Below are 57,671 nucleotides of genomic sequence, written 5' to 3'. Positions count from 1 at the left end.
TCGTTCTTCTAAAGCGGCGCTCAATTCTGTTGTGAAAAGCTTATCTAATGACTTAACAAATGAAGGTTTCTCCGTACTTGCGCTCCACCCAGGTTGGGTGCGCACTGCAATGGGAGGGCCAAACGCCCTTATCGAAACTCAAACCTCTGCGGCAGGGTTAGCAAAAGTGATTGCGCAAAGTACCCAAGAAAACTCCGGTCAGTTTATTAATTACGACGGAACTCAACTGCCTTGGTAGATTTTACAAATCAATAGCTTATGAGACATTAATGAGAAGCGTATTGTTTCATCACTATACCATGCCAGCCTTACTCCCATGACTTAGCTTGATTTTCACCACTTTCAAACCAGACTTAGTGAGGACATCCACCATTAAGGAGAGTAACTATGGCTGCAGATAAAGACCTGGTCAATTTCAGTGAAGATCATGAGCTCAATTACTGCTTAAGAAGTGCAGGGAAACGTCAGACTCAAGAGAACAGAGATGCGCTTGTCGACTTGGGAAGACAAGTAAAACAGAATTTAGGGAAGCGTGTCTTAACGCAAGACGACGTGCGTGGTGCAATCCAAAACAATGATGACTTGTTTGATTAGAGCTGTTTGAATGCAGATAGGTCATTACATTGAAATACAAGGCGGCATTCTTTGAGCTTATACACATTAGATTGCCGCTTTTGCTACATTCAGCTGTTATGAAGACTTCCGCTTACCTGAGCTTGATTTCGATGCGCCGCCCTTCGAATAGCTGCGTTTTTTACGTTTGAATGCCGGACGCTCGACTTTAGGCAAATGACGTAACGAATCAGGAATCGGGCCCGATTTCACTTCGCCCATTAATCCATCAATGCGCTGCTCTAACGCTTGCATGAAAGGCTGATACGCTTGATTTCGTTCTGCCATTCCTTGCAACTGGTGTTCCCAGTGCGCCGTCATATCAGGATAGGTTGCATCCATTGGTAGAGCATGAATCAAGCCTCGCCCCGCTGGTGAGCTCAAAATTGATTTACCCTGACGAGTCAGCAACTGACGTTTAAAAAGCGTATCCAAAATACCGGCTCGAGTCGCTTCTGTTCCTAAGCCATCGGTGTCGCGCAGGATCTTCTTCAGTTCTTTGTCTGCAACATAACGAGCGATACCCGTCATGGCCTGAAGCAGTGTTGCTTCTGTAAAGTGCTTTGGCGGTTCAGTCTTACGATCTTTGATTTCACCTTCTCGGCAGGTCAACACCGTGCCTTCTGCGAGCGGCGGGACAGCATCAATGCCATCGTCTTCTTTATCCGTTTTTCCCATTAACGCTTTCCAGCCTGGAGAAACCAGTTGGCGACCTTTGGCGATAAATGTACCACCAGCAATATCAAACACCAATTTAGCCTCGGCATATACCGCCGCTGGATAAAATTGCATCAAGTATTGACGAGCAATCAGTTGATAAACCTTCATCTCATTGCCAGATAACGCATTCACATTTGCCTGCTTCGGCGTTGGGATGATCGCATGGTGGGCATCGACTTTCTTGTCGTTCCACGCCTTGGACTTAATCGATAGATCTGCACCTTGCACTGCGCTTTGTAGTTCTTTGGCATTGTTAGCGATAGCCGATGTGACAGAGCCAGCTTGCGAGTAATGCTCCAATGGTAAGTAACGACAGTCCGAACGTGGGTACGTAATGAGCTTATGCTTTTCATACAGCGCCTGACAAGTGTCCAATACCTGCTGAGCACTCATGCCATAGCGTTTTGCCGCATCAATCTGCAGTGCGGATAACGAATACGGAAGCGGTGCTGATTGCTTGGTTTGCTTCTGTTCAGACTCGGTCACTTTGGCAGGTTGATTAGCTATGCGGTTTGCTACGTTCTCAACCAACTTTCTGCTCAATACCCGCCCTTCTTCGTCCTGCCAAGGCTTACAAGCTTCACTTGGTTTCCAACGAGCGCGAATATCAAATGCGCCATTTTGATCTTGATAAGGAATTAAAGCATGCAGAGTGAAGTAATCTTTCGGTACAAAGTTTTCGATTTCTTCATCACGGCGAACCACCAAGCCAAGTACCGGAGTTTGAACTCGCCCTACTGATAAGACACCTTGATAGCCCGCTTTTTGGCCCAACAGGGTATAGGCGCGAGACATGTTCATTCCATAGAGCCAATCAGCACGAGAACGCGCCAGAGCTGAAACAGAAAGAGGTATGAAGTCGCGATTACTGCGCATTGAGCTCAAGGCACGCTTTACTGCAGGTAAGTTCAAGTCAGAAATCAGTAGACGTTGTGTGGCTTCTTTTTTGGTTTTGGAAAGCTTGCAGTAATCCAACACCTCATCCACCAACAATTGCCCCTCTCGGTCGGGGTCTCCTGCGTGGATAACTTCTGTCGCATCTTTGAGGAGTTTACGTATTACCGTGAGCTGTTTGCTGGCGCTTTTTCGCGGTCTCAGCTGCCACTGCTGTGGGACAATCGGCAAGTCTGCCATATTCCATTTTTTGTAGCGTTCGTCGTAAGCATCTGGTTCGACTTGCTCCAACAAGTGGCCAATACACCAAGTCACCACATCGCCATTACCACAGCGGATAAAGCCTTGATCTTTCTTTTGAGGATTTGGCAGTGCAGCCGCAATCGCACGGCCTAAACTTGGTTTTTCAGCAATAAACAGACGAGACATAACGTTTTGGAAATCATAATAATTAGGGCCACATTATCTAATGTAGCCCTAACAAATCAAGAAAAACTGTACAGATAAACAGTAAATGAGTCACCAATCGGTCTTATTGGAACTCGACAAATTTGGATAAGTCTCGCTCTGGCACCTTCATCGGCGTACACCCAGGCGTACCGAGGTATAAGAAGCCTACAATTTGGTCTTCGCCTTTAAGACCAAAAGCTTGGTGTACTTCTGGGTGGAACATCCACTTACCTGAACGCCAAAAACCTTGGAAACCCTGTGCTACTGCGGCCATTTGCATCGCTTGAGCAGCACAACCAGCCGAAAGGTATTGCTCCAACGCAGGAACTTTCTCATGTTGCGTTACTTTGGCAATAACCGTAATCACCATTGGCGCGCGGAAAGGGGCGTTTTTCACTTTTTCGATCACGGCCTCTTCGCTGTTTTCTGCTTCAGCCGCTTTCACAAGAATGTCTGATAATTTCTTTAAACCGTCACCTTGTGCAATGACAAAGCGCCAAGGTGTCAAACCTGCATGATCCGGTGCACGTAGGCCCGCGCGAATAATGTTTTCAAGCGCTTTACCTTCTGGTGCAGGCTCAGACAACTTAGCAATAGAACGACGATTGAGCAAAAGATCGAGAGCTTCCATGAAAAGGTCCTTATTAAATTGAATTATTATTTTTTACGCAGCTCACTTTAGCATAATCCACATTGGCAAATAACACTCTGTTTTATAGGGACTTCAAAACAAAAAAGCTGCGCACTTGGCGCAGCTATAAAAAGTTAAGAACGAAAAAGACTAAGCGTTAAGGTTATGATTTATAGTTTCACGGCAAGCTTTACACCTTGGCGAATCGCTCGCACAGCATCAAGCTCACCCGCATGGTCTGCACCACCAATGATATGTAGTTTGTCGCCCAATTCATGCCATTTGTTTTCAAATGGGCGAACCGATTCTTGCCCTGCACAAATCACCACTTTGTCGGCTTCTAGCAGCTGCTCTTTACCATTCACATGGATGTGCAAACCCGCTTCATCAATCTTGTCGTATGACACTCCACCATATAGATGAACACCGCGCTTCTCTAGCGTGCGTTTATGAATCCAACCTGTAGTTTTGCCCGGCCCTTTACCGACACGACCTTTACGACGCTGAAGCACCCATACTTCTTTATCGCTAACAGCATCTGGATAAGGATACAGGCCACCCGGTTGAGACATTTCTTTGTCGATGCCCCATTCATGCAACCAATCGTCCAGCGTTTGACCGACAGGCTCAGTGATCATGGTAGCAACATCGACACCGATACCACCAGCACCGACGATTGCGACTTTCTCGCCCACAGGCGTTTTATCTCGAATCAGTGTTTGGTAATCGATCACTTTTTCAGGATTATCGATACCATCGATTTTCACTTTGCGTGGTTCAACACCCGATGCCATAACGACTTCATCGTATTCGGTCAACAAGTCGTAATTGGCTTCTGTCTCTAGGTGAAGGTTCACCCCTGTTTCTTCAATGCGGTTAGCAAAGTAACGAATGGTCTCACGGAACTCTTCTTTACCCGGGATCTGCATCGCTAAGCGGAACTGACCGCCAATGCGATCGTTCTTCTCAAACAGATCCACTTTGTGTCCGCGTTCTGCCAGCGTCGTCGCACAAGCCAAACCAGCAGGTCCGGCACCAACTACCGCAATGTTCTTCTTCTTGAATGCCTCTTCAACAACAATTTCCGTCTCGTAACACGCTAGCGGGTTAACTAGACAACTCGCTCTTTTACCTTTGAACACATTGTCCAAGCATGCTTGGTTACAACCAATACACGTGTTGATCAGTTGAGATTTCTCTTGCTCTGCCTTAGCGACAAAATATGGGTCTGCCAGAAACGGACGTGCCATCGACACCATATCTGCGTGACCTGAAGAAAGAATTCGCTCGGCTTCATCTGGAGTGTTGATACGGTTACAGGTGATAATTGGCACTGACACATGAGGTTTGACTTTCTCTGTGACCCACGTGAACGCACCACGAGGAACCTGAGTAGCAATAGTCGGAATTCGTGCTTCGTGCCAACCGATACCCGTGTTAATGATGGTCACGCCTGCTTCTTCTAGCGCTTTTGCTAACTCGATAACATCTTCAAATGTGCTGCCTTGCTCAACTAAATCAAGCATCGAAAGGCGGAAGATGATAATGAACTTCTCACCCACGGCCTTGCGTACGGCTTTGACGATTTCAACTGGGAAGCGCATGCGCTTCTTATAGCTACCGCCCCATTCGTCATAACGCATATTGGTGCGTTTACAAAGGAATTGGTTAATCAAGTAGCCTTCCGAACCCATCAGTTCGACACCATCGTACCCAGCCAATTGCGCAAGCTCAGCGCTGTTAGCAAAAGCGTCGATGGTTTTCTTGATTTGACGATCGCTCATTTCGCTCGGTGCGAACTTAGCAATCGGTGCTTTCATGCCCGACGCACTTTGCGCGAATGGGTGCATCGCGTAGCGTCCAGCATGAAGGATTTGTAGGGCAATTTTACCGCCGTGTTTATGTACTGCTTCTGTCACTACCTTGTGTGCTTTAGCATGTTTTGGCTTACTAAATTCTGCACTCAAAGGATGTAATCGACCACGTAGATTAGGGGAGAAACCGCCCGTCACGATAAGACCTACACCACCTTTTGCACGTTCTTCGTAAAACGCCGCAAGCTTCTGTAGACCTTCTTTATGCTCTTCTAGGCCTGTGTGCATTGATCCCATCAGGACACGGTTTCGTAGTTGTGTAAAACCTAAGTCCAGTGGCTTTAACAAGTTCGGGTACATGGCAGACATCACTAAACATCCATTTTTATTGTTGTGGTCTGACCACAGTACGTCGCAAAAACCAAAAGATCAAACACCCGTTTACATTTTTGCAACACGCGTCAATCTCACGTTAAAATATGCCAATTGTTGAATTGCCGTGATAAGCTAAAAAAATTGTTATCTTTTGAGATCTTAGAGATAAGAACCCATACTTTGTAAGATTAGGGAATGACTATCTCGTTATGGAGACAAGATGAAAAAACTCTTCAAATTTATTGGTCTGATATTTAAGGGGATATGGAAAGCCATCACCTTTGTCAGACTTGCTCTGGCAAACTTGATCTTCCTAGTGATGATTGCCGTTTTCTACTTTGCCTTTACCTACACTGGCGAAGGTCAACCAACCGTGGAAAAAGAATCCGCGCTGGTAATGAACCTTTCTGGGCCTATCGTTGAGCAGCGCCGTTACGTAAACCCGATGGATTCGATAGCTGGCTCTGTGCTTGGTAACGAGATGCCGAAAGAGAACGTATTGTTCGACATCGTCGATACCATTCGCTACGCGAAAGACGATCCTAAGGTATCTGGCCTAGTTCTGGCTCTGCGCGATATGCCTGAGACTAACCTGACCAAACTTCGTTATATCGCCAAAGCGCTGAATGAATTTAAAACGTCTGGCAAACCTGTTTATGCAGTCGGCGATTTCTACAATCAAAGCCAATATTACCTAGCGAGCTATGCAGATAAAGTCTTCCTCGCTCCGGATGGCGGAGTGTTGATTAAGGGCTACAGCTCTTACTCGATGTACTACAAAACCTTGTTAGAGAAGTTAGACGTATCGACGCACGTGTTCCGCGTGGGCACTTACAAGTCTGCGATTGAGCCATTTATTCGTGACGACATGTCTGATGCGGCAAAAGAGTCGGCGACGCGCTGGATCACTCAGCTTTGGAGTGCCTTTGTTGATGACGTAGCAACCAACCGTAATATCGATGCCAAAGCACTGAATCCAACCATGGATGAATTGCTTGCTGAGATGAAATCCGTCGATGGTGACCTTGCGCAACTGGCCGTTAAAATGGGTCTAGTCGATGAGCTAGCAACACGTCAAGACGTACGCAAGCTGTTCGCAAAAGAGTTCGGCAGTGACGGTAAAGACAGCTACAACGCAATTGGCTACTACGATTACCTAGCGACCATGCGCCCTAACCTAACGCCGTCTGAAAATGACATTGCTGTTGTCGTAGCAAGCGGCGCCATTATGGATGGCCAACAACCGCGCGGTACCGTTGGCGGTGATACGGTGGCAAGCCTACTTCGTCAAGCTCGCAACGACGATAAAGTTAAAGCGGTTGTCCTGCGTGTCGATAGCCCTGGAGGCAGCGCTTTTGCCTCTGAAGTGATTCGTAACGAAGTAGAAGCGTTAAAAGAAGCAGGTAAACCAGTTGTGGTTTCGATGTCTAGCTTAGCGGCTTCCGGCGGTTACTGGATCTCAATGAGTGCAGATAAGATTGTTGCTCAGCCAACTACGCTAACTGGCTCGATTGGCATCTTCAGTGTTATCACGACATTTGAAAAAGGCTTTACCAAACTTGGTATCAGTACCGATGGTGTTGGCACATCACCATTCTCTGGTGATGGCATCACGACGGGTCTTTCAGATGGTGCATCTCAAGCATTCCAGCTCGGTATCGAACATGGCTACAAGCGCTTTATCTCTCTGGTTGGCTCAAATCGAGATATGTCACTAGACGAAGTAGATAAAGTCGCTCAAGGTCGAGTTTGGACAGGTCAAGATGCAATGTCATTCGGCCTTGTAGACCAAATGGGTGACTTTGATGACGCAGTGAAACTGGCAGCGAAACTGGCTGAAGTAGAAAACTATGAGCTCTACTGGGTTGAAGAACCATTATCACCGACAGAACAGTTCGTCCAAGAGTTCATGAACCAAGTGAAAGTCTCTTTGGGCATCGATGCGACGAGCTTCTTACCAAAGAGCTTACAGCCTGTTGCTCAACAGCTTGAGCAAGATGCAAGCATGATGCAGAGCTTCAACGATCCAAAAGGCCAATACGCCTTCTGTTTGAACTGCCAAGTGCAATAGCTTTCCTAGCTTGGTCAAAAAGGGGCATCTCTGTGCGAGATGCCCCTTTTTATTAGGTTTCATTTCGCTATAATCCCCGCCACTGTTCCCCTACATGAAGTAAAGTAGAACGATGACTAGAAAACATATCTACATCGCTTACACCGGTGGCACCATCGGTATGCAAAAATCGGATCACGGCTACGTGCCTGTGGCTGGCTTTATGGAAAAGCAATTAGCCAGTATGCCCGAGTTCCACCGTCCTGAAATGCCGGAATACACTATCCATGAGTACGAGCCTCTGATCGACTCATCAGATATGACGCCAGCTGACTGGCAGCAAATCGCAGACGACATCCGTGACAACTACGACAAATACGATGGCTTTGTGATTCTGCATGGTACCGACACCATGGCATACACAGCGTCTGCTTTGTCTTTCATGTTGGAGAACCTAGGTAAGCCAGTCATCGTAACAGGCTCACAAATTCCACTGGCAGAATTGCGCTCAGACGGTCAAGCAAACCTTCTTAACGCACTGCACATTGCGGCAAACTACCCTATCAATGAAGTGACGTTGTTCTTCAACAACCAATTGATGCGCGGTAACCGCAGTACCAAGTCTCATGCCGATGGTTTTAATGCCTTCACTTCACCAAACCTACCTCCACTTCTGGAAGCAGGTATCAACATTCAGATAAGCAGCAACATTACTGTGGGCGCAAAACCTGAAGGTGACTTCAAAGTACACAACATCACGCCGCAACCAATCGGTGTGATCACCATGTACCCTGGTATTTCGCACGAAGTGATTCGCAACACGCTTCGCCAGCCAGTGAACGCAATGATTCTACTGACGTTTGGCGTGGGTAACGCTCCGCAAAACCCAGAACTACTTGGCCATCTTAAAGAAGCATCTGAGCGTGGCGTTATCGTAGTGAACCTGACTCAGTGCTTGGCTGGTAAGGTAAATATGGGTGGCTACGCGACGGGCTGTGCTCTGGCTGACTCTGGCGTAATCAGTGGTTTCGACATGACACCAGAAGCGGCATTGGCAAAACTTCACTACCTTCTGAGCCAAGATTTGTCTTACGAAGAAATAAAACAGAAGATGCAAGAAGTCCTACGTGGTGAAATGAGCCTATAACCAGGTTCACAGTGCAACGAATGATGCCATAGCACAACAAGTGATTCCAATGCACAACAAGTAGACCCATAGCCCAGCAACAAGATACGAAAAAGCCCAATTCACGTGAATTGGGCTTTTTGCTTTAACGGAGTTATCCGGTGAACAGAGATGTACCGTTTAGTTTAGATTTGGGTTCACGCGAACGATGTCTTGTTCTTCTTGGCTGAACTGTTTCTTCAATTCTTGCTTAGATTTAAAGCTAATTTCACCACCAGCGGCAACCGTCATGTGCTGTGCATCTGTGTTGTGTTTTGATTGATACAACATCACAGCTTGCATACATGAGTCTCGCTGCTCTTGAGAAAGTGGTGTACCCTCAGGCCATCTTCCTGTCTCTACTGCGTAAACCAATCGATCATAGACTTCTGGAGTTATCGCATTTAATAATTGTTCTGCGTCCATAATGTACCTTCTTATTACATTCTATTTACAGAACATAACGGTATAGAAAGCAGAGTCAAGAACCCGAAAATGAATTGGTGTAACGGATCACAAGCAAAACCATGAAACGAACATACTGGTTACTAGCAGGGCTTGCCAGCCTGACATTAACAGGTTGCTTCGAAGGCAACGTCACCACAGAAGAATTGTGCGAGAAAAATCCGCAGCTTCGTTGTGAGAACCTCAATATGGACGACGGTCAATGTCGTATTCCACGAACGAATTTGGTTTGGCATCGCTTTGAACTTCTCAAAGATCCATCAGAAGCTAATCAAGTAATCGAATATGGCTTGGTTGCTGAGTATCGCAAATGTCTAGAACTCGCCTCGCAAATCACACCTATCGATCAAAGTGCGTTAAAACGTAAACGCTTTGATGCTTTGGTGCACAGTATTGATGAGTTGGATCGTATCGTTGCGGAACTGAAAGGGTCGGAAGATCCAGCCACGCTGTATTTCTTGTGGTCTCAAACCGGCGATAATCAAGCACGTCGCCAGTTTTTACAAATGGAAGGAAAACCAGAGTTAAATACTGCCGAAATGCAATATGCGCTCGCAACTTTCTACACGAACCGCGATCCACAAAAGACACTAACATTGCTGCATAACGCGCTCTCGATGTCGAATGAGAAATCCTTAAACCCTGCGATCTTGAAATCATTAGCGAGCATTAACCAAGGTATGGGTAACAAAAAGCAAGCTTACTTATGGGCGATGGTTGCTAAACGCTTCGATGTTCCCCTCGCCGATGAACAACAGTTAAAGCGCATGTTCAACTTTTCCGATCAAGGACAATATGAACAGTTAGATGATCTGGCTAAATCTATATCGAAGGCGATCGATAAAGGGAACTATTCACCAAAGATGATTCCTGTCGATTTATAAAATAAAAAGCTCCCGTTCATATCGGGAGCTTTTTTATTTGCAAGGTAACCGCTTAGTATTTTATTAATTGAAAGGATGAAACATTCTTTCAGCCTAAAATGGCGTTATTGGTCGGATTTGTTGAAAATTAACGACACCGAGTTTACACAATAGCGTTCGCCTGTCGTTTGTGGCCCATCTTCAAAAACGTGACCTAAATGGCTATCACAAGCCGCGCATCGAATCTCAGTTCGCACCATTCCGTGGCTCAGATCCTTAAGATAACGCACCGCTGTGTCGTTAATTGGCGCATCAAAACTTGGCCATCCACAGCCAGAATCGTACTTGTTATCGGAGACAAATAGAGGGGCATTGCAGCATGTGCAAGCATAGACACCCGTCTCCTTATTATGAAGCAGTTTACCGGAGAACGGAGGCTCTGTTCCTTGCTCACGACAAACGCGAAACTCTTCATCAGAGAGCTGTTCACGCCAATGTTCATCGGACTTCGTTACTTTTCTTCCGCTTTGTTCTACCAATTTCTGTTCCTTATTTCTTATTTTTGGCAATGACTTTTTTAGCAAAAAACTTGCTTCTCGTAACAGTTGTAGCACATACTTTCTCACCAGGACACCATGTGTAATTAATTTGATACGAGTTCTTATCTCGAAAGTTATATTACGCCAACTGGGATGTAGAATAACCAGTTAAAAGTTTAAAAAACGAGCATTTGCGAAGAATTGTTAAAAAAAGCGTCGCTTTTTTTTGACTTTAAACAAGTTAAGTCCGATTATCTGTTGCAGATGTTTACTGGATTCTGTAATTTTACTACCAGTTATCTTTAATCAGAAATTAAGTTGTGGAGCAACTATAATGACTATCAAAGTAGGTATTAACGGTTTTGGCCGTATCGGTCGTTTCGTATTCCGTGCAGCGCAAGAGCGCAACGACATCGAAGTTGTAGGTATTAACGACCTTATCGACGTAGATTACATGGCATACATGCTTAAGTACGACTCAACTCACGGCCGTTTCAACGGTACTGTTGAAGTTGAAGGTGGTAACCTAATCGTTAACGGTAAAACTGTACGTGTAACTGCAGAGCGCAACCCAGAAGACCTAAAATGGGATGCTATCGACGTTGACGTAGTAGCTGAAGCAACTGGTCTTTTCCTAACTGACGAGACTGCACGTAAGCACATCACTGCTGGTGCGAAGAAAGTTGTTCTAACTGGTCCTTCAAAAGACGCTACTCCAATGTTCGTAATGGGCGTTAACCACGCTACTTACGCTGGTCAAGACATCGTTTCTAACGCTTCTTGTACTACTAACTGTCTAGCGCCTATCGCTAAAGTTCTTAACGACAAGTTCGGTATCGAATCTGGTCTTATGACTACAGTTCACGCTACTACAGCAACTCAAAAAACTGTAGACGGTCCTTCTGCTAAAGACTGGCGCGGTGGTCGTGGTGCTTCTCAAAACATCATCCCATCATCAACTGGTGCTGCTAAAGCTGTAGGCGTTGTTCTTCCTGAACTAAACGGCAAACTAACTGGTATGGCTTTCCGCGTACCAACTGCTAACGTTTCTGTAGTTGACCTAACAGTTAACCTAAAAGAAGGCGCATCTTACGAAGCTATCTGTGCAGCAATGAAAGAAGCTTCTGAAGGCGAACTAGCTGGCGTACTAGGCTACACTGAAGACCAAGTTGTTTCTCAAGACTTCATCGGTGAAGTTCAAACTTCAGTATTCGATGCTAAAGCTGGTATCGCTCTAACTGATAACTTCGTTAAAGTTGTATCTTGGTACGACAACGAAATCGGTTACTCAAACAAAGTTCTAGACCTAATCGCTCACATCTCTAAGTAATTAGACAGTTAGCAATTAGCGAATAACTTCGTTAAAGAAAAGGCGGCTCTAGAGTCGCCTTTTTTGTATCTGGAATTTGAGGGAATGAAGACTCGACGTTGCACTCAATGTGCGAAGCGCGTCTAAAAAGCTCTCCCTCCCAGCTATAGGAAATAACACATGGATTTAAAAACTCTCCCAGCACTCACTGTGTTATCTGACAATGTCACTATCGTTGAAGTTGATCAGGTTAAAGTCGTTCGCGTTATTCATGAGAAAGCAACGGCAGGTATCGCACTGCATGGTGGTCATGTCGTGTCGTTCACACCAGCAGGCCAAGAAGACCTAATCTGGATGAGCGAAAAAGCAATCTTTGATGGCAAAGCGGCACTTCGTGGTGGTATTCCTGTTTGTTGGCCTTGGTTTGGCCGCATTGCAGCGCCAGCTCATGGTTTTGCGCGCACAGCAGAATGGGAATTGGTTGAACACCGTGAGAACGACAACGGCGTGATCGTTGAACTTGCTCTCTTCCCAACCGAAGAAACTCACGACATCTGGCCACATATGTTTGATGCTCGTCTTGTTGTTGAAATCAGCGACGAGCTAAAGGTGACATTGAAAGTCACCAACATTGATGATGCAGAGTGGACATTCTCAGGTGCACTACACACGTATCTAAACGTAGGTGATATCAAACAAGCACAAACAACAGGTATGGGCCCAGAGTACATCGACAGCTTGAAAGAAGGTGAAATCTGCCAAGGCGGTGATGTCCTTCAACTAACTGATACGATTGACCGTGTTTACACTCAGCCAGAAGCGCAAATTTTGGTGAAAGATCCAGTATTGGATCGCACTCTTAGTGTAGAAAACCAAGGCCATAACTCAGCAGTGCTGTGGAACCCTTGGGCAGAAGGCGCACAAGGCATGGGTGACATGGCAGACAACGGCTACGCAACCATGATGTGTGTTGAATCGACAGTGCATGCACCAAGTATCGAGCAAGGCAAGACGTTACAACCAGGCGAGACGCACGAACTTATCACTGTGATTTCGGCGCAGTAATCCAGTTTAAAGGCCGGCTCATCCGGCCTTTTTTACAACACCAAAGCACAACACACGAGCTACCCATGCCATACTAAGACCAACCAAAATGAGTCGAGATGATGGCATAACCATGAAATACCGCATTTATTCAATATCACTTCTTACGGGCTTATTGTTTGGCTGTGCCAACACTGAGATCTCGTTACAACCCACGAAGAACGTGGCCGAATACAAGCAGTTGTCGCCAACTCAATATCATGTGTATTGCCCGACGGGTATTTGCCGTTTCCAAGTTTCAGCGTCCCAGAAAACGGCAGTCGCCATTGAGATGTTCTATGACAAGAACAAACCATTCAAGAAGATTGAAGGCCTAACCTACGACAATCAAAATCAATATCCAACGTCGAATGCTTTTACTCTTCCTGTAGAGTCAGGCAACGAGAGGATATCTGTGCAAGTCATCGACTATTACCGATAACCCTACTCCATTATCGCTTTGAATAACGAATAATCGATTCTCGATACAGTGAAAGCAGGGTATCGCTTTTCACACCGACCCCAACGTTTTGCGCGGAGAAAGCACGCCACTCATCGTGCATGTATTTGCGTTGATCCGTTTTCTGAATCGTCATCCCTTCTGCGGGTCCATCGGTAACCACCCTGACGGCACCACTGCGTAAGGTGAATAGCTCAGGTTCAATCACATAGGCAATCGCGGAAGGATCGTGGACATGGCAACCATTCATTCCAACCTTCTCTGAGTAAAACTTCAAATAGTAGCGGCTGACATCCCAAATAAATTGCCCGACTTCACCCGCCTCTTCTCGCAGTTGGTCTAGGTATTGCCCGGTAAAGAAACTCTCTTCCGTTACATCCAAACCAATAATCACCACAGGCCAAGACGCAGTGAATACTTTATCGGCAGCATGAGGGTCATCATGGATATTTGCTTCCGCAAATGGCGTGACATTGCCTCGATGATCGTTCTCTCCGAAAGCGCCGCCCATCACAACCACTTCTTTAACCAAGTTAACGATTTCTGGGTCCGCTTCCAAAGCAAGCGCAAGGTTCGTTAAAGGGCCTACGGCCACCAAGGTAATTTCTCCCGGCTCCGCTCTAACGCTATCAATGATGTAACGATAGGCGGGCGTATCAATGGCACTCACATTCAGTAAACTTGGCGCCTTCACATCACCAAAGCCGGCTTCACCATGCACAACAACCGTTGCTCCGACCGGCGCTTTTACTAAAGGTTTATCCGCTCCTTTCGCAACCTGCGCTTTCATACCAAACTTCTGTTTTAGGTAAAGAGCATTCTGTGTGGCATTGTCTATGGTCGCATTGCCATAAACTGTCGTAATGCCCATTAGCTCTATGTCTGGATGTGATTCTGCAAAAAGAATCGCCATCGCATCGTCAATGCCAGGGTCTGTGTCTAAGATAATTTTCTTTGTCATATCGGCTTCTATCAAACGCTAGGAAAGCCTCAACCATACCCAGAAAAAACAGCGATAAACGTGACCTAAACCTAAGGTATGATTTTTCCTCCAGTATGCCGCTCATTCAGCACCCAAAGCGCGACGACTCGAAGCGCTTTTTTGTTTCGCTTGCCGCATCCCTTTTTGATAGAATTTGCCGCCCTACTTCCAGTCCAGAGATCGTCATGAACTATCAATGTCCTCTATGTCACCAACCTCTTGAGCTCACAGCTAAGACGTTTAAGTGTGAAAACAATCATCAATTCGACTTAGCAAAAGAAGGCTACGTTAACTTGATGCCTGCACATCACAAACGCTCAAAAGATCCAGGTGACAACAAAGAAATGATGCAAGCACGTCGTCGTTTCCTAGAAGGCAACCATTACGATCCAATGCGCCAAGAAGTTGCTCGCCTGTGTGCGAAGTACACCGAAGGCACAAGCCATCAGCTATTGGACATTGGTTGTGGTGAAGGCTACTACACCGATCAAGTTCAGCAGTCTCTGCATGCTCAAAATGAAGCGGCAAATGTTTACGGCTTGGACATCTCTAAAGTCGCTATTCGTTACGCCTCTAAGCGCTACCCTAACTGCGATTTCAGCGTGGCATCAAGTCATCGCCTACCTTTTGCAGAGCAATCTCTGGATGCGATCTTACGTATCTACGCACCATGTAAAGCGGAAGAGCTGCAACGTGTAATTAAAGATAGCGGTGTGGTCATTACGGTAACGCCAGCAGGTCGTCACCTATATCAATTCCGCGAGCGTATCTATCAGGAAATTCGTTTGCACAACGAAGAACCAGAAAGTATCGAAGGATTCGAACTTGAGCATCAACAAAAGCTTAACTACGTCATGGATTTAAAAGATGGCGTGGCATTCGATTTACTGCAAATGACCCCATTTGCATGGAAAGCCAGCGATGAACTTCGTGAAGAGCTAAAGTCATCTACACTTTTCCAATGTGAGGCTGATTTTATGTTACGAGTTTATCGTAAGAAATCAGCTCAATCTGAGAATGAAGAATAAACTGTAACGCAAATTATTCTCATTACCATTGATTCATTTATCAGCCTCCATTAATATCATTCGGACATTTTTGGAGGCTTTTTAATGCGCTTTTCTACCCTAGGCCTGATTTTTACGGGCTTACTGACAGGTTGTGCGTCAAACGCACCGACCGCTCCCAACGCCGTTGCTGACAACGTGACCAGTTTCTATGACTACCAACTTCATGCCCCTTCTGGTGAAGCTATCTCAGTTAATCAATTAACGCCCGAGATACAACAAGCCGATGTAATTCTGATTGGTGAATGGCATACGCACGCTGGCATCCACCGTTTTCAGACCGACATGTTAAAACAGTTATCTTCTACGAATCGCCCTCTTGCCCTTTCAATGGAGCAAGTGACACGCGACAAGCAAGCGATATTAGATGCCTACTTAAACGGTGAAATCGGTGAGCAGTACTTCATGAAACAAAGTAATGCATGGCCAAATTACGAAAGTGATTACCGTCCATTAGTTGAGTTTGCTAAGCAGGCTGAAATTCCAGTCATCGCCTCAAACGCACCGAAAAACATTGTTCGTTGTATTGGCCGCCAAGGTGTCGATTACCTAGATAAACTCGATAGCGATGAGCGTAGTTTTGTTGCAGATGACGTCAACACAGCGAACAGCCCGTACAAAGAAAAGTTCATGGCATCTATGCACCATGGCAAGCCTGAGCAGACCGAAAAACAATACGCAGCTCAGGTAACATGGGATGAAACTATGGCGGAATCCATCGTCAAATACTTGGAAAAACATCCAGGTACTCAAGTGGTTCACGTTGCCGGAAAATTCCATACTGAAAGCGGCTTAGGCACAGCAGCTTCTATCTTGAATCGCAATCCAAGCTTAAAAGTGTTGGTGATTACCCCAACGGCAAACATCACTTTAGATGGCTCCGATTATCAGCTTGAGGTGCTCGAACCGCCCGTGCGCTATGTACAAGACGCAAATCGCATGGCTGCTTACAAGCACTTAGCGACACGTAACAGCGACCTACAATGTAAGTGATCAGAATCGTCTGACAAAGGATGAAGAAAAATAGGTCTGCTTTTTGCTAGCAACTTTGTTTATACATAGGAAGCGGCAAAAACAGACCTATTTTTTATTTGATTGATTCAAGAAATGTCTTTTGCCGTCGATATAAAGATAACTGCTTTTTACCTGCACTCAATGAGCGAGTGTCGTTGTTCGAAGGGGTAACAGATGAATCCAGTAGGAAGCAATTCAGTCAATACATACGCGGCGCAGCAAAACAAAGTAGACCAAGCCAAAACGGCAGAAAACGTTGCCGACGCAGCACCATTAAAAGTGGAGCAAAACAAAGTCACGCTCTCCTCAGAAGGAAAAGCGTTGCTTGCGGCGCTAAAGCAAATTGATCACGAGAGTAAAAAAGTCGAAGCGGAAAATAAAACCGTCGGTGACCAAGTAGAGTCTTTTGCTCATGGAGCATTGGGGATGGATCACCCTGACACCATTGAAGAAGAGGAAGATGGCTCATACTCTGCTGGCCAATACCTTTCAGCGGCGTTGACTGTGGGTGGAATCATCTTGGCTCTAGTCTAGCTTTCGTGCGACCAGAGTTTGAAATTTAACCAATAATCAATTGATTAAACAAGAGTTTCTTTCGTTACGACAACGAACCTCATTTGAACGCGTTTTTTATCCAAGTCCATAATGGATCACTATTCATTAACGGATGATGAACTGTGAAAAACGCATTTTCTCTTATAGACAAACCCACTTTTTTTGGCGCAATTGCGCTTCTCCTTTCGATTGTTTTCCCTCTAATTTTGTTTCCAACAGAAGGTGCAGAATGGATTGCGGTTGCTAAGACCTTTATGACCGACAAGCTCGGTTTCCTCTACCTTGCACTTGGCCTTGCTGCCTTTATCTTCATGATTTACGTTGTGTTCAGCGACATGGGGCAAATCAAGCTAGGTGATCCAGACGAAAAACCAGAATTTACCACCGCATCATGGGCGGCCATGCTTTTCTGTGGCGGTATCGGTGCCAGCATCCTTTACTGGGGCTGTATCGAATGGGCTTACTACTACCAATCACCTCCTTTCCAGCTTGAGCCTGGCAGCGAAGAAGCGGTCCGTTGGGCTGCAACCTACGGTCTTTTCCACTGGGGACCAATCGCTTGGTCTATCTACCTGATTCCTGCTCTACCGATTGCGTACTTCTTCTACGTACGTAAACAGCCTGTCCTGAAAGTCTCCAGTGCCTTGATGCCCGTCCTTGGTGAAGAGCGCAGTAAAGGTTCTGCAGGTAAAATTGTTGATGTACTGTTTATCTTTGGTCTACTTGGCGGCGCAGCGACCAGCTTGGGCTTGGCTGCACCTCTGATTGGTGAAGGCCTACATTACTTGTTTGGCATGCCTAAGAACACCTACAGCCAAGTACTGGTACTGCTTATCTGTACGGCGATTTTTGCTTACTCTTCTTACGCGGGTATGGAAAAAGGCATTAAAGTTCTCAGTAACATTAACTTCTGGGGTGCAATGGGACTACTTGCCTTTGTACTTGCCGTTGGCCCAACCATCTTCATGCTTGAAACGGGCTTAGACTCGATTGGTCGTATGTTGTCGAACTTCTTTGTGATGGCAACATGGGCGGAACCATTCGGCGGATACGGTACGTTCGACAACACCCACTTCCCACAGGATTGGACGATTTTCTACTGGGCATGGTGGCTCGTGTTCGCACCAAGTATGGGTCTATTTGTAGCGCGTATCTCTCGCGGTCGCACGATCAAACAAATGGTCTCTGGTTCCATCTTCTTCGGCTCTTTAGGTTGTTTCCTATTCTTCATGATTCTGGGCAACTATGGCTTATCTCTACAGCTATCAGGGGAGTTGGACGTCGTTGGCATCTTGAATGCAGAAGGGGCAACCGCTGCCATCTTCTCAATGCTTGATGCTCTGCCAATGAGCTACTTGGTCATCGCGGTCTTTACATTGCTGTGTATTATCTTTACCGCAACCACGTTCGACTCTATCTCTTACATTCTTGCGTCTGTTGTACAAAATAATGTGACCGAAGAACCGATGCGCTGGAACCGCATGTTCTGGGCATTTACGCTGTCTTTCCTTCCGACAGTACTCATGTTCATGGGCGGCCTAAGCACCTTACAAACCGCAGCGATCGTTGGTGGTTTGCCATTGCTTGGCATTTCCATCATGTTGATGGTGTCAGCCGTTCGTGCCACAACGTTGGACATTCGCCATCAAGAAGATTATGTAGAGCCAACTATCAACATCGAAGAACTGCCAGAGTTCGATCCTTGGTCAACCGAAGGGATGGCGATGGCAAGGTTTGAGCGTGCGCGTGATGCAGCCCAAGAAGCAGCAGAAGATGAGCGTGACGCACTGGCTGAGTTGATGAAGCTTCGTAAACGTATTCGTGCTTTTGCTCTTGAGCACAGCGACGACAACGATTTTGCAGACCATCACTTACCTCAGGAGATGCAAGAGGAGTTGCAAGACCTACTGGATAACGTGGTAAAAGCAAAAGAAAGAAAACTCGAGTTATCCGAAACTGCTCAGCAGTCTAGAGCCGAGTTTAATCAAATCGTGGCCCAAAGTACTGCGTACGCGGTGTAACTTTAGCTCATGACTTTCAACTCCTAAACCTAGTTCAAAGCTCACTTCGGTGAGCTTTTTTTGTATTAGGCTTAGAATATAACCATGGCTTTCATATGAATCTTTTATGACTGTAGTATTTCCGTCATAAATCCTTGTTTTAATGCGACCGCTTTTATAAATAAGGAATATACAATGAAGCACTTAGTGACCCCAATCGTAACCGCAGTGGCGGCTTCGACGCTCTCTTTCAATGCCCTATCGGCAGAAATCAAAAACGTTATTTTAATGATTGGCGATGGCATGGGCCCACAACAAGTTGGCCTGCTAGAAACCTACGCGAACCATGCACCGCACTCAATTTACAAAGGTGAAACAACCGCGATATATAAGCTGGCACAAGAAGGTGTGATCGGTTCCTCTTTGACAAACCCTGAAGACGCGATTGTTGTCGATTCAGCCTGCTCTGCGACAATGTTAGCGACAGGCATTCCAACGGCTTCTGAAGTGATTGGTATAGACAGCCAAGGCAACCATGTTGAAACTATTTTGGAAAAAGCGAAAGCAAAAGGGAAAGCAACAGGCTTAGTATCAGACACCCGAATGACGCACGCGACACCTGCAGCTTTTGCCTCGCACCAACCACACCGTTCACTCGAAAACAGCATCGCTGTAGACATGCTAGAAACTGGCGTCGATGTGATGCTATCTGGTGGTCTTCGTCATTGGATTCCAAAGTCAACCAACGACAAAGGCGATACATACAAGCAACTTGAGCAACTCACTCAAGGTGATGTTTACCTAAAATCAAAGCGTAAAGATGAGCGTAACCTGCTGACTGAAGCTCAACAACAAGGGTATAGCTTAGCTTTCAACCGAAATATGCTTGAAGAGGCGAAAGGCGACAAAGTTCTAGGCTTATTTGCCTACTCTGGAATGAATGATGGCATCGCTTACAGCCAAAGCAAAGACGATCCAAAGCGCACCCAACCTTCTCTCAAAGAGATGACCGAGAAAGCGTTAGATGTGCTTTCAAAAGACAAAGACGGCTTCTTCCTAATGGTTGAAGGTGGACAAATTGACTGGGCAGGCCACAGCAATGATGCGGGTACCATGCTGCATGAACTGATCAAATTCGATGAAGCGGTAAATTCCGTTTATGAGTGGGCAAAAGGCCGCGAAGATACTCTTGTGATCGTCACCGCCGATCATGAAACCGGCTCTTTTGGCTTTAGCTATTCCTCATCTGATGTGCCGAAGCCAGAGAAACGCAGCGGAGAAGCATTTGCCAAACGCGATTTCGCACCAAATTTCAACTTCGGTCAATTTGATATTCTGGATGGCCTCTACAATCAAAAGCAAAGCTACTACGGTATGATCAGCGAGTTCCAAAAGCTTGATAAAGCGAAACAAACCCCAGAAAAGCTGGCTGAAATTGTGAACGCCAACAGCGACTTTTCGATCACACCAGAGCAAGCGGAACGCGTATTGGCCAGCAAACCAAATCCTTACCGTTTAGCGAGCCACAAATACTTGAGTGAAGAGCATGTTCCTGCCATTAACGACTTTGATGCCTTCTTCCCATACAACGACAGAGGCAATTTATTAGCGCGTGAACAGGCAACCAAACAAAACACCGTTTGGGGCACAGGCACGCACACCCATACGCCTGTGAATGTCTTCGCATGGGGGCCTGCTGGTACCATTCTGCCAGTTTCAAAAATCATGCATCACTCGCAACTTGGCGAATACCTTATCGAGCAAATCAACTAATCCATGCTCCGCACTGACTATACTGGTGCACTTTCACGCCCTCATTTGAGGGCGTTTTTTATACTCAAAATAGTTGACGCTCTGCGTCTCAAACGCCAATATCTGCGGGTCATTTATAAAACAAACAACATCATATGTGCGAAATATTTGCTAAACAACCTCAGGAAAATTATCAATTTATCACCCGCTCTATCCGCATTGATGGCCATGTCACCAGCGTCAAATTAGAATCGAGCTTTTGGCTAATTCTTGAAGAAATTGCTTCTGCTCAAGACATGACAGTGCCTAAGTTTATCAGTACGGTTTACCAAGAAGCGTTAGAACACAATGGTGAAGTCAATAACTTCGCATCACTACTACGCTGTGCTTGCCTTACTTACGCGCGTCGGCCACAAGCGACCCTTTCTCAAGCCCTTAACGAGCTCAGCTAAGCCCTGATTTTATTGTCGTACCCGAGTACTACCTATTGCACGCTAAAACTGATTAGTCTTAGCGCAATATTAAGGAGTACTCATGACAAAAATGATTCATACCATGATCCGCGTAAGCGATCTGGAGCGTTCCCTTAAGTTTTACCGCGACGCACTTGAGCTAGAAATCAAAGACCAATACGTATTCGACGGCTTTTCTCTTACTTATCTAGCCAATCCTGAAACGGACTTCGAGCTAGAGCTCACCCATAATCACGATCAAAGCGAGCCTTACACACACGGCAATGGCTATGGCCATCTTGCTGTCAGTGTCGAAGATATTGCCGCAACTCACCGACGCCTCACCTCGCTGGATATAGAAGCCAGTGACATCAAAGTCTTTGATCATCAGGAAAAGCACTTAGCGACATTTTTCTTCATTACTGATCCGGACGGCTACAAGATTGAGTTCTTGCAGCGTCAAGGTCGGTACCTTTAGTAACGGTATCAGTCATAAAGATACCTTCCATAACAACAAAGAAGTAAATACAACTATGATTCATTTAACTGCTGCATTTCACGCAAAAACAGACACCATTACACAACTTAAGCAAGCGCTAGAAGCCATGCTAGAACCGACTCGAAACGAGACCGGCTGCCTACGCTACCAACTGTTCCAAGATAAAAACGATCCAAGCCAATTCTTGTTCCAAGAGCAGTTTGCAGACCAAGCTGCGTTTGACGCACATTGCAACACGGCACATTTTCAATCGCTTCTGACTGAGATTGATAGCTTGCTTGTCAGTGAACCTACGATCACTTTCTTCAACGAGATCTAATCTCGAAGCCCTATCAATAAACCAATAAAAAAGGCGCTCATGTTGAGCGCCTTATTTATTGGTAAGATTTATTGGATAGATAACAGAAAAAGCTTACACCTCTTTCTTTTCTACCATATGCAGATGCACATCTTGTTGTGGGAATGGAATCGAAATACCTTCGCGATCGAAACGCAGTTTCACTTCTTTAGTCACATCCCAGTACACATCCCAGTAATCGTCAGTCTTCACCCAAGGACGAACAATAAAGTCCACTGATGAAGTATTTAGCGTGTGCACCTTAATGTTTGGCTCTGGTGAACGCAGTACTGATGGGTGTGAAGTAAGAATATCGTTCAACACTTCTTCAGCTTTTAACAGGTCATCCGCGTAACCAATACCAAATACCATATCAACACGACGAATACGCTCGTGCGTCACGTTCTTGATCACATCACCCCAGATCTTGCTGTTTGGCACGATGATGATTTGGTTGTCGAACGTTCGGATTGTGGTGTTTACCAAGCTCATGTGGCTAACTTTACCATCGACACCACCCGCATAAACAAAATCACCGACATCGAATGGACGGTAAATAAGCAGCATCATACCCGCAGCAAAGTTCGATAGCGTATCTTGCAATGCAAAACCGATGATCACACCGGCAATACCGAAACCGGTAAGGATTGGAGCAAGGTTAAGACCGATTTGTGACAGGCCAACCATGATACCGATGATCCACACTGCTTTACCCGACATCGAGATAAAGAAGTCTTGCATCAAATGCGACATTTTTAGGTTCTTCGATGCAACCGTCTTACTCACCACTTTGCGAGTTAATTTCGCTAAAGCACGGGCGATCAAAAGAATCAGAGCAAACACAAACAGCTGGAAGATGTGCTGCGGAGCGTTTTCAGCAAACCAGTCGACGGCTGCATTTGACCAATGACTTAGGATAGATAGAATGACTTTTGTATTGAGCAAGTCATGAGTGATGCTGCCTGTCACCTCAAAGATCTGACGTTTGTATTCAGACGTCTCAATACCTACTTTATCGCCAATTGAAATCAGCGTACGTAGGCTGTCAGTGGCAATGTTTAAACGCTGCTTAAGAATCAGTTGGCTCAGTTGCAACGACGCTTTTTCTGACTCTGGACTAGAAGAAACTTGTGAACTGATGATCTCACTTTGCTGCTTTAGGTATTGAATCGACGCTGATAGCAGACGCATGCGCTTATCAACGCTATCTTTAAAGTCAACGTCCGCATCTTCATCTTGCACGCCCAGCATCTTCAACCAATTCAGGTTTTGCCAGCTCGACTCGTAACTCACATCAAGGTAATGCTGCAGTTCGCGGTACTCGTTAAGCAGTGAAAGCTTTTCTTCGTCTTTTGCAGAATTCAGCTCACCGTTCAGCGTTTTGATCTTGTCATCAAGGTACGCGACAGCGCCTTCTGAGTACTTCTCTTGAGTTTGTACTAGCTTAATAAGCTGTTCATGAGGAATCGATTTATTACTGATCGCGGTTGAAAGGCGGCTTCTCAGCTCTTCATTTTTTTGAAACAGTTGAAGCTGAAGCGCGTCACGCTCATCGCCACTGGCTAGTTTTAACGTTTCAGATAAGTCAATGATATCTTTATTGATATTATCAATCGCTTGTTCAGCAGCAGACACTGTCGGAGCCTCAGCAGGCGCTTCCGAACTTTCTGTCGCACGCACAATGAAAGAGCTCATCGTTAACGCCAACACCGTAAATAAAACCACCAGCGGTGTAAAACGCACTTTTAGGGGAGATAGTAACGTCATTTTTACCTCGTAAGAGACACTACTCGATCTAAGCGATCAAGAATCGGGATATAAAGCCTTGAAATTATATGCTCTAAGTTTACAACACTGAACATAAATTAGAGCGCCTTCTTTAAATAACATGCCTCACTCTTCATAAAAGCACCTTTATAGCAACCTTTTTCTAACACCAAACACCATACTTTTACGATATCTGTTCTTTAGGACACAAAACCGAACAAAACATCGCCAACAATACGCATCCTGACACATAAATAAGGCTATTTTATAAATGCCTGCTATATCTATTTTGCTGCCGGCGTTGTTAGTCGACCAACCAATAGAACTAACAATAAAAACAACAAATTCAATAAGATAAAGGATTAGAAGATGCCACTCCATAAAAAATCGGCCTTGAAAGGCTCAATTCTCGACGACGTCTACTGTTCTAAAGATCTCTCTATTGTGATGCCCAAGTATCGCATTCCTGAAAATGAGCATGCGGCCTCTCACGCTTATCAAGTCGTCCACGACGAACTCATGCTAGATGGAAACTCCCGCCAAAACCTAGCGACGTTCTGCCAGACCTGGGCGGAAGACGAAGTTCACAAGCTGATGGACGAGTGCATCGATAAAAACATGATCGATAAAGATGAGTATCCACAAACAGCAGAGATTGAGTCTCGTTGTGTGCACATGTTGGCTGACCTTTGGCATGCTCCTCATGCAGAAAACCCAATGGGTTGCTCGACAACAGGATCGAGCGAAGCAGCAATGCTAGGCGGAATGGCGCTCAAATGGGCGTGGCGCGAAAAAATGAAGAAGCAAGGCAAACCGACTGACCGCCCTAATCTCATCTGTGGTCCGGTACAAGTGTGTTGGCATAAGTTTGCTCGTTATTGGGATATTGAATTACGAGAAATACCAATGCAAGGCGATCGCTTAATCATGACACCGGAGGAAGTGATCAAGCGCTGTGATGAAAATACGATCGGTGTGGTGCCAACACTTGGTGTGACTTTTACGTGCCAATACGAGCCTGTAAAAGAGGTGCATGATGCACTGGATAGGCTCCAAGAAGAAACAGGCTTAGATATTCCCATTCACGTGGATGGTGCAAGCGGCGCGTTTCTCGCTCCATTCTGCGACCCTGATTTAGTCTGGGATTTCCGATTACCTCGCGTGAAATCGATCAACGCATCTGGGCATAAGTTTGGGCTCTCACCGCTTGGCGTTGGATGGGTTGTATGGCGCGATGCGGACGCTTTGCACGAAGACCTGATCTTCAACGTCAACTACCTTGGTGGCAACATGCCAACCTTCGCCCTCAACTTCTCTCGTCCTGGTGGGCAAATCGTAGCTCAGTACTATAACTTCCTTCGCCTTGGCCGAGAGGGTTACCGCAAAATCCATGAAGCCTGTTATGACACTGCCCGCTACCTTGCTCAAGAGATCGAGAAAATGGGTATGTTCCACATTATCTATGATGGACACGGCGGTATTCCTGCACTGAGTTGGTCAATAAAAGAAGGGGCTAATCCAGGGTTTAATCTTTACGATCTTTCTGATCGTATCCGATCTCGTGGTTGGCAAATCGCAGCGTATGCGATGCCGGCGGAACGTGAAGACTTGGTCATCATGCGAATTTTAGTCCGTCACGGTTTCAGCCGTGATTTGGCTGACTTACTGATCACGGATTTGCAGCACTGCGTGGACTTCTTCGACAAGCATCCAGTCGTAAACGGCAGCGATGCAGACGAGTCTAGTAACTTCAATCACGGCTAATTGTCCCCTTCCACATAGAGCAGGGAGCCTCGTGCGCTCCTTGCTTTTTAACGTTTAAAATCACAGGTGACAGTATGTCTTTTCTTTTTAGTTACTTGTCCGAAAACCCATTCGTATTTCTGTTTTTATCACTCGCTATTGGTTACCCACTTGGCCGATTGACCTTTAAAGGGGTGAGCTTAGGCACCACAGCAGGCACATTGGTGGTGGGCGTTGCTCTAGCGCTGACTTCGTTCTCTGTCTATGGATTAAAAATTGAAGAACCCGGGCTAGTCTCAGACATCTTCTTAATGATGTTTATGTATGCCATCGGGATGAAAGTTGGCCCTCAGTTCTTCTCTGGGTTGGCTCGCGGTGGCATCGACTTTGTCGTAATTGGCTTAATTGTCGTGTTCAGCAATTTCGCAATTGTGGTCATCGGCGCCAAACTGATGGGGTTAGAGCCCGGATATGCCGCCGGAATCATCTCCGGTAGTTACACAGTGACCGCAGTGATGGGGGTCGCACAATCAGCCATCAGCTCTGGGGCATTTACGCCACCAGAAGGCATGAGTATCGACCATGTTAGCGCGAACATTGCCGCAGGCTACGCGATTAGCTACGTCTTATCGACCGTACTCATTATCCTATTTATCAAGTATCTCCCTTCTCTGTTTGGTATCGACCCTGTGAAAGCAGGTAAAGACGCCGAGGCGGAATTCTCGACGGGTGACGACGATGAAAAGCTACCAAGTACGTTTGGATTTTCAGATGTTGGCGTCCTTCCAATTGATGTTCGTGCCTATAAAGTGACACATCAGGAACTCGTCGGGCGTTCAGTCCAGGAGCTATACCAGTCCTTCCCTGACGCAGCGGTCCTAAAAGTCGTACGAGGCGATGAAGTGATCGACGCTTCACAGAATCCAACTCTAGCTCTTAATGACGTGATTGGTATTCGTGGTGAATATCGCGTGTTGATTGCGGAAGGTGAGGCCGATATTGGGAACGAGGTTGATGAGCCGCGTGCGAGAAATGTCGATATTGAAGTCGCCGACATCCACGTCGGTAAGTCAGAGCATGCTGGTAAAACCATTGCACAATTACATGCTGAAGTGGGTTTTGGTGTTTATTTCAAAGCGATATTCCGACAAGGCCACCAGCAGCCTTTACTGCCTCAAACCAAAGTCGAAATTGGGGATGTCATTCGTATCGCCGGCTCCAAATGGTGTGTAGAAAAAACCGCGTCACAACTGAACAGTGTTGCCATTGTTGAGAGCACGGTGACAGAGACTTTTTACCTCGCCCTATCATTGCTTATTGGCTACATTTTCGGTCACTTTAGCGTCACGTTAGCGGGGATTCCATTTGCACTTGGTACCTCTGCAGGCTGCATGTTGACTGGTATTGTGTTCTCCTTCCTACGAACACGAAACCCAGCCTTTGGCGGACCAATGAGCGAAGGTGCAAGAAGCTTCTTACAAGATATTGGTCTTAACCTGTTTGTTGCTGTGCTTGCCGCTACAGTAGGTCCAAAAATCCTCGCCTCGTTCCAAGGCATTATCGTCATAAAAATAGCGTTACTTGGTGTGACAGCCGCATTGGTACCTCCGCTGCTGGCTTGGTTGTATGGTTTGTACTTCCGCAAAATGAACCCAGCAATTTTGGCAGGCGCCTGTGCCGGAGGCCGAAACAGCACTCCTGCAATGAAAGGAGCTCAGGATGCGAGTCAAAGTGATATGCCAGCCATCGGCTACCCAGTACCTTACGCCCTAACTTCTGTCTTAGTGTTGATTTTGGGCTACATTGCAATGGTCATTAGTTGATGAAGAATCTGCACATTACCCACAATGGACTATCATTTAAGCGAACTGAACGCTAATTGATTAAAGATTAAGGAGAAATCATGGGCTTTCTATCTTGGATTATTCTAGGCTTGATTGCTGGTGCATTAGCTAAATGGTTGATGCCAGGTAATGATGGCGGCGGTTGGATTGCCACTATGGTACTGGGTATCGTGGGCGCTTTCGTTGGTGGCTTTTTAGGAAGCTTTGTTGGCCTTGGCGCTGCAGACGGCGTGAATATAGGCAGCATCATCACCGCAACGTTAGGTGCTTTCGTTGTATTGTTTGTCTACAACCGCTTTATTAAAGGTTGAGCGAGTTTCAGTCCCTTAAAAACAAATAAGCCTTTCATTATGAAAGGCTTGTTTACATTCGGCTATGAGCGATTTGGATGATTCAAAATGTGGTCTTCCCAGTCCACCACATCGATTTCATACACCACTTTGTTTCGTACACTTTCCCCTGCTGCGTGCATTGCAGACTTAGAGCCAGTGATTAATGGGTGCCACTCTGGCAGCGGTTGGTTTTCTGCCAACAAGCGGTATGCACAAGTGTGCGGCAGCCATGTAAAGTCATCAATATCTTCACGCGTCAGCTTGGTGCACTCTTCGCCTGAAGTGAAACGGTTCGGGTAGTCTTTACACGAACATGTTTTGCTGTTCAGCCAACTACACGCCACATTGGTGTAATAGATTTCATCCGTATCTTCATCCATTAGCTTGTGCAGACAACACTTGCCACACCCATCACAGAGCGATTCCCATTCTTCTTCTGTCATGTGTTCTAACGATTTACTTTGCCAAAATGGAGTGCTCATACGCTTACTACTTATTACTGAATGGGATTGAATTGGGTGCGTTTTATACCCCTCTGAACGGCAAAATTCAAGTTTTAAGGCCTTACTGGAGTGATAGGAGCATTGAGTAAGATTTGTTCGTATTTAGCCAAGTAATCTTATGGATAGGAATTTACGCGCACCTCTTCCAATCTAGCGAGAAATGTCCATAATGCCCCCTTCATTTTTACGAGGGCTTTTAGATGGATTGTCGATTGGGTTGTGGGGCATGCTGCATTGCACCGAGTATCTCTTCCCCTATTCCTGGCATGCCAAATGGCAAACCGGCTGGCGAACGTTGCGTTCAATTGAATAACGACAACCTATGCAAGCTATTCGGAAAAGCTGAGCGACCAAAAGTTTGCCACGAATTCAAACCGTGCCCGATCGTGTGTGGCAAAACCAATCAGGAAGCTTTGAGCAACATTACTGAGCTAGAACTGCTCACTTAATCGTTACCCAATTCTCTTAGGTAGAGGTAGATCGTATCACGCGAGATACCTAGGTGGTTGGCCACCATTAATACTGCATCTTTGTATTTGAAAATCCCCAAACCTTGTAAGCGTGTCACTAGCTCTCGATTGCGTTTAGATGGGCTAATTGCTTCGTTCGACCACACTTCTGATTGAACCGTTTCAATCGTACTAATGATGGTCTCGTCAATATTACGAGCAAACGTTTCTGGGGATTGTGCCCCAGTACAACACGGGTTCTGCTGCGGTGGCATGATGGAACGCAAGAAGTCTTGCATTGGCACATCCATATCCACGTTAATACAAAGCAGGCCAATCGGCTTGTTTTTTGGGTTGCGGACGATAGTAGTGATCGAGTGCAAGGTCTTTCCGCTCGCCGTTTTAGTCAGATACGAGTCTGAAACGTCCTTGCCCTCAAGTAGCTTCATCCTTGCTAAGTTGGTAATTGGCGCGCCTTCTCCACGTTCAGTGATGTGGCCATTGGCAATTTTGATGATTTCCGGTGCTTCTGCATCAAGACTGTGAAGAACGACTTCAGTATGCTCACCATACATACGGGCAATGCCATCGACGACGTTCTTCATTGAATTCAAAATATCTAAATCACTTTTGGTGAGTTTCTTAAGCTGCAATTTACTTCCCTTAGCAAAAACTTTGAGGCTAGGCCGACATGATATCGATAATAGATTTATCAGTATACGGCATACCAAGTCTAACCATAGAGCCTACGTTTCTTATAGTTTGTTCAACTTCGTCGCCTACTATACCTTGATTCTTCACACTGTGGTTACCCATCGCCATCAAATATGAGCGCACTGCCGTAGTAGAAGAAGTGCAGACTTTCATCGCACAAGAGGATTTTGCACCATCGCACACCATGCCCGAACTATCACTGATAACGTTTTGAATCGCATAACATGATTGCTCAAACGTGCCACCCGCAAGGTATACCAACGCCATGGATGCTGCAGCACTGGTTACCGTGTTGCCACAAAAAGCAGACAGTGGTGGGTAGTAAGACTTGATGTATATCGCGCCTAGATGGCTCATGATCAGAGCTCTTGCTAATTGCTCTTCACCACTTTGGAAGGCTTCAGCTGCAATCACCACTGGCATAGTTGCCGCGATACCTTGATTACCACTGCCGAAATTACTCATGGCTGGTAATGTAGCGCCGCCCATTCGAGCATCTGATGCGGCAGAAGTCATCATTTGGATTCTGCTCATCAGATCATTGCCAAGTAAACCTTGTTCGATATTGCCTTTTAATGTCCGGCCAATTTCTAAACCGTAACCTCGGTCGATACCCTCTTGCGCTAAGGAAGAGTTGAGTTCCGCTGCTTGCAGAATGAATTTGATGTCATCAAATGGCGCTTGAAGGGCAAAGTCGTAAATCTGCTTAATGGAGATATCAACCCCTTCACATACCGATCCTGTCGCAACACGTTGCTGCTGCGGGGCATCAAACGTCACCACTCCATTTCGAGTGATCTGAATGATGTTAGTGTGCCCACCGCTGATGGTCACCGAGACTGTGTCTTCTCCAGCGCTCATGGTCACGCTGCAAAAGATAAATTCTTGTGTATCAATGCGAGCAACACTGACTCGCTCTTCATCAATAAGTTGCTGGGCAGCAGTCACATCGTCTTGATTAATTTTAGCGAGAACTTCCAGTTCTGCGTTTGGGTCTCCCGCTAACGCGCCAACTGACGCCGCGATCTTAAGGCCAATTTTCCCAGTACCGGGAACGTAAACCCCCATTGAGTTTTTAAATAAGTTGTCTGAGACACGAACTTCAATCGTATCCGGGGTTTGGCATCCAAGCTCACGCTTTGCAACTGCTGCCGCATATGCAGCAGCAATGGGTTCTGTACATCCGAGGGCAGGTTTTACAACTTGCTTAATGATTTGGATATAATGGTTCCATTGCTGATTCATGCTTTTTCTCCGTATTACTTTTTACTAGCAATCGCTTCAACTTCAATCAAAACACCTAGCGGAAGATCTTTCACCGCAAAGCAGCTTCGTGCTGGGCAATCTTTTTGGAAAAACTCGGCATACACTTTGTTGAATTCCGCAAAGTCGCTGATATTTGCCAAGTAACACGTCGTTTTTAGAACCGTATCTAAACTGCCGTTACCCGCTTCAAGCACATGTTTTAAGTTCGTCAGAGATTGATGACTTTGAGCAGTAATCCCTCCCCCTACTACTTTGCCTGTCGTGCTATCAACTGGGAGCTGACCAGAAGTAAAAATCAAATCCCCGTAAGTGGTTCCGTGTGAATATGGGCCAATTGCGGCAGGAGCGTGCTCTGAAGCGATCAATTCTTTCATGTTAATCCTCACATAATTTTTAGTTTTAGTCATAAAACTCAGCTTTCGTTTCAAAGTCATTCTTTCAACTATATGTGAGCAAAATAACCACTACAGATCACACAAATCGATCTAAACTCAGATTTTATTGAGTAATTTTGCCGAGATCTCAAATTTATCTGAATTTTCCACAAAAAAATTGTTGTTAATCTTTTTCTCAAATAGATTTGAGAAAAATTCATACTAACAAAGAGAAAACGACAATGAGCGTTACTGTACCTACACAAACTCTTCCAATAACTAAAGAACCACCTCACGTTAAAGCCGGAATGACAGCCACAGAATGGAAAGCGGCGACTAAGTTTGATAGCACTGACTGGGGCTGGGTTATCATGAGTATCGGCATGGCAATCGGTGCTGGTATTGTTTTTCTTCCAGTAAAAGTGGGCGTACTTGGCATCTGGGTATTTCTTGCCTCCGCGGTGATTGGTTATCCAGCGATGTACTTGTTCCAACGCCTATTTATTAACACGCTTTCCACCTCTCCTAAGTGTCAAGACTATGCGGGGGTTATCTCAGGCTACCTTGGTAATAAATGGGGCGCTTTGTTAGGCGTACTCTACTTCATCATGTTGGTGATTTGGGTATTCGTATACTCGACAGCAATCAATAATGACTCAGCCTCTTTCCTACACAGCTTTGGTATCACTGAGGGGCTGTTGTCGGAAAACCCGTTGTATGGTCTAGCATTGGTTTGCGCTTTGGTGGCGATCGCGTCTCGTGGCGAAAAGATCTTATTTAAAGTCAGTACGGGCTTAGTGCTAATTAAGCTTTGTACCGTTGCCCTGTTGGGTTTCATGATGGTAGAAAAGTGGGATTTAGCTAATATCGGTACGGTACCAACGGCTGGTGCTGGCTTAAAAGATGCGATTGAACTGCTACCGTTTACCCTTACCTCTATCTTGTTTATTCAAAGCTTGAGTCCGATGGTGATCTCTTACCGTTCAAAAGAGAAGTCAATTGAAGTTGCCCGTTTTAAAGCGATGCGCGCAATGAATATCGCTTTTGGCATTTTGTTTGTGACCGTGTTTTTCTACGCGATTTCTTTCACGCTAGCGATGTCTCATGAACAAGCAGTCCGTGCAGCAAACGAGAACATCTCTGCGCTTGCGATGGTTGCTCAAGGCATGGACGGCACTACTTTAAAGCTTCTTAGCTTGATGCTAAACATCTTCTCGGTGATGACGGCATTCTTCGGTGTGTACTTAGGTTTCCGCGACTCTTGCCAAGGCCTTGCCATGCTAGCGCTGAAAAAAGTGATGCCAGAAGAACAAATCAATCGCGAACTCGTCACCAAAGGCATCATCTTATTTGCCATCCTAATGGCTTGGGGAGCAATCGTACTCAACTTACCAGTGTTGAGCTTCACTTCGGTATGTAGCCCAATCTTCGGTTTGATCGGCTGTTTAATCCCAGCTTACTTGGTATACCAAGTGCCTTCCTTACATAAATACAAAGGCGCTTCACTTTACCTGATCATCGCAACGGGCATCCTACTATGTATTTCACCATTCATCGCATTTAGCTAACGATTAGTATCACTAGTCGAACGATTCCTCTCACCTCGGTTATCCATCTTTATGATGATGACCGAGGTTTTCCTTTTAACTCATTTACCTACCCATTCCGTTTCATATCTGAGACAAAATCACTCCAAACCTATATTTAGGTTAATTTCCGTGCTTCAACTCACACTTTTCTGACAATTCTCTACTATGTTCAGCGGGTAATCTAAATCCGATATAGGAAACAACATGAATAAATACATGGCAGAGGTTTTTGGTACTTTTTGGTTAGTACTTGGTGGTTGTGGTAGTGCAGTATTAGCTGCTGGTTTCCCAGATGTGGGCATTGGCCTGTTGGGCGTTTCTTTGGCGTTCGGTCTTACCGTACTTACAATGGCATTTGCTATTGGCCATATCTCAGGTTGTCACCTAAACCCAGCAGTAACCATCGGTTTGTGGGCCGGCGGTCGCTTTGATACTAAAGACGTTGTGCCTTACATCATCGCGCAAGTGATTGGTGGTGTGATTGCTGGTGGCATACTTTACGTGATCGCAACGGGTCAAACGGGCTTTGACGTGGTTGGTTCTGGCTTTGCGGCGAACGGTTACGGCGCGCATTCTCCTGGCCAATATTCAATGGTTGCAGCTTTAGTGACTGAAGTTGTGATGACGATGATGTTCCTAATCGTGATCATGGGTGCAACAGACAAACGTGCACCGCAAGGCTTCGCACCTATCGCTATCGGTCTATGTTTGACACTGATTCACCTAATCAGCATTCCTGTGACAAACACATCGGTTAACCCAGCGCGTAGTACTGGTGTTGCGGTATTTGTTGGCGACTGGGCGGTTTCTCAGCTTTGGCTATTCTGGGTAGCACCAATCGTTGGTGGTATTCTAGGTGCCCTTATCTACAAGAACCTTCTAGGTACAGAATCAAACGATTAATCGATTCTCGAACCTCACGATCAAAAAAGCCGCTGAATTCAGCGGCTTTTTTATTAAATCTTGTGTCGACCCAGAAGGGAGTGTGACAAAGTAGTCCCGTCCACGAGCTCAAGCTCGCCACCTACTGGTACACCGTGTGCAATGCGGCTTGCTTCCACTTGGTGTTCTTTACAAAGTTCTGCGATGTAATGAGCCGTCGCTTCCCCTTCTACCGTTGGGTTGGTAGCGAGAATCACCTCAGAGATATCTCCGCGGCGCAGACGGTAATCCAATACATCCAGACCAATATCACTTGGACCAATTCCGTCCAGCGGTGATAAATGTCCCATCAGAACAAAGTATCGACCCGAGTATTGACCCGTTGCTTCTACTGCTGCGATGTCTGCCGGACTTTCTACCACACAAATCTGACCATTTTCTTGGCGTTTTGGGTTAGTACAAATATGACAAACTTCTTCTTCAGTGAAAGTACGACACTCGGTGCAATGGCCAATTTCTGTCATTGCTTGGCTAAGCGCGTCTGCTAGTTGCAGACCGCCTTTTCTATCACGCTGTAACAAATGAAAGGCCATACGCTGCGCCGACTTGGGGCCAACCCCAGGTAGACAACGTAAGGCCTCCATCAATTGTTCCAGCATATGACTGGTACGCATTGAAAATCCGCTTAGTTAGAATTCAGCAGATTAGAATGGCATTTTCATGCCTGGTGGTAGTTGCATACCGCCAGTTACTGAAGCCATTTTCTCTTTTTGAGTTTCTTCAACGCGACGTGCTGCATCGTTGAATGCTGCAGCGATAAGATCTTCTAGCATCTCTTTGTCGTCTTCCATCAGACTTTCATCGATTTCTACACGACGCACACTGTGACTACCAGTGATTGTAACTTTAACTAGACCAGCACCAGACTCGCCAGTTACTTCCATATTCGCGATTTCTTCTTGAAGCTTTTGCATGCGATCTTGCATTTGCTGGGCTTGCTTCATTAGGTTGCCCATACCGCCTTTACCAAACATGTTTATCTCTCTGGTTTAATTAGGTGTTGCATCTGTTAATGGGGTTGTCACTTTGGGTTTTCAACCCCATTCCGTTCAATTTTTAGATAGGACGTACACTATCTTTATCAAGCTCTGCAGCGAATCGACGTTCGATGAATTGTACGTGCGGATCGTTTTCTAAACTGTTCAGCGCTTGCTGTAATTTCTCTTGGTAGAGTCTATCTCTCAACTCTAGTGGCGTCTCACCACTTTCGCTAACATCAATACTCAGATGACACTCTTCACCCAACACATGGTTCAGTGCACTGTGCAGCTCACTTTGCGCTCTGTCGGTGTTCAAGTGTGCCTGACTGCCTCTTAATTGTAGCGAAACTGTCGAGCCTTCTTTGTTGAAATGCGAGTTTAATGCAAGTTGTTCAACCAACTTAGGCGTATCCATCTTGCTAATCAGGTTCGCCCACTCGCTTTTCTCTAGTGATTCATCAACCAGTTTTTGCGCCATTTCTGGCGTCTTTTCGTGCTCTAGCGCTTGCTTGAGCTGCGTAGGTGTCAATTGCGTATTGGCTTTCTTTTCAACCGGTTTGGTTGGTCGCCAACGGTACGCTTCATCCTCTGGAGCTTGTTTTTCAGCTTGAGGAGCAGACTTAGGCGACACCTGCGCGGAATTGCCATGCAATTGCGCTAGACGGTCAATAACCGATTCTTTTTGTGCAGATGTCGCGTTAGACTTTTTTGGACCACCACTTTGTCCAGGTGCTTGTTGTTGCTGTTGCTGCCCCTGACGCTGTGAACGCAATTGGTGACGCAGGCCACTCAAGTTACTGCGAGCTGGTGCCGGGGCACTTTCTTGTGGCTGAGCCTGTTGAGGAGCTTGCTGCGTTGGTGCAGGGTTCTCACTCATCGGCGGAGCCATATCGTATTGTGGTGCCATATCGTAGCCACCCTGATACTCAGGTTGGTACTGTGGCGCTTCATTCATCGAAGCTGGGTTATGGGCCGCTGGCTGGCTCGTTGGCTGAGATATGGCTTGTTGTTGCGGTGCCGATGTCATCGGGCGACTTTGCATTTGCTGTGCAGGCGCTTGAGACACTGGTTGCTGTTGCGATGATGTCTGTTGAGATGGCTGCTGTGGAGCCGCTTTTGGCTGACTCGTACCCGCAGCTGGCGCGACTTGTGGCTGTGATGACGTCGAAATTACGTTTGCACCGTTACTGGCTGATGGGCGGAATGCCATCATACGCAATACAATCATTTCCATGCCGACGCGACCATTAGGTGACAACGTCAGATCTTCACGCCCTTTTAAAGCAATTTGGTAGTAAAGCTGAACATCTTGTGGCGTTAGAGCTTTACTCAGTAATTCGATTTTTTCAGCATCAGGTTGAGCCTGATCCAAGGTCGATGGCAGAGCTTGGTACATCGCGACACGATGAAGCTGCGATGCCAATTGTTGTAACAACCCATCCCATTCCACACCGTTTGATGCAAGTTGCTGGATTTTGTCCATCGCCTGTTGAGGTTGCTTACTGCTGATCGATTCCAGCAAGTGAATCGCTTGGTCTGTATCAATCGTTCCAAGCATGTGACTCACGATATCGGTTTGAATCGTACCGTTACCTAGGGCGATAGCTTGGTCAGTAAGGCTAAGTGCATCACGCATACTGCCATCTGCAGCGTGCGAGATCATGCCAAGTGCTCTTGCTTCTGCAGAAACGTGTTCTTTTTCCAGAATATGGTCAAGTTGCTGATGAATATCATCAACACTGATTGGCTTGAGGTGGAACTGCAAACAGCGCGACAAAATCGTCACTGGCAGTTTTTGTGGATCCGTCGTAGCCAACAAGAACTTCACATACTCTGGAGGCTCTTCCAACGTTTTTAACAGCGCATTGAAAGAGTGACGCGAAAGCATGTGTACCTCATCGATGAGGTACACTTTAAAACGTCCACGAGCAGGTTTGTATTGAACGTTGTCTAACAGTTCACGAGTGTCTTCAACTTTAGTACGAGAAGCTGCATCGATCTCTAATAGGTCAACAAAGCGACCTTCATCAATCTCACGACAGGTATCACACTCACCACAAGGGTTAGCAGTAATCCCCGTTTCACAGTTCAGGCCCTTAGCAAACAGTCGGCCAATCGACGTTTTACCAACGCCTCGCGTGCCGCTAAATAGGTACGCATGGTGTAAGCGATTTTGCGCTAACGCGTTCTCCAGAGCCGTGAGGACGTGGTTCTGCCCGACGACTTGATCAAACTTGTTAGGACGCCATTTTCGCGCTAAAGCTAAATAACTCATTGAATGTATTAGTGTCCTTCAAACTCGCAAATGCTGTATACGTTCAGACCTAGACCTTCTAGGCGCTTATCACCACCAATTTCTGGTAGGTTGATAACGAATGCAGCGTGCTCTACCTCACCACCTAATTGGCGGATCAGTTTTGTTGTTGCTTCAATTGTGCCGCCAGTTGCTAGCAGATCGTCAACAACCAATACTTTATCGCCTTCTACGATTGCATCAGTATGAATTTCTAGCGTATCAACACCGTACTCAAGCTCGTAAGATTGAGCGATTGTAGGGCGAGGCAATTTGCCTGGCTTACGCACAGGAACAAAGCCAACACCGAGTTCAAGTGCTAGAGGTGCACCAAATAGGAAACCACGCGCTTCTGTACCAACCACTTTTGTAAAGCCCATGTCTTTGTATCGCTCAACCAATAGGTTAATCGTTGCTTGGTACGCTTTTGCGTCTTCAAGAAGGCTAGTTACGTCGCGGAAAAGAATGCCTGGTTTTGGGTAATCTTGAATGCTTTTGATGCTAGATCTGATCAGTGAAATTGTTTCTGTAGTCATAATACCGATTTACTTAGATTGGCTCATCACCCTCTGTTCTTATCGCAGTATATATGAGGGCAACAAACAATAGGTTTTCACCGCTATGAGCTCAATTGAATCGAAGTCACAGACGCTGAAAATACAAACGCCCACTCGAAGAGTGGGCACACTATTCTCTACAATCTTAGTGATTTTCTTCCCTGTCAGCAACCAACTCAGTCACAGGCAGGCGCATAAACCAACTCAGTAAAACGATTAGCATCACTAAAAGCGCAATTTTCACCCAAGTAATGGGCGCAACAATGATAGAAACGGTGAAACTCAGCACGATGAAGAACGCACCACGTTGTTTTACCTTGCGCGTGACAGCGCGGTTTTTGTGCCAATTCTCCAGCATAGGGCCAAATGTATTGTGATCATGCAACCAACGATGAAACGCAGGGCTACCACGCATAAAGCAAGCGCTAGCGAGAAGAATAAAAGGTGTTGTGGGTAATAGAGGAAGGACGATACCGGCAATGCCGAGCATCATGCAGAGTCCACCAGCAATATTGAAAAAGTAACGCTTAATACGAATAGTGGACTCCAGTAGACAATCGTTCGATTAAAAACCTGCGTAACCGTTCATTACGCGAATCCAAGTTAGCGTTGCAGGTAAAGTTGGGATCAAAAGGACTGCAATGAAACCTAGAAAGTAAAAAATATTATAAGGTTCTTTAAAATCTTTGTCTGCCATGTTGCTTCTTCTCACTTGTTGACTTTACTTCTCCCACCCACGCATCGTTAAATTATCGTTGCATAAATGGGTCATTATTGTTTTAAGCGCTGACTATACCTTAAACAACAAATACTAAACACCAGTAAAAAGTAAGGTTATTGAGCAAAGTGCGCTCGCTAAGTGGTTGCGGCAGGCAATAAAAAAGCAGCTTCAAAAAGCTGCTTTTGTACAGTGATTATTAGCTGCAGTGATTGCTAGTTACATCAGGCGGTTTAATCGGATGATGTTAAGACTAAAGCTCGATGAACCAAGACAACCGATAGAGAGTTGCCCGTTGGTTTTCAGAGGCAAATCTCTTGTAATGAAATTTTTCAAACTTCCATCACCAAGTTTATTTGCAGCTGCTATGTGTTGATTTTCATGGCCATCAGACCACTGACTATCAAGCCCCGCAGGCAGAATCGAAACCGAAGCCGAGGCTAGATCCGCAATACCAAAAACGGCATCTACTGCGCCCGTACACTCAGAGCACTGAATGCCCTTTTCGATGATTTCAACCATGTCTTTCAGATCGGCGCTAAAGCTTTTTAAGTTACGTAAGTAATCATCGAACAACGCACGAACTAATAGCGTAGTCGCCACACCGTCTTTGTCTAACGAAGCTGAATCCACCAGGTAGAAAGCGAATTGACCGTTCATCAACCATCGATAATCAAACACCAAAGGCATGACATCGGTAGATTGAAGTAAACGATACGAGCACTTCCAATCACCCTGCGAAGTGTCTTTCTCAGGGAGCAGAGCATGAAGCAAGTCCCGCGCTGCGTTTGGGTTTTGTTGTAAATACTCTAAATGCCAATGCAGTTCTTGTTCATCTGGCATTTCCCCACCGTCATCAACACGAAACCACTGACTTGAAAAGTCGCGTTGCTCCGCAAAATGACAGTCTGAATCCTCAAGCGTGTTTTCTATCGCTTGAGACAAATGTTCATAGTTTCCGATTGGTTTTGGTAAAAAGTCTTTGATGCCGAAACGCAATGCTTTCGCAACGTCTGACATCTCATCAGTCCCAGAAACGACGATTAATGGCATCGACGGATACTCTAGACTAACTTCCTCGACAAATTCGATCCCGTCTAACACGGGCATAGATAAATCACACAAGACAAGATCTGGGTGGCATTCCCTTAGTTGTTGAAGCGCCTCAAGGCCATTCTCAGCTTCGACTACCTTAAAACCCTGACTTTCCAAATAAGCACTAGTCACTTTACGAAATATCGGGTCATCGTCCACCAACATGATGAGTTTTTGATTGACCATTTCTTGCGCCGAGACCATTGCCGTTTGACTGTGAGTCTTAAACATACCTTTGCACCTCACAAAGCTCAGTCAAAAAACAAATTTCTACGTTATTATTTTTGTTGTATTTACATCTTACAAAACGTTATGCAGCAAGACGTCAGGCCCTTTCACCTTGTTATAAACCGTAGCCTTAAATTGACGTTTATACAAATATTCCATGGTTTATCAGTGTTTACTAAAAGCGCTATGCTGTGTTCAAATGGTGCAACATGTTGACTTAAAGCAAACTTTGATCACAAAGTTAATTATAAATTAGCCATAAACGGTAGTTTAATGTGTCTGGAAATATGAAATTAGATGATCTAAACCTATTTCGATTGGTTGTCGAAAATGGGAGCTATACCGCAACTTCGCGAAAAACCATGATTCCGGTGGCAACCATCACCCGACGCATTCAAGCGCTAGAAGACTCTGTCAATCTTCGATTGCTGAACCGTCATGCGCGTAAGCTTTCTCTGACTGAAGCCGGGGAACGCTTTTACCATGAATGCTCACCACTGTTGCAACGCCTAACCTCAACCGCTGAAGAGATTACGGATGACTGTCGTGGGGCATCGGGCAAGATAAAAATCTCTGCCCCGTACAACCTGACAAAGCGCATGATGATGCCAATGTTCAATGCGTTCATGAAACAGTACCCAGATATCAACATCGAACTGACAACGGAAAGCAATGCCGATCAACTTGATCCTACTGAGTGGGATGTGATCTTCCGTGTTGGTCCACAACGTGATTCAAGCTTGATTGCACGTAAAATCGGTGAAGTGAAAGACATCCTGGTTGCTAGTCCTGATTACTTGAACGCGAGCCCAGCGCCAAATCATGCTGAAGAGCTTTCTAACCACTCTTTGCTAAAAGGCTCACCACTTATCAAGTGGACCCTGATCAACAGCAAGGGCGAGTCTGTGGTGAACGTAGAACGCGGCCGTTTCCAAGCTAACGCACTGAACGTAGTACGTAGCTCTTGTTCAGAAGGTTTAGGCATTACTTTGATGCCTGACGTGATGATCAAAGAGTACATCGAAAGTGGTGACCTAGTGCGTATACTGCCTGATTGGAGCGCAAACCCGCGCGACATCTACATGCTGTACAACCACAAAGATCACTTACCAGAGAAAGTGCGCTTGTTCATCGACTTCGTGATTGCTTACAACATTCACTAAGCTGAAAAACATAAGCGAATAGAAACGAAAAACCAGAGCCTTGGCTCTGGTTTTTTATATCTTGAGAAGTGCTATTTAAGCGCCTTCATTGTGCAGCTCTAGGTTCGCTAGGTCTTGCTGGATCTCACGCTGTACTTTCGCATCGTCATTGCGAAGGCCGTCCAGGAAATCAAGGTATTGTTGGTCAATATCACCCGTTACGTACTCACCGTTAAATACCGAAGTGTCGAACTGAGTGATGTCTTGGTTGCCAAGACCTACTGCCTCAACTAAGTCATCGAGGCGCTGGTAGATAAGCGCATCCGCACCAATTTGTTTACAAATAGTATCGTTATCACGACCATGTGCAATCAGCTCTGCTGCACTCGGCATATCGATGCCGTAGACGTTCGGGAAACGAACTTCTGGCGCAGCAGAAACCATAAACACTTTGTTCGCTCCTGAGTCACGAGCCATCTCGATGATCTGCTCAGATGTGGTGCCACGAACGATAGAATCATCAACGAGCAGAACATTCTTACCTTTGAACTCTGAGCGAATCGCGTTCAGCTTACGACGTACCGATTTCTTGCGCTGCTGTTGACCAGGCATGATGAAGGTACGGCCTACGTAGCGGTTTTTCACGAAACCTTGGCGGTATGGCTTATCGATCGCTTGAGCAATTTGCAGGGCAATATCGCAAGAGGTTTCTGGAATTGGGATAACCACATCGATGTCCAGATCGGCGTAGTCTTCACTGATGCGCTCACCAAGCTTCTTACCCATTTCAACGCGCGCACTGTAAACCGAAATCTTATCGATGAATGAATCCGGACGAGCAAAGTAAACGAACTCAAAAATACATGGGTTCAGTTTTGGGTTGTCTGCACATTGCTTGGTGTAAAGTTCACCGTCAAATGTCGCATAAATCGCTTCACCAGGTGCCACATCACGCATGAAGTCAAAACCAACTGCATCAAGTGCAACAGATTCAGAAGCAACCATGTATTCTGTTGTGCCATTTACTTCGCGCTTGCCAAGACAAAGCGGACGAATACCGTGTGGGTCGCGAAATGCAATCATACCGTGACCGATGATCATTGCCGTTACCGCGTATGCACCGCGGATGGTGCGATGTACGTTAGTGACAGCGCGGAACACATCTTCTGAAGTGACGTTGCCTTTGACTGTGTCAATTTCATGAGCCAATACATTGAGCAGCACTTCTGAATCTGAAGTGGTGTTAACGTGGCGGCGATCTTTTTCAAACAGTTTCTGACGAACTTCGTGTGCGTTAGTCAGGTTACCGTTGTGGGCAAGTGTAATACCGAAAGGAGAGTTTACGTAGAAAGGTTGAGCTTCTGAGGCACTTGAGCTGCCAGCGGTAGGGTAACGAACATGGCCAATACCTACCTCACCTTGTAAGCGTTGCATGTGTCTTGCTTCGAACACATCCTTCACTAAACCGTTCGCCTTACGCAGACGAAAACGATTGCTTTCTATGGTACAAATACCAGCGGCATCTTGGCCACGATGCTGTAACACCGTTAACGCGTCATAAATAGACTGGTTTACAGGCGTTGTGCCCACGATTCCAACAATACCACACATGTCCTAATCCTCGATTTGCGACAGTAGCTGGCACTACTAGATAGTGCCAGACAGAAAACTTGATGTTGCTTTTAAATGCTCGAAGAATGGGGCGATGATACGGCTGAACTCAGGGACCAACTGTGACTCTTTCCACCAATCCGAGCTTGGGAATGCAGTAAACGCATCCATAAAAAACAGCACCGCAGAAACAATCAGTACTCCGCGTAAACCACCAAACACCACACCGAGAATTCGATCGGTACCTGACAGTCCTGTTTTTTGTACCAGTTGACCAATGACGTAATTCACCACTGCACCAACCACTAGGGTTGCGACGAATAACGCCGCAATTGCGGCTCCGTTTCGAAACATTTCGTCTTCGATGTTGGTGAAATACACCGCCAATTTGGCGTAGTAGTTACTGGAGATAAAAAATGCTCCGAACCAAATCACCAAAGACAAAGCTTCTTTAGCAAAACCGCGAACTAAACTGATCAGAGCTGAAAATCCGATCACACCTAAAATGACAAAATCTAACCAATTCATGTTTTCTTCATCTTAAGTTGGCGCGCATTTTAACAGAAAAAATGCTGACGCAAACGTTTTCTTATGGATTTAATGGCTTAAATTTAAGCAATTGACCTTTTGAGCCTGTAATTTTTTGTAATTCCTTGACCTGTCGTTCAAGTTTACTTTTTGATACATCAGGACCAACAATCACGCGAGTAAAGGCTGTCTCTTTTTTTACATGAGCTTGGTAACCACGCTTCTGTAAATCCTCTACCAGTGCAACTGCATTCTCATGATTTTTCAGTGCCATCAACTGAATGATCCAGGCGGAATCTTCATATTGATTTTTATCTTCAACCGGACGAACAGCAACTTCAACTTGTTCAGGCTGTTTGACTTCTTCCGGTTGAATCGCAGGCTCCGATTCTGGCTGTGAAACTGCGACATGAGGCTCTTCAGATTCATTCACCGTTGCCGTTACCGGAGATTCAGGCAAAGAGACATCATCTTCTACAGGCTCAAGTATTTCGAAGTTCTCCACATCGCTATCAAGCTCAGGTTTGATAGGAATACTGGCAAACTCTTCTTTGTAGTGCAGTTTCTTACCATCTAGGACATCAGGAAGTACGATGACCCCCACTGCTACTAGAATGATGGTGCCGACTAAACGACTTTGGAATTTACTTGCCATCAAATTACCTTTGATTACTCATTATTTGATTGCCAATGCTCCAACACTTCGCCCACAGTATGGAAGGATCCAACTACCAGAATGACATCATCTTGAGCCGCGTGAGTTTTCGCACTCTCAAACGCCTCTACTGGTGTTTGGAACTGAACTTGACCTTGAGGTAAGTATTGGCACAATTCATCTGCTGTTGCCGCACGTGGGCCTGTCAGCGATGCTGGGTACCATTGTGTTGCAATTGGGGTTAATGCTTCGATTGTTGCCTTGATGTCTTTATCGTGCAGCATAGCCACCACAACGTGAATGTTGTTATCCGCGTATTGGCGTTTGACCTTCTCAACTAAGTATTCTGCTGAGTGAGGATTGTGCGCGACATCAAGAACGATTTCTGGACCTGTTTGCAAAACCTGCATTCGGCCAGCTAGGCGAGCATTATTCAAGCCATTAACGATATTAATGTCAGTGATTTGCAATTCTGAAGCGCCAAGAGCCATTAATGCTGTCGCCGCATTTGGTAACGGTAGCGATGGAACTGGCAGGTCTTCTAGTGCAAATGCGCCACTGGTCCACTTCCAACCTTTCTCAGTCAACTGGTAATCAAACTGGATGCCGACTTGGAAGAATTCAGCTTGAATGTCATCTGCGTGTGCTGCAACAGTTGCTGGTGGCGTTGGTTGGCCACAAATCGCCGGCTTACCCGAGCGGTAGATGCCCGCTTTCTCAAAGCCAATCACGTTGATGTCATCACCCAGCCAATCAACATGGTCGATAGCCAAGCTGGTAATCACTGATACATCGTGATCAACAACGTTAGTCGCATCTAAGCGGCCACCGAGGCCAACTTCTAACAAAACCACATCGACTTTCTCAACTTGGAAAATACGAAGTGCGGCTAGCGTACCGAATTCAAACAAGCTTAGGCTGATGTCGCCGCGTTGTTGCTCAACGTAGTCAAACGCTGCACAGTGCTTGCTGTCTTCTGCATCGACTCCGTTAATACGAACACGCTCATTGTAACGAATTAGGTGTGGTGAGCTGTAAACGCCCACTGAATAACCTGCATCTAATAGAATCGCTTCCATTAACGCGCACGTCGAACCCTTGCCATTGGTGCCGGCAACAGTAATCACAGTAGGAGCTGGTTTGGTAAGGTTGGCTTTTTGCGCTACCGCTTGAACGCGGTCTAAGCCAAGGTCGATAGCTGAAGTGTGGAGATTTGTTAAATAATCAAGCCACATCGTTAGAGAGGATGTGGCTTGAGGAATAGAGTTTTGGGTCATCTAACTTTAACCATTAATTTCTTTGGTTTTTATGTTAGCTGATACTTTACCCTTTTTCGTCCGCTTCTGGTACAGAATATGGTTCTTCATTTGGAGATTCGTTAACCGAAACCACCATAGGAGACTTGTGGTTAGTTAGCTTAGCCACTAGACCACCCACACGCTGACGCATTTCACGACGGTCAACGATCATGTCAATCGCACCATGCTCAAGAAGGAACTCACTACGTTGGAAGCCTTCAGGAAGATCTTCACGTACTGTCTGTTCGATTACACGACGACCTGCAAAGCCGATAAGTGCTTTAGGTTCACCAATATTGATGTCACCTAGCATCGCCAAACTCGCTGATACACCACCCATTGTTGGGTCAGTCAGTACAGAGATGAATGGCAGGCCTTTGTCAGAAAGACGCTCAAGTGCCGCACTGGTTTTCGCCATTTGCATTAGAGACATTAGAGCCTCTTGCATACGCGCACCACCACTTGCTGAGAAACAAACAAGCGCGCAGTTGTTTTCAATTGCTGCTTCTACCGCTTTAACAAAGCGTGCACCAACAACTGAACCCATTGAACCACCCATGAAAGAGAATTCAAACGCACACGCCACTAGTGGCATGCCCAGCAATTCACCTTGCATTACGATCAGTGCATCTTTCTCGCCACTGCTCTTTTGCGCTGCAGAGATACGCTCTTTGTAACGTTTAGAATCTTTAAACTTCAGTTTATCTTGTGGCTCAAGTTCAGTGCCAAGCTCTACGCGTTCACCTTCATCTAGGAATGTTTCTAGACGACGACGCGCTTTCATGCGCATGTGGTGATTACACTTAGGACAAACTTCTAGGTTACGCTCAAGCTCAGCATGGTATAAAACCTGCTCACAAGAAGTACATTTCGTCCACACGCCTTCAGGGATAGAAGCTTTACGTGAACTTACTAGGTTGCTTTTCTCTAAAATCTTTTCAAGCCAACTCATGGAAGACCTTTTCTCTCAACTCTTCCGCTTCATTGCGAAAGATATAAATTCGGAATATTGCGGATGGATTAAAACATATCTTGCCGCGACTGTAGATAAAAAACTGGTTGTACCTATTTTTGATATCATTAATAACGCACAGTTTCTGTACGTATCCAGTCTAAAGTACCGATATTTTGAAACAAAATCGCAAATTTAGTTCAAATTATCGGGCAAAAATAACGGACCGATCGGCACACGTGGTAATCCGAACTCTTCTGGGTAGTCCACATCCACCAAATATAGGCCCTCAGCTTTGGCCGTTGCGCCTGCTAATTTGCGATCTTTCGCTTCTAAAAGTGACTTGATCCACTCTGGCTTTTCTTCGCCTCGACCCACTTTAATGAGACTACCGGTAATGTTGCGCACCATATGGTGTACAAAAGCGTTCGCTTTAATATCAATCACGATGTAATCACCATGACGAGTCACGTTCAAGTGCATCATGTTTCTGCATGGGCTTAATGATTGGCAATGTGCCGCACGGAATGAACTAAAGTCATTCTCACCCAGTAGATACTGCCCTGCTTCATGCATCTTCTTCTCATCGAGTTCACCATGGTAGTGGCTCACACCAGAGTTCAAAATACCTGGGCGCAGTGCGTGGTTGAAAATAATGTAGCGGTAACGACGTGCGGTTGCTGAGAATCGAGCATGGAAATCATCGTTCACTTCCACTGCCCAGCGGACAGCGATATCACTTGGCATGTTCGCGTTTGCGCCCATGGTCCAAGCCACCATTTTACGACTCACGTTGGTGTCAAAGTGAACAACCTGACCAGTGCCATGTACGCCAGCATCGGTACGACCCGCACACTGTACTTCGACAGGATGGTTCGCGACCACGGACAATGCTTTTTCTAGCTCTTCTTGGACACTTTTCACGTCTCTTTGGCGTTGCCAACCAAAGTAGTTTGTACCGTTGTATTCGATACCTAATGCGATTCTCATTTTAACCTTCGAACTCTAAAATGGGGCGGGAAGTATATACGTAACTCCTTCCAGATACAAAAAAGGGCAGCGTTTGCTACCCCTTTTTACTTATCGACCGTTAATCGTATCGATGAGACTCTTAGCCTCTCGGCGAATATCATCTTCCCCGTAGACGATAGCTTCCTCTAATAGTTTAATCGCACCTTGAGGATCGTTCATTTCAAGGTAGATTTTTGCTAGGTCGAGCTTACCTGCGGCTTCTGCATTGGTATCTACGTCGACATCACCAATATCGCCAATCACATCCGGGAACTCATTCAAACCCACGTCAAGTTTGAGCTCTTGCTCTTCAAACTCACCACCGTCTTTGTCTACCTGAGCCATCAACTCATCAATGGTCATGAATTGATTTTTCTTCGGATCAAAATCGGTTAGGTCGTCTTGCTCACCCCAGTTTTCTTGCGCGATCTCTGGCTGTGCCAGTGCTTCTGATGAACTCCATACTTCACGCTGGTCTTCTGGAACCTCTGCCGTTGACGAGGTGTTTTCTGGCGACAGCTTAAAGCCATCCCAATCGTCACCAACATCCAGCATGGTTTCAAAGTCCATACCTGCACTCGCAATGGTGTCGCTGTCTAACTTGCCATCAAATACTTCAGACTCAGCATTTTCAGACAACAAGTTCGCCATCGCAGACTCTTCAAAGTCATTTAATTCCGACTCTAGGTCATTGCTCGGCTCAGGCTCTAAATCGGCACTGAAAGCTTCTGGTTGCGCGAAGACTTCAAACAGAGCGTCATGGTCATTCTCTGCTTGTTGTACAGCTTGAGAGACTTCTGAGTGCTCTTTAACAACCTCAGATTCAACAGTGTCAGAGTCAGAACTTGCTACCTCTTCTGTCACTGATGCCAAAGCGTCTTCTTCATTGAACTCTGGTAGTTCGAAGTCGTCGAAGTTGAACTCGTCTTCTGCTTCCGCAACTGGCGCTTCAGGCTCAGTAATTTCAGATTCCGCAAGCGCTGGCTCTTCAGCCATCGAAGCTAATGCGTCTTCTTCGTTGAACTCTGGAAGCTCTAACTCATCGAAGTTGAACTCTTCTTCTGCTTGCGCAACTGGCGTTTGAGGCTCACTGATTTCAGATTCCGCAAGCGTAGGCTCTTCGACCATTGAGGCTAATGCGTCTTCTTCGTTGAACTCAGGAAGCTCCAACTCATCAAAGTTGAACTCTTCTTCTGCTTGCGCAACTGATGCTTCAGGCTCAGCGGTTTCAGACTCCTCAAGCGTAGGCTCTTCAGCCATAGATGCCAGTGCGTCTTCTTCGTTGAACTCTGGTAGCTCTAACTCATCGAAGTTGAACTCTTCTTCTGCTTCCGCAACTGATGCTTCAGGCTCAACGGTTTCAGATTCAGCTAGCGCAGGCTCATCGGCCATCGAAGCTAATGCGTCTTCTTCGTTAAACTCTGGAAGCTCCAACTCATCGAAGTTGAACTCTTCTTCTGCTTCCGCAACTGATGCTTCAGGCTCAACGGTTTCAGATTCAGCTAGCGCAGGCTCATCGACCATCGAAGCTAATGCGTCTTCTTCGTTAAACTCAGGAAGTTCCAACTCATCGAAGTTGAACTCCTCTTCGTCAACATCAGCATCAGTTGAGCTTGCCGCCACCGGCTCTTGTTCAACTTTGCTCTCAGATTCGATCTCATCAACCAGCCAATCCTCTTCTTGAGGAATTCCAAATTCGTTTTCAACCGTATTTGGTGTTGGCGTGAACGCTGGAGCCGGTTCTGCATCCGGTTCTACGATCGTTTCTTCTTGTGGCGCTAATGCTTCAGGCAGCTCAGATGAATGCTCTTCAAGCGTATTCTCGGCAACTTCGCTGTCTTGAGTTGGCGCTTCAAATTGCTGCTCTTCAGTGTCCGTTTCTGATGCTTCTTCACCGATCAAAGCATCCAGTTCTGCGGCAAAGTCTGAACGCTCTTGTTCACTTGGTAACAGAGCTTCATTGTTACTTTCGAATAGCTCATCCAGTTCCGTCATTAACGGATCATGCTCAGGCGACGCGTCTTCTAGATCACCAAGGAAATCGTTGCTATCAAAGTCGGCAATAGATTCGGCTGCTTCTGAGTCAAGTTCGTCGTTTGATGCTTGTTCTAACGATTGTGTTTCAGCCTCTGGCTGATTTTCACTCAATAACGCATCGATATCCAAACCAGAGTCTAAACCCAGCGCAGCCTTTTCATCTTCTAGATCAACAACAGGCTCAGCATCCATCACTGGTTGAGATTGAGGCAGTACTTCCTCTACTGCTGGCTCTAAATCATCAAAACCTAGCGAAGCGAGAAGATCGTCATCGCTCTGTTTAGCCGCTGTTTGCTCTGTCTCGTCATCTTCACGAATCAATTCATCAAATGGGGCGATTTCACTGCTTGTTTCGTTCTGCTCTTCTTCAACGCTCTCGTCGCTGAGCAGCTCGTCCAACAGGTCAACACTGTTTTCATCAATGTCTTCTAGAGTATCGTCACCATCAAATCCCGACAGCTTTTCTAGCTCATCAAGCGGGTCAAAGTCATCGTCGGATGAGTCCTCATCATCAAAGCCAATCAACTCATCGAGTAAATCGGTACTGTCTTCGTCGATCGCAGGCTCTTCGCTCAAGCCCGCGATATCCTCTAGCTCTTCAAGAGGGTCAAGCTCGTTAAGTGACTCGCCATCGTCTTCACCGATCAATTCATCAAGTAACGCCGATGCGTCCTCTTCATTTGAGTCGTTTTCTGTTAGTCCAGAAAGTGCTTCAAGTTCATCAAACACATCCTCATCTGATTCGCCTGATGTTGGCTGCTCGTATTGTGCTAGCAGTTTATCGATGTCATCGTCTGTCGCTTCACCTGCTGAGAACGCACTCTCAGACACCGCTGACTTGTCATCTTCAACATCTAAGTTGAGATCATCACCATCAAGATCGGCGAATAGGTCATCCAGCATAGCTTGGTCGACGGCATCATTTTGTAGCGCTTCTGCTGGCTCATCTGCGGCAAGCAATTCTGCGAAAGCATCATCAGACAATGCATCCGAACCGTCTTCGTCAGAAAGATCGAAGCCTGCATCATCATCGTCATCATCCAACACTTCCAGCTCTGGCGTGACTTCATCAAGCGCACGTTCCATCTCTTCAAGACCAAGGGCTTTTTCTTCACCGTTGACTTTGATGCCGTTGCTAGAAGAATCGAATTCATCGAAACCGACGTCTAGTTCACCATCATCGCCGATACCAGCAAATGGATCTTCGCCATCATCCCCCTCTAGGTTGAAGTCGAGGTCATCGTCATCTAAGTTACCGAAAACGTCTTCTTCTTCAGGTTGCTGCTCTTCTTGCCCAAATAGGCTTTCTGTTTCGTCGTCATCGCCAAACAGATCGTCATCAAGGCTTAGTTCTTCATCTAGCTCATCCGCAGCAGCTAGACCAATAGGCGCCGCAAGAGGATCAACGTTTTGCTGTTCTTGCGTAGCCGCTTCTTCCTCTTTCGCTTTAGAACGACGACCAAGTAGCATGACAACGAGTATAGCGATTAGCGCACCTGGGATTAATGCAGCAAGACCGACAAGCCAACCATTCGATAGGATTTTATCCATCGTACTTGGCTGCATACGTTGTTGTTCAGCAACACGCTGACGCTCCTCAGCCAGCAGTTTTTCTACTTCTGAGCGAATGCGTTCTTCGTCATTCAACGACGTTTTTAGCGTTTCAACTTCGCTTTGTACCTCAGAAAGCATCAAACGCAGACGATGGTTCTTCTCTTCCAGTGACTCTAACTCACTGTGCGAACCTTGCAGCTTGTCTTTTAGCGCGCTGATCTGCTTCTCACCCTCAGGTGATGTGGTCACCGCTGGAACCGGTGTTGTTGGCTCAACCACTTTAATCGGTTGCGGTTTTGGTAATTCTGGCTTAACCGTTTCTGGTTTTGGTTCAGGTTTTGCAACTTCAGTAACAGGCTTTGGTTGCTCAACTTTTGGTTTTACTGGTTGCTTTGGCTTCGGTTGAGTTAAGCGAGCTTCGTGCGCTTTCATGATCGCGACGGCTTGCTCTGTCGTCGCACTTTGAACCTGATCAAGAGAAGGCACGCGAAGACGACTACCAGGGATCAATTCATGGATATTTTGGTTATCAAACGCTTGAGGGTTGATACGGTAAATGGCGAGTAGCGTTTGTTGTACAGAAACATTCCGAGATGGTCGCAATTCAGAAGCAATCGACCAGAGAGTCTCGTTTTGACCAGTCGGACCGAAGAAACGCGACGGTTGATCATTTTTAGGTGGAGCGGGTAACGCTCGTTCGATCTCCTCAGCATAGCTTGGAGACGCTTGCACTTCACCAGAGGGTCCAACAAGACGAATACCTTCGGCTTGAACCGCTGACGATGTCTGAGTCGCGCTCATCAGCACAAGGGCTGCTAACAAACGCTTATAATTTTGACGCATAGAAGGCTCAGTTAGGTGCTAGTAACAATTTGAAATGGTGATCGGTTAAATATATCGGATAAAGCACGCAAAACTATAGCGTTGAGGGCAAAAAATGTGTGGCTCTCACCATATTCGTACTAATCTCACACAATTTTACGCCGTTCGAACAAAAAAGCCCCGCATAGTGCGAGGCTTAAAGGTTCTTAGCGATGTCGACTTAGTAGTAGTCGCGGATCAGAACTTCTGCGATTTGAACCGCGTTAGTTGCTGCGCCTTTACGTACGTTATCTGCAACAACCCACAGGTTTACGCCGCTGTGATGGCTGATATCGTTACGAATACGACCTACCATTACGTGGTCTTTACCGCCCGCATCGCGAACTTGTGTTGGGAAGTCTTCACCGTGGAATACTTCGATACCGTCAGTTTGCTCAAGTAGGTTAACCACTTCTTGTGCATCGATCGGTGAACGCGTTTCAATGTGAAGCGCTTCTGCATGACCGTAGAACACTGGTACACGAACACACGTTGGGTTTACTGTGATCGATGAATCGTTGAAGATTTTTTGCGTCTCCCACACCATTTTCATTTCTTCTTTGGTGTAGCCGTTTTCCATCATCTGGTCGATTTGCGGAATACAGTTAAACGCGATCTGCTGAGAGAATTGCTTCTTGTCAGCTGGTAGACCGTTTAGCAGTTTTGCTGTTTGACCGGCAAGCTCATCAATGCCTGACTTACCCGCACCAGAAACCGATTGGTACGTTGACACGTTAATACGCTCAATACCCACTGCATCGTGAATAGGCTTTAGTGCCACCAGCATTTGAATGGTTGAACAGTTCGGGTTCGCAATGATGTTACGGTTACGGAACTCTGCAATCGCTTCTGGGTTTACTTCAGGCACAACAAGAGGAATATCGTACTCGTAACGGAAGTGTGATGTGTTGTCGATAACAATCACGCCTTCGTCTGCTGCGATCGGAGCCCATTTCGCTGACAGTTCACCACCAGCAGAGAATAGAGCGATGTGCGCTTGTGACCAATCAAACTCTTCCACGTTTTGTACGCGAATTGTTTTACCATTGAAACGGTAAGTCTTGCCTTCACTGCGTTCACTTGCCAACAGGAAGATTTCGCCTACTGGGAATTTGCGCTCTTGAAGCACTTCCAAAATTGTTTCACCGACCGCACCGGTCGCACCTAATACGGCAACATTGTATTGCTGGCTCATTGACTTACCTCAACCTGAAAACCTAGTTCTGCTAATGGTGCAAGATTGCATGTTTCGTTACCCACTAGCGTGACAGCGCTGTACTCGCGGCGATCCCAGTAGTTTTTACGCATCAGGTCAAAAGAGCCTGGCTTACTGATTTCGCGGCGGAAAAGAGCGTCATCTTTACGCACATCATAGATTAACTGCGTGATGTTGTGCAGCGTTGCTTCATCCCATGCTCTGTCCAATACCATAGTCGGGACAGGCGCGGTCGGCAGTAAATCGCTGGCATGCGCACGTAATTCGTTATTTAAGAACTCACAGTAGCTGTTGAAAATCATCGTCGTACCGCGAGCTTTCCCTTCCAGACCATAGCCTGCAACGTGAGGGGTTGCGAATGCTAGCAGAGGCAGAAGCTCCATATCAACCTCTGGTTCAAATTCAAATACGTCGAGTGCCGCTGTAAAGCCGTCGTTTTTCAGCAAACGCTGCTTCAGCGCTTGGTTGTCCACAACTGGACCGCGCGCCGCATTAATAAGAATTTGATCGCTACGAAGACCATTTAACACCTTCTCATCAATCAAATGATGGGTTGGGTGTGGGCCATCTTTAGTGATAGGTGTGTGCAGCGTGACGATGTCAGAACGTTCGATGAGCTCTGCTAGCGGAGTGAAACTGCGATAATCGCCCTCTTCTTGTTTGAATGGGTCATTGATGAGCACCTTGATGCCCATGCCTTTCAAACATTTTTCAAGGTAACTACCCACTTGGCCCGCACCGATGATACCAACGGTTTTATCGAAAACTGAGAAGCCTTGTTGTTGCGCTAGCACCATCATGACGCTGAACGCATACTCAGCAACGCCAACTTTGTTACAACCTGGCGCAGCGGTGAAGAAAATACCTTTCTCTTGCATCAACGTTTGGTCGACATGATCCATGCCCGCCGTCGCCGTACCCACGAACTTGAGCTTGTTTGCTTTGCTGATCAGCTCTGCGTTTACTTTAGTAACCGAGCGAATCATTAGCGCATCAACATCGACTAAATCATCGGCGGTGAGTGTACGACCGGGTTTTAGAATCACTTCACCGAGTTGGCTGAATAGCTCTTCAGCGTACGGCATATTTTCATCAACAATAATTTTCATAGCGCCAGCGTTTAACATCCATTTGTATGAGTTCGTTTATTCGCAAGATGCGAAGCTAAAGCGATTGTGCCCTTTTCTTGAAAAATCTCAACAACTATACCCAAGTGACTTTCAAAAGCAGGTTTCAGAAAAGAAAAAGCCCGGCTAAATTAGCCGGGCAAAGTTCCAGAACAAAAGGATCCTATCCCGCTCTCCTTGGGATAGAGTCTGCGTCTGTTCGACCAGTTTGACTGATCAAGCTCTGGAAACTGGTTTGTTGGTCCGTTTACGCCGCTTGGGAAATCACAGTGATATTCCGACCAACAAATTCAGTTAGCTTTGGGTCGCTTACGCTTGGTACTTTTTGATTACCAATGTCGCGTTTGTACCACCAAAACCAAAGCTGTTTGACATAACTGTCGTAAGCTCAGCGTCACGAGCTTCCGTTACAATGTCTAGACCTTGTGCTGCTTCATCCAAGTTAGAGATGTTCACACTTGGCGCAATGAAGTTGTTGTCTAGCATTAGCGTTGAGTAAATCGCTTCGTGAACGCCAGCTGCACCTAGTGCGTGACCTGTCATTGCTTTTGTAGCAGAAATCGCAGGGCTGTTGTCGCCGAATAGCTCTTGGATAGCGCCTAGCTCTTTCACGTCACCTACTGGAGTAGAAGTGCCGTGTGTGTTGATGTAGTCGATAGCGTCAACATCTTGCATTGCCATCTTCATACAACGAACTGCGCCTTCACCTGATGGTGCTACCATGTCGTAGCCATCAGAAGTCGCGCCGTAACCTACGATTTCGCCGTAGATTTTCGCGCCACGAGCTAGAGCGTGCTCTAGTTCTTCGATAACCAGCATGCCGCCGCCACCAGAGATTACGAAACCGTCACGATCTGCATCGTAAGTACGAGATGCTTTTTCTGGCGTTTCGTTGTACTTAGTAGATAGTGCGCCCATTGCATCAAACATCATAGTTTGAGACCAATCTAGCTCTTCACCACCACCTGCAAATACGATGTCTTGTTTACCAAGTTGGATAAGCTCCATCGCGTGACCGATACAGTGTGCAGACGTTGCACAAGCTGAGCTCATTGAGTAGTTCACACCACGAATCTTAAATGGTGTTGCAAGACACGCAGATACTGTTGAAGACATAGTACGTGGCACCATGTAAGGACCTACGCGTTTTACGCCTTTCGCACGCATCGTGTCAGTTGCTACTGTTTGGTTTAATGCAGAAGCACCACCAGAACCAGCAACGATACCTGTACGATCGTTTGAAACTTGTTCTTCAGATAGACCAGCGTCTTCAATTGCCTGCTGCATTGATAGGTATGCATAAGCAGCCGCATCACCCATAAAGCGCATCTGCTTACGGTCAATAAATTCTGCAGGGTTGATTTTCAGATCACCCCATACCTGCGAACGCAGACCGTTTTCTTTAAACTGCTCAGACGCAGTGATGCCAGATTTGCCCGCTTTAAGAGACGCTAGAACTTCTTCGACGTTGTTACCGATACTTGAAACAATACCCATACCGGTGATTACGACTCGTTTCATTATGACATTCCTATAATTCAAAAATCCGCTAGATAATAACCAAGATAGTCAACAAAAGTGGTCAGCTTTCCCAGAAATTCGTACAATCGCCGAATTCTAACCGCGCCAAATCACATATTTGCACCATTATGACTTCGATTAAAAACGCAGAACTTGGTTGGAACGAAGCTGGTACACCGGTTTCTGACCAATTTGATGATGTTTATTTCTCCAACGTAAACGGTCTCGAAGAGACGCGTTACGTGTTCCTCAAACAAAATCATCTACCAGAAAGATGGCAGGAATTTGACCAAAGACGTTTTGTTATTGGTGAAACCGGATTTGGCACAGGGTTGAACTTCTTAGCCGTGTGGCAATGGTTTACCGAATTTCGTCGCGAATATCCAGAGGCAACGCTAAAAGAATTGCATTTCGTTAGTTTTGAGAAGTACCCACTTAGCAAAGCTGATTTAGAAAAAGCACATCAATCTTGGCCAGAATTGGCAGAGTTTGCCGAAAAGCTGCAACAGCACTACCCAGCTGCTGTGCCTGAGTGTCATCGCATTGTTTTAGAAGACGGCGCTATCACGCTCGATCTATGGTTTGGCGATATCAAAGACTGCATGCCGCTTGTTCCTTATGCTGAGCAAGGCTTGATTGATGCTTGGTTCTTAGACGGGTTTGCTCCAAGCAAAAACCCTGAGATGTGGAATCAAAACCTATTCAACGGCATGGCAAAATTGGCGAAGCAGGATTGTACAGTCGCAACCTTCACAGCCGCGGGCTTTGTGCGTCGCGGCTTAAACGAAGCGGGCTTTGCCATGAAGAAAGTCAAAGGCTTCGGCACCAAGCGTGAAATGATCGCAGGTTCGATGGAACAACGTGAAGCGCATTCAAACCACCTACCTTGGTTCAACCGCACAGCATCGACCAATCATGATTCCATAGCGATTATTGGTGGCGGCATCGCTAGCGCGGCTTTGGCTAAAACGCTGGTTCGCCGCGGTCAAAATGTCACGCTTTACTGCAAAGACGCTCAACCCGCAGAAGGCGCATCAGGCAACCGCCAAGGTGCTGTGTACCCATTACTAAATGGTCCACACAAAGGCGTTTCTCGTGTATTCGCTCCGGGCTTTTTGTTTGCCCGTCAGTTTGTTGACCAAGCAGCGCAAGATATCCAATTTGATCACGATTGGTGTGGCATTACTCAGCTGATGTGGGATGACAAGTCTGCAGACAAGTTAGAGAAAATGCTTGCTGGCAATTTCACGCCAGAGTTGATTCACAAGCTATCCGCTGAAGAAACAGCTGAGAAGATTGGCTTGCCGATAGATATGGCATCGGTCCACTACCCTCTTGGCGGTTGGCTATGCCCTGCTGAACTCACTCGTGGCTTGATTGCTCAACTGGAAAAAACAGAACTTTTTGAAGCGAAGTTCGAGCACCAAGTCGAGTCACTAGATTGGGATGAAGCGCACCAGCTTTGGACATTGAAAGCGAACGGTCAAAGCTTTGAGCACTCAACCGTGGTGGTCGCTAACGGCAGTGAATTCCAAACTATCAGCCAAACTGCCGATCTACCAATGGGGCAGGTAAAAGGCCAAGTTAGCCATGCACCCGCAACTGAAACGCTGTCTAAGCTGAAAACAGTATTGTGTTACGACGGTTACATGACACCTGTTAACCCGAATAATCAGCACTTGTGCATCGGGGCAAGCTACGACCGCAGCCACCTAGACTACGAGTTTGATGAAGAAGCACAAAAAGACAACGCCGAGAAGTTGGTAAAGTGTTTACCGAACCAAGCTTGGACAAAAGAAGTGGATACCTCTGGTAACCTGTCACGCCAAGGCATTCGCTGTGTTAGCCGTGACCACCTGCCGTTTGTCGGTAACGTAGGCGACTTTGAAACCATCAAAACGCAATATGCGGATCTGCAGAATCAACAAGAACAAGACGTTGAAGCGATTCACCAGTTCCCTAACCTATTCTGTTTCTTAGGTTTAGGTTCTCGTGGTTTGAGTTCTGCGCCTCTAATGGCCGAAGTGTTGGCATCACAAATCTGCGGCGACCCGTTACCACTGCCTGTTGATGTGCTGACTGAGCTGCACCCAAGCCGTATGTGGGTTAGAAAACTGCGTAAAGGTAAGGCGATTACTGAGTTGTAACGCGGTTCTATTACTCTTTCCATCCTACCATTGGCGCAAATAACCCCTCCTAGCCTCCCCTTAAAAAGGGGAGGAACAAGTTCTTAGCCCCACATTCGTCCTCCCTCTTTCTAAGGGGGAGTTAGAGGGGGTAGTTCCGAAAACAAACAACCACTCCTTGACTCATCTTAAAAAGTGGAAAAGCAAGTTATGAACTCCGAATAGTCCTCCCCCTTTCTAAGGGGGAGTTAGAGGGGGTAGCTCTGAGAACAAACAACCACTCCTTGACTCATCTTAAAAAAGTGAGGAGCAAGTTATGACCCCCGCATTAGTCCTCCCCCTTTCCATGGGGGAGTTAGAGGGGGTAGTTCCGAAAACAAACAACCACTCCTTGACTCATCTTAAAAAAGTGAGGAGCAAGTTATGAACCCTGCATTAGTCCTCCCCCTTTCCATGGGGGAGTTAGAGGGGGTAGTTCCGAAAACAAACAACCACTCCTTGACTCATCTTGAAAAGTGGAAAAGCAAGTTATGTAGTGGTCAAGTAAAAC

General features: G+C 46.1%; 52 protein-coding genes (1 of these 52 running past the window's edge). 24 read left to right on the top strand and 28 right to left on the bottom strand.

What is annotated here, in order from left to right:
• Both KIO97_RS18385 and KIO97_RS18380 read left to right on the top strand, forming a co-directional pair.
• Positions 1-238, top strand: partial view of an SDR family oxidoreductase gene (locus KIO97_RS18385; protein WP_050905405.1) — the 3' portion only. It extends 452 nt beyond the left edge of the window; only the last 238 of its 690 coding nucleotides appear in the window; its start codon lies beyond the left edge, outside the window; it ends in the stop codon at positions 236-238.
• A 149-nt stretch (positions 239-387) separates the two neighbouring features.
• The gene (locus KIO97_RS18380) at positions 388-594 is read left to right on the top strand and encodes a hypothetical protein (RefSeq protein ID WP_005432950.1); all 207 of its coding nucleotides are present in this window, start codon (positions 388-390) and stop codon (positions 592-594) included.
• A gap of 96 nt (positions 595-690) precedes the next feature.
• On the opposite strand, the gene KIO97_RS18375 is transcribed toward KIO97_RS18380, so the two are convergent.
• The 3 genes from KIO97_RS18375 to KIO97_RS18365 all read right to left on the bottom strand — a co-directional run bounded on the left by KIO97_RS18375 (position 691) and on the right by KIO97_RS18365 (position 5,490).
• Complete coding sequence (locus tag KIO97_RS18375) at positions 691-2,655, bottom strand: DNA topoisomerase III (RefSeq protein WP_038891461.1); 1,965 nt, start codon at positions 2,653-2,655, stop codon at positions 691-693.
• 103 nt (positions 2,656-2,758) lie between these two features.
• Positions 2,759-3,307: an NAD(P)H nitroreductase gene (locus KIO97_RS18370; protein ID WP_005432980.1), complete on the bottom strand. Its 549-nt coding sequence runs from the start codon at positions 3,305-3,307 to the stop codon at positions 2,759-2,761.
• Between the two features lie 170 nt (positions 3,308-3,477).
• Positions 3,478-5,490, bottom strand: a complete 2,013-nt coding sequence (locus tag KIO97_RS18365; protein ID WP_285383610.1) for an NADPH-dependent 2,4-dienoyl-CoA reductase — start codon at positions 5,488-5,490, stop codon at positions 3,478-3,480.
• Positions 5,491-5,716: 226 nt separating this feature from the next.
• Here KIO97_RS18365 and sppA point away from each other — a divergent pair, with 226 nt between their 5' ends.
• The gene (sppA, locus tag KIO97_RS18360) at positions 5,717-7,567 is read left to right on the top strand and encodes a signal peptide peptidase SppA (RefSeq protein WP_045369401.1); all 1,851 of its coding nucleotides are present in this window, start codon (positions 5,717-5,719) and stop codon (positions 7,565-7,567) included.
• Positions 7,568-7,679: 112 nt separating this feature from the next.
• The gene (ansA, locus tag KIO97_RS18355; protein WP_005432970.1) at positions 7,680-8,693 is read left to right on the top strand and encodes an asparaginase; all 1,014 of its coding nucleotides are present in this window, start codon (positions 7,680-7,682) and stop codon (positions 8,691-8,693) included.
• Between the two features lie 159 nt (positions 8,694-8,852).
• Here the strand turns inward: ansA and KIO97_RS18350 are convergent, their stop codons facing one another.
• Positions 8,853-9,137 (bottom strand): YeaC family protein, encoded by a 285-nt coding sequence (locus tag KIO97_RS18350; RefSeq protein ID WP_005432903.1) that lies wholly within the window; start codon positions 9,135-9,137, stop codon positions 8,853-8,855.
• A 101-nt stretch (positions 9,138-9,238) separates the two neighbouring features.
• Between KIO97_RS18350 and KIO97_RS18345 the strand changes: the two genes are divergently transcribed.
• A complete protein-coding gene (locus KIO97_RS18345; RefSeq protein ID WP_258471383.1) occupies positions 9,239-10,060 on the top strand; it encodes a DUF2989 domain-containing protein in 822 nt (273 codons plus the stop codon).
• Positions 10,061-10,164: 104 nt separating this feature from the next.
• On the opposite strand, the gene msrB is transcribed toward KIO97_RS18345, so the two are convergent.
• Positions 10,165-10,578: a peptide-methionine (R)-S-oxide reductase MsrB gene (gene msrB, locus KIO97_RS18340; RefSeq protein ID WP_005432972.1), complete on the bottom strand. Its 414-nt coding sequence runs from the start codon at positions 10,576-10,578 to the stop codon at positions 10,165-10,167.
• A gap of 334 nt (positions 10,579-10,912) precedes the next feature.
• On the opposite strand from msrB, the gene gap reads away from it, so the two are divergent.
• The 3 genes from gap (at position 10,913) to KIO97_RS18325 (ending at position 13,412) form a co-directional block, all read left to right on the top strand.
• Entirely contained in the window at positions 10,913-11,908 is a 996-nt protein-coding gene (gene gap, locus KIO97_RS18335) for a type I glyceraldehyde-3-phosphate dehydrogenase (RefSeq protein ID WP_005432905.1), read from the top strand.
• 159 nt (positions 11,909-12,067) lie between these two features.
• Positions 12,068-12,952, top strand: coding sequence for a D-hexose-6-phosphate mutarotase (locus tag KIO97_RS18330; protein WP_285383609.1), 885 nt, complete (start codon positions 12,068-12,070; stop codon positions 12,950-12,952).
• Between the two features lie 88 nt (positions 12,953-13,040).
• Positions 13,041-13,412, top strand: a complete 372-nt coding sequence (locus KIO97_RS18325; protein ID WP_285383608.1) for a spore gernimation protein — start codon at positions 13,041-13,043, stop codon at positions 13,410-13,412.
• 10 nt (positions 13,413-13,422) lie between these two features.
• Here the strand turns inward: KIO97_RS18325 and KIO97_RS18320 are convergent, their stop codons facing one another.
• Positions 13,423-14,391, bottom strand: a complete 969-nt coding sequence (locus KIO97_RS18320) for a nucleoside hydrolase (protein WP_285383607.1) — start codon at positions 14,389-14,391, stop codon at positions 13,423-13,425.
• Between the two features lie 206 nt (positions 14,392-14,597).
• Here KIO97_RS18320 and rlmA point away from each other — a divergent pair, with 206 nt between their 5' ends.
• The 8 genes from rlmA to KIO97_RS18280 all read left to right on the top strand — a co-directional run bounded on the left by rlmA (position 14,598) and on the right by KIO97_RS18280 (position 22,070).
• A complete protein-coding gene (rlmA, locus tag KIO97_RS18315) occupies positions 14,598-15,440 on the top strand; it encodes a 23S rRNA (guanine(745)-N(1))-methyltransferase (protein ID WP_274290971.1) in 843 nt (280 codons plus the stop codon).
• 84 nt (positions 15,441-15,524) lie between these two features.
• Positions 15,525-16,472 (top strand): ChaN family lipoprotein, encoded by a 948-nt coding sequence (locus KIO97_RS18310; protein WP_285383606.1) that lies wholly within the window; start codon positions 15,525-15,527, stop codon positions 16,470-16,472.
• Positions 16,473-16,667: 195 nt separating this feature from the next.
• Entirely contained in the window at positions 16,668-17,027 is a 360-nt protein-coding gene (locus tag KIO97_RS18305) for a hypothetical protein (protein WP_005532640.1), read from the top strand.
• A gap of 143 nt (positions 17,028-17,170) precedes the next feature.
• On the top strand, positions 17,171-19,069 hold the full coding sequence (locus KIO97_RS18300; RefSeq protein ID WP_050905395.1) for a BCCT family transporter: 1,899 nt from the start codon (positions 17,171-17,173) through the stop codon (positions 19,067-19,069).
• A 174-nt stretch (positions 19,070-19,243) separates the two neighbouring features.
• Positions 19,244-20,821 (top strand): alkaline phosphatase, encoded by a 1,578-nt coding sequence (locus KIO97_RS18295; RefSeq protein WP_045400609.1) that lies wholly within the window; start codon positions 19,244-19,246, stop codon positions 20,819-20,821.
• Between the two features lie 134 nt (positions 20,822-20,955).
• Positions 20,956-21,252 carry a ribbon-helix-helix domain-containing protein gene (locus tag KIO97_RS18290; protein WP_285383605.1) on the top strand — a complete coding sequence of 99 codons (297 nt, stop codon included), beginning with the start codon at positions 20,956-20,958 and terminating at the stop codon, positions 21,250-21,252.
• Between the two features lie 82 nt (positions 21,253-21,334).
• Complete coding sequence (locus KIO97_RS18285) at positions 21,335-21,730, top strand: VOC family protein (protein WP_038891451.1); 396 nt, start codon at positions 21,335-21,337, stop codon at positions 21,728-21,730.
• 55 nt (positions 21,731-21,785) lie between these two features.
• Entirely contained in the window at positions 21,786-22,070 is a 285-nt protein-coding gene (locus KIO97_RS18280) for a putative quinol monooxygenase (protein WP_285383604.1), read from the top strand.
• Between the two features lie 93 nt (positions 22,071-22,163).
• Here the strand turns inward: KIO97_RS18280 and KIO97_RS18275 are convergent, their stop codons facing one another.
• Complete coding sequence (locus tag KIO97_RS18275; protein ID WP_103412820.1) at positions 22,164-23,855, bottom strand: mechanosensitive ion channel family protein; 1,692 nt, start codon at positions 23,853-23,855, stop codon at positions 22,164-22,166.
• 369 nt (positions 23,856-24,224) lie between these two features.
• Between KIO97_RS18275 and KIO97_RS18270 the strand changes: the two genes are divergently transcribed.
• From KIO97_RS18270 to KIO97_RS18260, 3 genes are all read left to right on the top strand, one after another.
• Entirely contained in the window at positions 24,225-25,619 is a 1,395-nt protein-coding gene (locus KIO97_RS18270) for a glutamate decarboxylase (RefSeq protein ID WP_012128575.1), read from the top strand.
• Between the two features lie 74 nt (positions 25,620-25,693).
• Complete coding sequence (locus KIO97_RS18265) at positions 25,694-27,421, top strand: aspartate:alanine exchanger family transporter (protein WP_285383603.1); 1,728 nt, start codon at positions 25,694-25,696, stop codon at positions 27,419-27,421.
• An 80-nt stretch (positions 27,422-27,501) separates the two neighbouring features.
• Entirely contained in the window at positions 27,502-27,753 is a 252-nt protein-coding gene (locus KIO97_RS18260; RefSeq protein ID WP_010643991.1) for a GlsB/YeaQ/YmgE family stress response membrane protein, read from the top strand.
• Between the two features lie 62 nt (positions 27,754-27,815).
• Here the strand turns inward: KIO97_RS18260 and KIO97_RS18255 are convergent, their stop codons facing one another.
• Entirely contained in the window at positions 27,816-28,256 is a 441-nt protein-coding gene (locus KIO97_RS18255) for a YcgN family cysteine cluster protein (protein WP_005532658.1), read from the bottom strand.
• A 221-nt stretch (positions 28,257-28,477) separates the two neighbouring features.
• On the opposite strand from KIO97_RS18255, the gene KIO97_RS18250 reads away from it, so the two are divergent.
• Complete coding sequence (locus KIO97_RS18250; RefSeq protein WP_285383602.1) at positions 28,478-28,726, top strand: YkgJ family cysteine cluster protein; 249 nt, start codon at positions 28,478-28,480, stop codon at positions 28,724-28,726.
• On the opposite strand, the gene KIO97_RS18245 is transcribed toward KIO97_RS18250, so the two are convergent.
• From KIO97_RS18245 to KIO97_RS18235, 3 genes are read right to left on the bottom strand one after another with little or no spacing between them, the layout of a single operon-like run.
• Complete coding sequence (locus KIO97_RS18245) at positions 28,723-29,379, bottom strand: transcriptional regulator (RefSeq protein WP_005432985.1); 657 nt, start codon at positions 29,377-29,379, stop codon at positions 28,723-28,725. The two genes, KIO97_RS18250 and KIO97_RS18245, sit on opposite strands and share 4 nt — an antisense overlap.
• Positions 29,380-29,407: 28 nt before the next feature.
• Positions 29,408-30,685 (bottom strand): serine dehydratase subunit alpha family protein, encoded by a 1,278-nt coding sequence (locus tag KIO97_RS18240; protein ID WP_285383601.1) that lies wholly within the window; start codon positions 30,683-30,685, stop codon positions 29,408-29,410.
• 14 nt (positions 30,686-30,699) lie between these two features.
• A complete protein-coding gene (locus KIO97_RS18235) occupies positions 30,700-31,080 on the bottom strand; it encodes a RidA family protein (RefSeq protein WP_285383600.1) in 381 nt (126 codons plus the stop codon).
• Between the two features lie 308 nt (positions 31,081-31,388).
• On the opposite strand from KIO97_RS18235, the gene KIO97_RS18230 reads away from it, so the two are divergent.
• A complete protein-coding gene (locus tag KIO97_RS18230; RefSeq protein ID WP_050918965.1) occupies positions 31,389-32,648 on the top strand; it encodes an amino acid permease in 1,260 nt (419 codons plus the stop codon).
• 225 nt (positions 32,649-32,873) lie between these two features.
• Positions 32,874-33,572 carry an aquaporin Z gene (gene aqpZ, locus KIO97_RS18225; protein WP_285383599.1) on the top strand — a complete coding sequence of 233 codons (699 nt, stop codon included), beginning with the start codon at positions 32,874-32,876 and terminating at the stop codon, positions 33,570-33,572.
• A 53-nt stretch (positions 33,573-33,625) separates the two neighbouring features.
• Here aqpZ and recR read toward each other — a convergent pair whose 3' ends face one another.
• The 7 genes from recR to KIO97_RS18190 all read right to left on the bottom strand — a co-directional run bounded on the left by recR (position 33,626) and on the right by KIO97_RS18190 (position 39,485).
• Positions 33,626-34,225 (bottom strand): recombination mediator RecR, encoded by a 600-nt coding sequence (gene recR / locus KIO97_RS18220; protein WP_005432989.1) that lies wholly within the window; start codon positions 34,223-34,225, stop codon positions 33,626-33,628.
• Between the two features lie 30 nt (positions 34,226-34,255).
• Entirely contained in the window at positions 34,256-34,585 is a 330-nt protein-coding gene (locus KIO97_RS18215) for a YbaB/EbfC family nucleoid-associated protein (RefSeq protein ID WP_005432961.1), read from the bottom strand.
• Positions 34,586-34,667: 82 nt separating this feature from the next.
• Positions 34,668-36,866 carry a DNA polymerase III subunit gamma/tau gene (dnaX, locus tag KIO97_RS18210; protein ID WP_285383598.1) on the bottom strand — a complete coding sequence of 733 codons (2,199 nt, stop codon included), beginning with the start codon at positions 36,864-36,866 and terminating at the stop codon, positions 34,668-34,670.
• Positions 36,867-36,874: 8 nt separating this feature from the next.
• Positions 36,875-37,420: an adenine phosphoribosyltransferase gene (apt, locus tag KIO97_RS18205; protein ID WP_005432901.1), complete on the bottom strand. Its 546-nt coding sequence runs from the start codon at positions 37,418-37,420 to the stop codon at positions 36,875-36,877.
• A gap of 166 nt (positions 37,421-37,586) precedes the next feature.
• The gene (locus tag KIO97_RS18200; protein WP_038891442.1) at positions 37,587-37,991 is read right to left on the bottom strand and encodes a YbaN family protein; all 405 of its coding nucleotides are present in this window, start codon (positions 37,989-37,991) and stop codon (positions 37,587-37,589) included.
• A 15-nt stretch (positions 37,992-38,006) separates the two neighbouring features.
• Positions 38,007-38,138 carry a hypothetical protein gene (locus KIO97_RS18195; RefSeq protein WP_005432936.1) on the bottom strand — a complete coding sequence of 44 codons (132 nt, stop codon included), beginning with the start codon at positions 38,136-38,138 and terminating at the stop codon, positions 38,007-38,009.
• A gap of 240 nt (positions 38,139-38,378) precedes the next feature.
• Positions 38,379-39,485 carry a response regulator gene (locus tag KIO97_RS18190; protein WP_285383597.1) on the bottom strand — a complete coding sequence of 369 codons (1,107 nt, stop codon included), beginning with the start codon at positions 39,483-39,485 and terminating at the stop codon, positions 38,379-38,381.
• A gap of 284 nt (positions 39,486-39,769) precedes the next feature.
• On the opposite strand from KIO97_RS18190, the gene KIO97_RS18185 reads away from it, so the two are divergent.
• Entirely contained in the window at positions 39,770-40,645 is an 876-nt protein-coding gene (locus KIO97_RS18185) for a LysR family transcriptional regulator (protein ID WP_285383596.1), read from the top strand.
• A gap of 75 nt (positions 40,646-40,720) precedes the next feature.
• On the opposite strand, the gene purF is transcribed toward KIO97_RS18185, so the two are convergent.
• The 10 genes from purF to fabB all read right to left on the bottom strand — a co-directional run bounded on the left by purF (position 40,721) and on the right by fabB (position 54,995).
• Complete coding sequence (purF, locus tag KIO97_RS18180) at positions 40,721-42,235, bottom strand: amidophosphoribosyltransferase (RefSeq protein ID WP_005536896.1); 1,515 nt, start codon at positions 42,233-42,235, stop codon at positions 40,721-40,723.
• Between the two features lie 36 nt (positions 42,236-42,271).
• The gene (locus KIO97_RS18175; RefSeq protein WP_005432921.1) at positions 42,272-42,763 is read right to left on the bottom strand and encodes a CvpA family protein; all 492 of its coding nucleotides are present in this window, start codon (positions 42,761-42,763) and stop codon (positions 42,272-42,274) included.
• Between the two features lie 61 nt (positions 42,764-42,824).
• Positions 42,825-43,418 carry an SPOR domain-containing protein gene (locus tag KIO97_RS18170; RefSeq protein WP_285383595.1) on the bottom strand — a complete coding sequence of 198 codons (594 nt, stop codon included), beginning with the start codon at positions 43,416-43,418 and terminating at the stop codon, positions 42,825-42,827.
• Positions 43,419-43,432: 14 nt separating this feature from the next.
• On the bottom strand, positions 43,433-44,695 hold the full coding sequence (gene folC, locus KIO97_RS18165; RefSeq protein ID WP_285383594.1) for a bifunctional tetrahydrofolate synthase/dihydrofolate synthase: 1,263 nt from the start codon (positions 44,693-44,695) through the stop codon (positions 43,433-43,435).
• A 46-nt stretch (positions 44,696-44,741) separates the two neighbouring features.
• Positions 44,742-45,668 carry an acetyl-CoA carboxylase, carboxyltransferase subunit beta gene (accD, locus tag KIO97_RS18160; protein WP_005439795.1) on the bottom strand — a complete coding sequence of 309 codons (927 nt, stop codon included), beginning with the start codon at positions 45,666-45,668 and terminating at the stop codon, positions 44,742-44,744.
• 195 nt (positions 45,669-45,863) lie between these two features.
• Positions 45,864-46,658, bottom strand: coding sequence for a tRNA pseudouridine(38-40) synthase TruA (truA, locus tag KIO97_RS18155; protein ID WP_005536822.1), 795 nt, complete (start codon positions 46,656-46,658; stop codon positions 45,864-45,866).
• Between the two features lie 90 nt (positions 46,659-46,748).
• A complete protein-coding gene (locus KIO97_RS18150) occupies positions 46,749-51,113 on the bottom strand; it encodes a FimV/HubP family polar landmark protein (RefSeq protein WP_285383593.1) in 4,365 nt (1,454 codons plus the stop codon).
• A gap of 199 nt (positions 51,114-51,312) precedes the next feature.
• Positions 51,313-52,326, bottom strand: coding sequence for an aspartate-semialdehyde dehydrogenase (locus KIO97_RS18145; RefSeq protein ID WP_103412811.1), 1,014 nt, complete (start codon positions 52,324-52,326; stop codon positions 51,313-51,315).
• Positions 52,323-53,456, bottom strand: coding sequence for a 4-phosphoerythronate dehydrogenase (locus KIO97_RS18140; RefSeq protein ID WP_285383592.1), 1,134 nt, complete (start codon positions 53,454-53,456; stop codon positions 52,323-52,325). The genes KIO97_RS18145 and KIO97_RS18140 overlap by 4 nt, the downstream gene beginning before the upstream one ends.
• Before the next feature lie 327 nt (positions 53,457-53,783).
• Complete coding sequence (gene fabB / locus KIO97_RS18135) at positions 53,784-54,995, bottom strand: beta-ketoacyl-ACP synthase I (RefSeq protein WP_005433116.1); 1,212 nt, start codon at positions 54,993-54,995, stop codon at positions 53,784-53,786.
• A 128-nt stretch (positions 54,996-55,123) separates the two neighbouring features.
• Between fabB and mnmC the strand changes: the two genes are divergently transcribed.
• Positions 55,124-57,142 carry a bifunctional tRNA (5-methylaminomethyl-2-thiouridine)(34)-methyltransferase MnmD/FAD-dependent 5-carboxymethylaminomethyl-2-thiouridine(34) oxidoreductase MnmC gene (gene mnmC, locus KIO97_RS18130; RefSeq protein ID WP_285383591.1) on the top strand — a complete coding sequence of 673 codons (2,019 nt, stop codon included), beginning with the start codon at positions 55,124-55,126 and terminating at the stop codon, positions 57,140-57,142.
• Positions 57,143-57,671 lie beyond the last annotated feature (529 nt).

It is taken from the genome of Vibrio sp. B181a (assembly GCF_030248375.1).
In the GTDB taxonomy this organism is placed as follows: domain Bacteria; phylum Pseudomonadota; class Gammaproteobacteria; order Enterobacterales; family Vibrionaceae; genus Vibrio; species Vibrio campbellii.
This window is presented reverse-complemented; position numbering and strand designations above follow the sequence as displayed.

Coding starts and splice junctions, on each gene's coding strand:
- KIO97_RS18260 (WP_010643991.1), top strand. CDS start 27,502: ATGGGCTTTCTATCTTGGATTATTCTAGGCTTGATTGCTGGTGCATTA.
- KIO97_RS18150 (WP_285383593.1), bottom strand. CDS start 51,113: ATGCGTCAAAATTATAAGCGTTTGTTAGCAGCCCTTGTGCTGATGAGC.
- recR (WP_005432989.1), bottom strand. CDS start 34,225: ATGCGTACCAGTCATATGCTGGAACAATTGATGGAGGCCTTACGTTGT.
- KIO97_RS18250 (WP_285383602.1), top strand. CDS start 28,478: ATGGATTGTCGATTGGGTTGTGGGGCATGCTGCATTGCACCGAGTATC.
- KIO97_RS18170 (WP_285383595.1), bottom strand. CDS start 43,418: ATGGCAAGTAAATTCCAAAGTCGTTTAGTCGGCACCATCATTCTAGTA.
- KIO97_RS18255 (WP_005532658.1), bottom strand. CDS start 28,256: ATGAGCACTCCATTTTGGCAAAGTAAATCGTTAGAACACATGACAGAA.
- KIO97_RS18235 (WP_285383600.1), bottom strand. CDS start 31,080: ATGAAAGAATTGATCGCTTCAGAGCACGCTCCTGCCGCAATTGGCCCA.
- KIO97_RS18290 (WP_285383605.1), top strand. CDS start 20,956: ATGTGCGAAATATTTGCTAAACAACCTCAGGAAAATTATCAATTTATC.
- dnaX (WP_285383598.1), bottom strand. CDS start 36,866: ATGAGTTATTTAGCTTTAGCGCGAAAATGGCGTCCTAACAAGTTTGAT.
- truA (WP_005536822.1), bottom strand. CDS start 46,658: ATGAGAATCGCATTAGGTATCGAATACAACGGTACAAACTACTTTGGT.
- KIO97_RS18190 (WP_285383597.1), bottom strand. CDS start 39,485: ATGTTTAAGACTCACAGTCAAACGGCAATGGTCTCGGCGCAAGAAATG.
- KIO97_RS18305 (WP_005532640.1), top strand. CDS start 16,668: ATGAATCCAGTAGGAAGCAATTCAGTCAATACATACGCGGCGCAGCAA.
- KIO97_RS18345 (WP_258471383.1), top strand. CDS start 9,239: ATGAAACGAACATACTGGTTACTAGCAGGGCTTGCCAGCCTGACATTA.
- KIO97_RS18310 (WP_285383606.1), top strand. CDS start 15,525: ATGCGCTTTTCTACCCTAGGCCTGATTTTTACGGGCTTACTGACAGGT.
- folC (WP_285383594.1), bottom strand. CDS start 44,695: ATGACCCAAAACTCTATTCCTCAAGCCACATCCTCTCTAACGATGTGG.
- KIO97_RS18375 (WP_038891461.1), bottom strand. CDS start 2,655: ATGTCTCGTCTGTTTATTGCTGAAAAACCAAGTTTAGGCCGTGCGATT.
- fabB (WP_005433116.1), bottom strand. CDS start 54,995: ATGAAACGAGTCGTAATCACCGGTATGGGTATTGTTTCAAGTATCGGT.
- gap (WP_005432905.1), top strand. CDS start 10,913: ATGACTATCAAAGTAGGTATTAACGGTTTTGGCCGTATCGGTCGTTTC.
- KIO97_RS18215 (WP_005432961.1), bottom strand. CDS start 34,585: ATGTTTGGTAAAGGCGGTATGGGCAACCTAATGAAGCAAGCCCAGCAA.
- accD (WP_005439795.1), bottom strand. CDS start 45,668: ATGAGTTGGCTTGAAAAGATTTTAGAGAAAAGCAACCTAGTAAGTTCA.
- KIO97_RS18285 (WP_038891451.1), top strand. CDS start 21,335: ATGACAAAAATGATTCATACCATGATCCGCGTAAGCGATCTGGAGCGT.
- aqpZ (WP_285383599.1), top strand. CDS start 32,874: ATGAATAAATACATGGCAGAGGTTTTTGGTACTTTTTGGTTAGTACTT.
- KIO97_RS18365 (WP_285383610.1), bottom strand. CDS start 5,490: ATGTCTGCCATGTACCCGAACTTGTTAAAGCCACTGGACTTAGGTTTT.
- ansA (WP_005432970.1), top strand. CDS start 7,680: ATGACTAGAAAACATATCTACATCGCTTACACCGGTGGCACCATCGGT.
- KIO97_RS18265 (WP_285383603.1), top strand. CDS start 25,694: ATGTCTTTTCTTTTTAGTTACTTGTCCGAAAACCCATTCGTATTTCTG.
- KIO97_RS18145 (WP_103412811.1), bottom strand. CDS start 52,326: ATGAGCCAGCAATACAATGTTGCCGTATTAGGTGCGACCGGTGCGGTC.
- KIO97_RS18195 (WP_005432936.1), bottom strand. CDS start 38,138: ATGGCAGACAAAGATTTTAAAGAACCTTATAATATTTTTTACTTTCTA.
- purF (WP_005536896.1), bottom strand. CDS start 42,235: ATGTGTGGTATTGTTGGAATCGTGGGCACAACGCCTGTAAACCAGTCT.
- KIO97_RS18280 (WP_285383604.1), top strand. CDS start 21,786: ATGATTCATTTAACTGCTGCATTTCACGCAAAAACAGACACCATTACA.
- rlmA (WP_274290971.1), top strand. CDS start 14,598: ATGAACTATCAATGTCCTCTATGTCACCAACCTCTTGAGCTCACAGCT.
- KIO97_RS18295 (WP_045400609.1), top strand. CDS start 19,244: ATGAAGCACTTAGTGACCCCAATCGTAACCGCAGTGGCGGCTTCGACG.
- KIO97_RS18380 (WP_005432950.1), top strand. CDS start 388: ATGGCTGCAGATAAAGACCTGGTCAATTTCAGTGAAGATCATGAGCTC.
- KIO97_RS18240 (WP_285383601.1), bottom strand. CDS start 30,685: ATGAATCAGCAATGGAACCATTATATCCAAATCATTAAGCAAGTTGTA.
- KIO97_RS18320 (WP_285383607.1), bottom strand. CDS start 14,391: ATGACAAAGAAAATTATCTTAGACACAGACCCTGGCATTGACGATGCG.
- KIO97_RS18230 (WP_050918965.1), top strand. CDS start 31,389: ATGACAGCCACAGAATGGAAAGCGGCGACTAAGTTTGATAGCACTGAC.
- KIO97_RS18140 (WP_285383592.1), bottom strand. CDS start 53,456: ATGAAAATTATTGTTGATGAAAATATGCCGTACGCTGAAGAGCTATTC.
- KIO97_RS18330 (WP_285383609.1), top strand. CDS start 12,068: ATGGATTTAAAAACTCTCCCAGCACTCACTGTGTTATCTGACAATGTC.
- KIO97_RS18325 (WP_285383608.1), top strand. CDS start 13,041: ATGAGTCGAGATGATGGCATAACCATGAAATACCGCATTTATTCAATA.
- sppA (WP_045369401.1), top strand. CDS start 5,717: ATGAAAAAACTCTTCAAATTTATTGGTCTGATATTTAAGGGGATATGG.
- KIO97_RS18270 (WP_012128575.1), top strand. CDS start 24,225: ATGCCACTCCATAAAAAATCGGCCTTGAAAGGCTCAATTCTCGACGAC.
- KIO97_RS18185 (WP_285383596.1), top strand. CDS start 39,770: ATGAAATTAGATGATCTAAACCTATTTCGATTGGTTGTCGAAAATGGG.
- KIO97_RS18175 (WP_005432921.1), bottom strand. CDS start 42,763: ATGAATTGGTTAGATTTTGTCATTTTAGGTGTGATCGGATTTTCAGCT.
- KIO97_RS18275 (WP_103412820.1), bottom strand. CDS start 23,855: ATGACGTTACTATCTCCCCTAAAAGTGCGTTTTACACCGCTGGTGGTT.
- KIO97_RS18370 (WP_005432980.1), bottom strand. CDS start 3,307: ATGGAAGCTCTCGATCTTTTGCTCAATCGTCGTTCTATTGCTAAGTTG.
- mnmC (WP_285383591.1), top strand. CDS start 55,124: ATGACTTCGATTAAAAACGCAGAACTTGGTTGGAACGAAGCTGGTACA.
- KIO97_RS18350 (WP_005432903.1), bottom strand. CDS start 9,137: ATGGACGCAGAACAATTATTAAATGCGATAACTCCAGAAGTCTATGAT.
- apt (WP_005432901.1), bottom strand. CDS start 37,420: ATGACTACAGAAACAATTTCACTGATCAGATCTAGCATCAAAAGCATT.